The organism is Vibrio rhodolitus, from assembly GCF_003350325.1.
GTDB classification, from domain to species: Bacteria; Pseudomonadota; Gammaproteobacteria; order Enterobacterales; family Vibrionaceae; genus Vibrio; species Vibrio rhodolitus.
The window spans coordinates 1-57,671 of record NZ_QLYZ01000009.1; the positions used below are offsets into that span (position 1 = coordinate 1).

Annotated in this window: 49 protein-coding genes, 1 tRNA gene, 2 rRNA genes and 1 other RNA gene; 33 read left to right on the forward strand and 20 right to left on the reverse strand. The window is 46.3% G+C overall.

All coding sequences use genetic code 11. From position 1 onward, the window contains the following. Positions 1–144: 144 nt before the first annotated feature. The 3 genes from rrf (DPF93_RS10210) (at position 145) to rrf (DPF93_RS10220) (ending at position 573) form a co-directional block, all read left to right on the forward strand. Positions 145–260: ribosomal RNA gene (gene rrf / locus DPF93_RS10210) — 5S ribosomal RNA — on the forward strand. A gap of 101 nt (positions 261–361) precedes the next feature. Continuing rightward, positions 362–437 (forward strand) — tRNA-Thr (locus DPF93_RS10215). A 20-nt stretch (positions 438–457) separates the two neighbouring features. Further along, positions 458–573: ribosomal RNA gene (gene rrf, locus DPF93_RS10220) — 5S ribosomal RNA — on the forward strand. Positions 574–622: 49 nt separating this feature from the next. On the opposite strand, the gene DPF93_RS10225 is transcribed toward rrf (DPF93_RS10220), so the two are convergent. The 5 genes from DPF93_RS10225 to leuA all read right to left on the reverse strand — a co-directional run bounded on the left by DPF93_RS10225 (position 623) and on the right by leuA (position 6,273). Then, entirely contained in the window at positions 623–1,405 is a 783-nt protein-coding gene (locus DPF93_RS10225) for a DUF547 domain-containing protein (protein ID WP_114766085.1), read from the reverse strand. Positions 1,406–1,514: 109 nt separating this feature from the next. Then, positions 1,515–2,117 carry a 3-isopropylmalate dehydratase small subunit gene (leuD, locus tag DPF93_RS10230; protein ID WP_114766086.1) on the reverse strand — a complete coding sequence of 201 codons (603 nt, stop codon included), beginning with the start codon at positions 2,115–2,117 and terminating at the stop codon, positions 1,515–1,517. Between the two features lie 12 nt (positions 2,118–2,129). Beyond that, positions 2,130–3,530: a 3-isopropylmalate dehydratase large subunit gene (gene leuC / locus DPF93_RS10235; RefSeq protein WP_114766087.1), complete on the reverse strand. Its 1,401-nt coding sequence runs from the start codon at positions 3,528–3,530 to the stop codon at positions 2,130–2,132. A 23-nt stretch (positions 3,531–3,553) separates the two neighbouring features. Continuing rightward, positions 3,554–4,645, reverse strand: coding sequence for a 3-isopropylmalate dehydrogenase (leuB, locus tag DPF93_RS10240; RefSeq protein ID WP_075649664.1), 1,092 nt, complete (start codon positions 4,643–4,645; stop codon positions 3,554–3,556). A gap of 80 nt (positions 4,646–4,725) precedes the next feature. Then, positions 4,726–6,273, reverse strand: a complete 1,548-nt coding sequence (leuA, locus tag DPF93_RS10245; protein WP_114766088.1) for a 2-isopropylmalate synthase — start codon at positions 6,271–6,273, stop codon at positions 4,726–4,728. Between the two features lie 541 nt (positions 6,274–6,814). Here leuA and DPF93_RS10250 point away from each other — a divergent pair. The 6 genes from DPF93_RS10250 to ilvN all read left to right on the forward strand — a co-directional run bounded on the left by DPF93_RS10250 (position 6,815) and on the right by ilvN (position 14,286). Then, entirely contained in the window at positions 6,815–7,342 is a 528-nt protein-coding gene (locus DPF93_RS10250; protein WP_114766089.1) for a phosphatase PAP2 family protein, read from the forward strand. A 4-nt stretch (positions 7,343–7,346) separates the two neighbouring features. Further along, the gene (locus tag DPF93_RS10255) at positions 7,347–8,393 is read left to right on the forward strand and encodes an MJ1255/VC2487 family glycosyltransferase (RefSeq protein WP_114766090.1); all 1,047 of its coding nucleotides are present in this window, start codon (positions 7,347–7,349) and stop codon (positions 8,391–8,393) included. 314 nt (positions 8,394–8,707) lie between these two features. Continuing rightward, entirely contained in the window at positions 8,708–9,655 is a 948-nt protein-coding gene (gene leuO, locus DPF93_RS10260; RefSeq protein WP_114766091.1) for a transcriptional regulator LeuO, read from the forward strand. A 225-nt stretch (positions 9,656–9,880) separates the two neighbouring features. Then, positions 9,881–11,689, forward strand: coding sequence for an AMP-dependent synthetase/ligase (locus DPF93_RS10265; RefSeq protein WP_114766092.1), 1,809 nt, complete (start codon positions 9,881–9,883; stop codon positions 11,687–11,689). A 376-nt stretch (positions 11,690–12,065) separates the two neighbouring features. Beyond that, complete coding sequence (locus tag DPF93_RS10270) at positions 12,066–13,790, forward strand: acetolactate synthase 3 large subunit (RefSeq protein WP_114766093.1); 1,725 nt, start codon at positions 12,066–12,068, stop codon at positions 13,788–13,790. A gap of 1 nt (position 13,791) precedes the next feature. Then, positions 13,792–14,286 carry an acetolactate synthase small subunit gene (ilvN, locus tag DPF93_RS10275; protein ID WP_114766094.1) on the forward strand — a complete coding sequence of 165 codons (495 nt, stop codon included), beginning with the start codon at positions 13,792–13,794 and terminating at the stop codon, positions 14,284–14,286. Positions 14,287–14,370: 84 nt separating this feature from the next. Here ilvN and serA read toward each other — a convergent pair whose 3' ends face one another. From serA to DPF93_RS10300, 5 genes are all read right to left on the reverse strand, one after another. Then, complete coding sequence (serA, locus tag DPF93_RS10280) at positions 14,371–15,600, reverse strand: phosphoglycerate dehydrogenase (protein ID WP_114766095.1); 1,230 nt, start codon at positions 15,598–15,600, stop codon at positions 14,371–14,373. Between the two features lie 312 nt (positions 15,601–15,912). Next, complete coding sequence (gene rpiA, locus DPF93_RS10285; protein ID WP_114766096.1) at positions 15,913–16,569, reverse strand: ribose-5-phosphate isomerase RpiA; 657 nt, start codon at positions 16,567–16,569, stop codon at positions 15,913–15,915. A 53-nt stretch (positions 16,570–16,622) separates the two neighbouring features. Next, positions 16,623–17,219 (reverse strand): 5-formyltetrahydrofolate cyclo-ligase, encoded by a 597-nt coding sequence (locus tag DPF93_RS10290; protein WP_114766198.1) that lies wholly within the window; start codon positions 17,217–17,219, stop codon positions 16,623–16,625. Positions 17,220–17,249: 30 nt separating this feature from the next. After that, a non-coding RNA gene (gene ssrS, locus DPF93_RS10295) (6S RNA) lies at positions 17,250–17,433 on the reverse strand. A 66-nt stretch (positions 17,434–17,499) separates the two neighbouring features. After that, positions 17,500–17,829 carry a cell division protein ZapA gene (locus DPF93_RS10300; RefSeq protein ID WP_114766097.1) on the reverse strand — a complete coding sequence of 110 codons (330 nt, stop codon included), beginning with the start codon at positions 17,827–17,829 and terminating at the stop codon, positions 17,500–17,502. A gap of 233 nt (positions 17,830–18,062) precedes the next feature. Here DPF93_RS10300 and DPF93_RS10305 point away from each other — a divergent pair, with 233 nt between their 5' ends. From DPF93_RS10305 to DPF93_RS10315, 3 genes are read left to right on the forward strand one after another with little or no spacing between them, the layout of a single operon-like run. Continuing rightward, the gene (locus tag DPF93_RS10305; RefSeq protein WP_114766098.1) at positions 18,063–18,641 is read left to right on the forward strand and encodes a YecA/YgfB family protein; all 579 of its coding nucleotides are present in this window, start codon (positions 18,063–18,065) and stop codon (positions 18,639–18,641) included. A gap of 13 nt (positions 18,642–18,654) precedes the next feature. Further along, positions 18,655–19,833, forward strand: a complete 1,179-nt coding sequence (gene ubiH / locus DPF93_RS10310; protein WP_114766099.1) for a 2-octaprenyl-6-methoxyphenyl hydroxylase — start codon at positions 18,655–18,657, stop codon at positions 19,831–19,833. Between the two features lie 21 nt (positions 19,834–19,854). Then, positions 19,855–21,084 carry an FAD-dependent 2-octaprenylphenol hydroxylase gene (locus DPF93_RS10315; protein ID WP_114766100.1) on the forward strand — a complete coding sequence of 410 codons (1,230 nt, stop codon included), beginning with the start codon at positions 19,855–19,857 and terminating at the stop codon, positions 21,082–21,084. A 51-nt stretch (positions 21,085–21,135) separates the two neighbouring features. On the opposite strand, the gene DPF93_RS10320 is transcribed toward DPF93_RS10315, so the two are convergent. The 3 genes from DPF93_RS10320 to ygfZ form a co-directional block, all read right to left on the reverse strand. Beyond that, the gene (locus DPF93_RS10320; protein ID WP_075649679.1) at positions 21,136–21,342 is read right to left on the reverse strand and encodes a DUF1107 domain-containing protein; all 207 of its coding nucleotides are present in this window, start codon (positions 21,340–21,342) and stop codon (positions 21,136–21,138) included. 598 nt (positions 21,343–21,940) lie between these two features. Continuing rightward, the gene (locus DPF93_RS10325; RefSeq protein WP_114766101.1) at positions 21,941–22,417 is read right to left on the reverse strand and encodes an aminoacyl-tRNA deacylase; all 477 of its coding nucleotides are present in this window, start codon (positions 22,415–22,417) and stop codon (positions 21,941–21,943) included. After that, positions 22,407–23,372, reverse strand: a complete 966-nt coding sequence (gene ygfZ / locus DPF93_RS10330; protein WP_114766102.1) for a tRNA-modifying protein YgfZ — start codon at positions 23,370–23,372, stop codon at positions 22,407–22,409. The genes DPF93_RS10325 and ygfZ overlap by 11 nt, the downstream gene beginning before the upstream one ends. A gap of 250 nt (positions 23,373–23,622) precedes the next feature. Here ygfZ and DPF93_RS10335 point away from each other — a divergent pair, with 250 nt between their 5' ends. Continuing rightward, complete coding sequence (locus DPF93_RS10335) at positions 23,623–23,883, forward strand: FAD assembly factor SdhE (protein ID WP_114766103.1); 261 nt, start codon at positions 23,623–23,625, stop codon at positions 23,881–23,883. 395 nt (positions 23,884–24,278) lie between these two features. Here the strand turns inward: DPF93_RS10335 and nadB are convergent, their stop codons facing one another. After that, complete coding sequence (nadB, locus tag DPF93_RS10340; protein ID WP_075649683.1) at positions 24,279–25,895, reverse strand: L-aspartate oxidase; 1,617 nt, start codon at positions 25,893–25,895, stop codon at positions 24,279–24,281. 313 nt (positions 25,896–26,208) lie between these two features. On the opposite strand from nadB, the gene rpoE reads away from it, so the two are divergent. The 11 genes from rpoE to acpS all read left to right on the forward strand — a co-directional run bounded on the left by rpoE (position 26,209) and on the right by acpS (position 35,435). Next, positions 26,209–26,787, forward strand: coding sequence for an RNA polymerase sigma factor RpoE (rpoE, locus tag DPF93_RS10345; protein ID WP_114766104.1), 579 nt, complete (start codon positions 26,209–26,211; stop codon positions 26,785–26,787). A 23-nt stretch (positions 26,788–26,810) separates the two neighbouring features. After that, positions 26,811–27,431: a sigma-E factor negative regulatory protein gene (locus DPF93_RS10350; RefSeq protein ID WP_114766105.1), complete on the forward strand. Its 621-nt coding sequence runs from the start codon at positions 26,811–26,813 to the stop codon at positions 27,429–27,431. Next, a complete protein-coding gene (rseB, locus tag DPF93_RS10355) occupies positions 27,428–28,387 on the forward strand; it encodes a sigma-E factor regulatory protein RseB (RefSeq protein ID WP_114766106.1) in 960 nt (319 codons plus the stop codon). Before DPF93_RS10350 ends, rseB begins: the two co-directional genes overlap by 4 nt. Before the next feature lie 4 nt (positions 28,388–28,391). Next, complete coding sequence (locus DPF93_RS10360) at positions 28,392–28,862, forward strand: SoxR reducing system RseC family protein (protein WP_114766107.1); 471 nt, start codon at positions 28,392–28,394, stop codon at positions 28,860–28,862. 114 nt (positions 28,863–28,976) lie between these two features. Continuing rightward, positions 28,977–30,770 (forward strand): translation elongation factor 4, encoded by a 1,794-nt coding sequence (gene lepA, locus DPF93_RS10365; RefSeq protein WP_114766108.1) that lies wholly within the window; start codon positions 28,977–28,979, stop codon positions 30,768–30,770. Between the two features lie 90 nt (positions 30,771–30,860). Continuing rightward, positions 30,861–31,757, forward strand: coding sequence for a signal peptidase I (gene lepB, locus DPF93_RS10370; RefSeq protein ID WP_075649689.1), 897 nt, complete (start codon positions 30,861–30,863; stop codon positions 31,755–31,757). Between the two features lie 93 nt (positions 31,758–31,850). Beyond that, positions 31,851–32,528: a ribonuclease III gene (gene rnc / locus DPF93_RS10375; RefSeq protein WP_075649690.1), complete on the forward strand. Its 678-nt coding sequence runs from the start codon at positions 31,851–31,853 to the stop codon at positions 32,526–32,528. Beyond that, on the forward strand, positions 32,521–33,498 hold the full coding sequence (gene era / locus DPF93_RS10380; RefSeq protein WP_114766109.1) for a GTPase Era: 978 nt from the start codon (positions 32,521–32,523) through the stop codon (positions 33,496–33,498). The genes rnc and era overlap by 8 nt, the downstream gene beginning before the upstream one ends. Before the next feature lie 99 nt (positions 33,499–33,597). Then, the gene (gene recO / locus DPF93_RS10385; protein ID WP_075649692.1) at positions 33,598–34,323 is read left to right on the forward strand and encodes a DNA repair protein RecO; all 726 of its coding nucleotides are present in this window, start codon (positions 33,598–33,600) and stop codon (positions 34,321–34,323) included. Continuing rightward, positions 34,320–35,051 carry a pyridoxine 5'-phosphate synthase gene (gene pdxJ, locus DPF93_RS10390; RefSeq protein ID WP_075649693.1) on the forward strand — a complete coding sequence of 244 codons (732 nt, stop codon included), beginning with the start codon at positions 34,320–34,322 and terminating at the stop codon, positions 35,049–35,051. The genes recO and pdxJ overlap by 4 nt, the downstream gene beginning before the upstream one ends. 3 nt (positions 35,052–35,054) lie before the next feature. Beyond that, positions 35,055–35,435 (forward strand): holo-ACP synthase, encoded by a 381-nt coding sequence (gene acpS / locus DPF93_RS10395; protein WP_114766110.1) that lies wholly within the window; start codon positions 35,055–35,057, stop codon positions 35,433–35,435. Between the two features lie 77 nt (positions 35,436–35,512). Here the strand turns inward: acpS and barA are convergent, their stop codons facing one another. Beyond that, a complete protein-coding gene (gene barA, locus DPF93_RS10400; RefSeq protein WP_114766111.1) occupies positions 35,513–38,302 on the reverse strand; it encodes a two-component sensor histidine kinase BarA in 2,790 nt (929 codons plus the stop codon). A 195-nt stretch (positions 38,303–38,497) separates the two neighbouring features. Here barA and rlmD point away from each other — a divergent pair, with 195 nt between their 5' ends. The 5 genes from rlmD to eno all read left to right on the forward strand — a co-directional run bounded on the left by rlmD (position 38,498) and on the right by eno (position 46,640). Beyond that, entirely contained in the window at positions 38,498–39,817 is a 1,320-nt protein-coding gene (rlmD, locus tag DPF93_RS10405) for a 23S rRNA (uracil(1939)-C(5))-methyltransferase RlmD (protein WP_114766112.1), read from the forward strand. Positions 39,818–39,903: 86 nt separating this feature from the next. After that, positions 39,904–42,123, forward strand: coding sequence for a GTP diphosphokinase (gene relA, locus DPF93_RS10410; protein ID WP_114766113.1), 2,220 nt, complete (start codon positions 39,904–39,906; stop codon positions 42,121–42,123). Positions 42,124–42,611: 488 nt separating this feature from the next. Then, positions 42,612–43,418 (forward strand): nucleoside triphosphate pyrophosphohydrolase, encoded by an 807-nt coding sequence (mazG, locus tag DPF93_RS10415; RefSeq protein ID WP_114766114.1) that lies wholly within the window; start codon positions 42,612–42,614, stop codon positions 43,416–43,418. A gap of 198 nt (positions 43,419–43,616) precedes the next feature. After that, positions 43,617–45,254 carry a CTP synthase gene (locus tag DPF93_RS10420; protein ID WP_114766115.1) on the forward strand — a complete coding sequence of 546 codons (1,638 nt, stop codon included), beginning with the start codon at positions 43,617–43,619 and terminating at the stop codon, positions 45,252–45,254. A gap of 84 nt (positions 45,255–45,338) precedes the next feature. Continuing rightward, a complete protein-coding gene (gene eno, locus DPF93_RS10425) occupies positions 45,339–46,640 on the forward strand; it encodes a phosphopyruvate hydratase (RefSeq protein ID WP_075708915.1) in 1,302 nt (433 codons plus the stop codon). A 276-nt stretch (positions 46,641–46,916) separates the two neighbouring features. Here the strand turns inward: eno and DPF93_RS10435 are convergent, their stop codons facing one another. Next, positions 46,917–48,272: a multifunctional CCA addition/repair protein gene (locus tag DPF93_RS10435; protein ID WP_114766199.1), complete on the reverse strand. Its 1,356-nt coding sequence runs from the start codon at positions 48,270–48,272 to the stop codon at positions 46,917–46,919. An 83-nt stretch (positions 48,273–48,355) separates the two neighbouring features. Here DPF93_RS10435 and DPF93_RS10440 point away from each other — a divergent pair, with 83 nt between their 5' ends. Then, positions 48,356–49,966: an ExeA family protein gene (locus DPF93_RS10440; RefSeq protein ID WP_164675348.1), complete on the forward strand. Its 1,611-nt coding sequence runs from the start codon at positions 48,356–48,358 to the stop codon at positions 49,964–49,966. Then, positions 49,966–50,733 (forward strand): general secretion pathway protein GspB, encoded by a 768-nt coding sequence (locus DPF93_RS10445; protein ID WP_114766117.1) that lies wholly within the window; start codon positions 49,966–49,968, stop codon positions 50,731–50,733. The genes DPF93_RS10440 and DPF93_RS10445 overlap by 1 nt, the downstream gene beginning before the upstream one ends. 46 nt (positions 50,734–50,779) lie before the next feature. Here the strand turns inward: DPF93_RS10445 and DPF93_RS10450 are convergent, their stop codons facing one another. From DPF93_RS10450 to DPF93_RS10460, 3 genes are all read right to left on the reverse strand, one after another. Beyond that, positions 50,780–51,391, reverse strand: coding sequence for a TIGR04211 family SH3 domain-containing protein (locus DPF93_RS10450; RefSeq protein ID WP_114766118.1), 612 nt, complete (start codon positions 51,389–51,391; stop codon positions 50,780–50,782). 168 nt (positions 51,392–51,559) lie between these two features. After that, on the reverse strand, positions 51,560–52,819 hold the full coding sequence (locus DPF93_RS10455; protein ID WP_114766119.1) for an inorganic phosphate transporter: 1,260 nt from the start codon (positions 52,817–52,819) through the stop codon (positions 51,560–51,562). Positions 52,820–52,947: 128 nt separating this feature from the next. Beyond that, complete coding sequence (locus DPF93_RS10460; protein ID WP_164675349.1) at positions 52,948–53,628, reverse strand: TIGR00153 family protein; 681 nt, start codon at positions 53,626–53,628, stop codon at positions 52,948–52,950. A 206-nt stretch (positions 53,629–53,834) separates the two neighbouring features. Here DPF93_RS10460 and DPF93_RS10465 point away from each other — a divergent pair, with 206 nt between their 5' ends. Beyond that, positions 53,835–55,352 (forward strand): CYTH and CHAD domain-containing protein, encoded by a 1,518-nt coding sequence (locus DPF93_RS10465; RefSeq protein ID WP_114766121.1) that lies wholly within the window; start codon positions 53,835–53,837, stop codon positions 55,350–55,352. Positions 55,353–55,400: 48 nt separating this feature from the next. Here the strand turns inward: DPF93_RS10465 and DPF93_RS10470 are convergent, their stop codons facing one another. Continuing rightward, positions 55,401–56,222, reverse strand: coding sequence for a potassium channel family protein (locus DPF93_RS10470; RefSeq protein WP_114766122.1), 822 nt, complete (start codon positions 56,220–56,222; stop codon positions 55,401–55,403). A 105-nt stretch (positions 56,223–56,327) separates the two neighbouring features. Here DPF93_RS10470 and DPF93_RS10475 point away from each other — a divergent pair, with 105 nt between their 5' ends. After that, entirely contained in the window at positions 56,328–57,584 is a 1,257-nt protein-coding gene (locus DPF93_RS10475; protein ID WP_114766123.1) for a methyl-accepting chemotaxis protein, read from the forward strand. Positions 57,585–57,671 lie beyond the last annotated feature (87 nt).

Here is a 57,671-nt window from a genome sequence, read left to right on the forward strand (position 1 = left end):
GTGTAAGTGCTGTGAGGCATTGAGCTAACTGATACTAATTGCCCGTGAGGCTTAACCATACAACACCCAAGGGGTTTTGATTGGACTCAAATAGAACATTGAATGTGTAAGAACTGAAAACAGCTTTCCAGATTAAAGAATTTGCTTGGCGACCATAGCGATTTGGACCCACCTGATTCCATGCCGAACTCAGAAGTGAAACGAATTAGCGCCGATGGTAGTGTGGGGCTTCCCCATGTGAGAGTAGGACATCGCCAGGCTTTAATTTTGGTTTTTGCCTTTTTAAAAGGTGAAGACAGCAGTTGAAAGAGCCCGTTTGCAGAACGGGCTTTTTTAGTCCCAAAGGACACAGATTTTGTGTGCTGATATGGCTCAGTCGGTAGAGCGCATCCTTGGTAAGGATGAGGTCCCCAGTTCGATTCTGGGTATCAGCACCATCTAAATTTAAAAGAATTTTCTTGGCGACCATAGCGCTTTGGACCCACCTGATTCCATGCCGAACTCAGAAGTGAAACGAAGTAGCGCCGATGGTAGTGTGGGGCTTCCCCATGTGAGAGTAGGACATCGCCAGGTAACATTTCAGAGCCCTGACCAATCGGTCGGGGCTTTTTCGTTTTAGCGATTAACGTTTTTCGTTAAGTGACCAGTCATACTCATAGTCAATTTGGCCCGGTGCACTTTTTAGCTGTGGGCTATATTGCTCTAGATGTGCTCTTACCCCACCATCTATCGCAAAGTCTTCTGCAAACCAATCATAAATTGAAGAGACGATCAGTTCGTTACCTTCAATCTGCGCGCCTTTGTTACTGTTGATAAAGCTTATTGCTGCCTTTTCAAGTAACTGCTCAGTGTTGTCTGCGCTAAACGCTTGTTGTTGAAGGTTAGGGCAACCTAAGCTGGCGCAGTTTACTGCGTAATGAGTGCGCGGATCTTGCCAGATAGGGCGCAGAATACGGTGTTCAATATCATTTAGAGTGATGGTTTTACCATTGATGGTAATGACCTCCTCATCCCATGGACCAAAACTAAACAAACCACCAAGCTTGGTAATCGATTTCACCGGATACTCTTCTAAGATAAGGTCAACAGTGATCGCATTGTAGAGGTTAACCCAATAGGCATATTGCTCGTCTTTGGAGTATTGCAGTGGATTGAGTTGTGCCATTTGGCTTAAGTAACGGTCCAGTTTGGCATTATCACCTTGCGAGACGGCTGAATAGGCAAACAGATGGTGTTCACCTTGCTTTGATATATAGCGATCAAGGATCTCTTGCCAAGCTTGATGGGAGATCTCGGCTGAATTGTTTTCATTGCTTTGCTGCCAATAACTCCAAAGTTTCGCCTCCGGCGCGGCATAAAGCGGCAATGAAAATAGGGCAAGGGTAACAATAGCGAATCTAGCCATGGATATTACTCAATCTTTTGAACACGTTATCTATTAGACCTACACCAATAAGTAAATATTTCAGATGACACAAAAAAGGTTGGCAACGGCCAACCTTTATATGTTTCGCTTAAGCTAAAAAGTTTGGAATGTTACTTTCGTACTCGGCGATTTTATCTTCGTGCTGCAAGGTCAGCCCGATGTTGTCTAAACCATTTAGTAGGCAGTGGCGACGGAAGCTATCGATTTCAAAGCGGTATTCTTTGCCATTCGCTCTTACTACATTGGCTTCAAGATCCACTTCTACTTGCGCGCCTTGGTTAGCATCAACAAATTGGAAGATTTCATCGACTTCCTGCTCAGTCAAGCGCACTGGTACCATTTGGTTGTTGATCGAGTTGCCGTAGAAGATATCGGCAAAGCTTGGTGCGATCATCGCTTTAATACCGTAATCAGCAAGTGCCCATGGCGCGTGTTCACGTGAAGATCCACAGCCAAAGTTTTCACGCGCAAGCAGAATTGACGCGCCTTGATAGCGTGGTGCATTCATTACAAACTCAGGGTTTGGTTGCTCGCCTGCGTCATCAAGAAAACGCCAGTCATGAAATAGGTGTTTGCCGAAACCTAAGCGTGACACTTTCTGTAGAAATTGCTTAGGAATAATTGCATCGGTATCAACGTTCGCTGCATCTAGAGGAACAACCAAGCCTGTGTGTTGTTTAAAACCTGACATGTTTGATTCTCCTTAATCCAACTCACGAATATCAACAAAGTGACCAGCAATTGCAGCCGCCGCAGCCATCGCAGGGCTGACTAGATGGGTGCGACCATCACGACCTTGGCGACCTTCAAAGTTACGGTTTGAAGTCGAAGCGCAGCGCTCATGAGGACCTAATCGGTCGTTGTTCATTGCCAAACACATCGAGCAGCCTGGCAGGCGCCATTCAAAGCCCGCTTCTTTAAAGATGGTATCTAGACCTTCCGCTTCGGCTTGCGCTTTGACTTGCTCTGAGCCAGGGACAATTAACGCTTGTACATGTGATGCGACTTTACGTCCTTTCGCGACAGCCGCAGCAGCACGCATATCTTCAATGCGTGAGTTGGTACAAGAGCCAACAAATACTTTATCGACCGAGTAGTCAGACAGTGACTTACCAGCTTCTAACCCCATGTAGGCCAGTGCTTTCTCTGCCGAAGCTTTTTCAACCGGATCTGCGAAACTGGTCGGGGCTGGAATTGGTGCATCTACTGCAATTACTTGTCCTGGGTTAGTGCCCCAAGTGACTTGCGGTTTGATATCAGCTGCTTGCAGGGTAACGACTGCATCAAACTCCGCATCGTCATCAGTGCGTAGGGTTTGCCAGTATTCAACCGCTGCATCCCAATCAGCACCAGTTGGTGCAAATTTACGACCTTTGATGTATTCAAACGTGGTGTCATCTGGCGCGATAAGACCCGCTTTTGCACCTAACTCGATAGCCATGTTACATACGGTCATACGACCTTCCATGGTTAAGTCGCGAATCGCTTCACCGCAGAACTCAACCACATAGCCAGTGCCACCTGCGGCAGTGGTTTTACCGATAATAGCCAGTACGATGTCTTTGGCTGTGATTCCCGGGGCAACTTTGCCTTGAACTTCGATCTTCATGGTTTTAGCGCGCGCTTGTTTAAGCGTCTGCGTCGCCAGTACGTGTTCTACTTCTGAGGTGCCGATACCAAAGGCCAGTGAACCGAATGCACCATGTGTAGCAGTGTGAGAGTCGCCACAGACGATCGTCATACCCGGCAGGGTAATACCAAGCTCTGGTCCCATAACATGGACAATGCCTTGGTATTTGTGATTGATATCGTAAAGCGTAACCCCGAACTCTTCACAGTTTTTAGACAGCGTTTCCATCTGGATACGCGCCATCTCACCGGAAGCATTAATATCTTTGGTTGTGGTTGATACGTTGTGGTCCATAGTGGCGAAGGTCTTACTCACTTGACGCACTTTACGCCCTTTCTCGCGCAGCCCATCAAAAGCTTGTGGCGAGGTCACTTCATGCACTAAATGTCGGTCGATATACAAAATCGGGTTTTCACCCTCAGCTGCGACGGCAACGTGTGCGTCGTAGACTTTTTGATATAATGTTTTGCCCATACTCATTTACTTCCGTGTAATTATTATGAATTTAGAATGTAGCTTGCGATCTTATCGCCCATCTCTGAGGTCGATAGTGCCGGATTATTGCCAGCGAGATCAGCGGTAAGTTCACCTGCTGCGAGCGCTTTACTTACTGCCACTTCAATATCTTGCGCCGCCGCTTCTTCACCTAGGCTGTAACGTAGCATCAGTGCTGCTGATAGGATTTGCGCGACTGGGTTAGCGATGTTTTTACCGGCGATATCCGGTGCGCTGCCGCCAGCTGGTTCATATAGACCGAACTTGCTTTCGTTTAGAGAGGCTGAAGGAAGCATCCCCATTGAGCCAGTGATCATTGCGCATTCATCGGAAATGATGTCACCGAAGATGTTTGAACATAGCATTACATCGAATTGCGCCGGATCTTTAATTAGTTGCATGGTGGCGTTATCGATGTACATGTGTGAAAGCTCGACATCTGGGTAATCTTTGGCGATCTCTTCCACCACTTCACGCCATAAAATGGAGCTTTGCAGTACGTTGGCTTTATCGATAGAGCAGACTTTCTTATCGCGTAGACGCGCTGATTCAAAGGCGATCTTAGCAATGCGCTCAATCTCGAAACGGTGGTAAACCTCGGTATCGAAAGCTTTTTCGTTAGCGCCTTCACCTTCACGACCTTTAGGTTGACCAAAGTAGATACCACCAGTCAGTTCGCGGACTACGACAATATCAAAACCGCGCTCAGAGATGTCAGCACGCAAAGGTGAGAAAGCTTCCAGCCCCGAATGGATTTGTGCTGGACGCAGATTACAAAATAGTTGGAAGTGCTTACGCAGAGGTAACAGGGCGCCACGCTCAGGTTGATCGTTTGGTGGCAGGTGTTCCCATTTTGGACCGCCTACAGAGCCAAATAGTACTGCATCAGCGGCTTCACACGCGGCTACAGTACTTTCTGGCAGCGGCGTACCATGGTTATCAATCGCGATGCCACCGACATCATGCGCATCGCGCTCAAATTGAATGGCATGTTTCTTTTCAATTGCATCAAGCACCTTGTTTGCTTGAGCCATTACTTCTGGTCCAATTCCATCGCCAGCGAGTACCGCGATTTTGTATGTCTTGTCTGTCATGGTCGTCCTTTAACTTTTTTGCGTTGTGCTGCTTTTTTAATTTATTCAAACGCCGCGACAGGCAGCGTTTGTTTGTCATCCTATACAGTGGCGATCTTCTTTTGCTTCATCTGCTCGATTTCATCAGCGCGGTGGATGCTATTAATTACGTGTAGCAATGCTTGTCCTGATGCTTCAACGATGTCGGTCGAGACGCCGGTACCATGGTACTTACGACCTTTATAGTTAGCGATGATGTCAGCTTGACCTAAACCATCTTCACCTTCGCCTTTGGCGGTTAGATCGAACTTATCCAAAACAATGTCGTAGCCCGTCACACGGTAAATACATTGGTAAAGAGCATCGACTGGACCATTGCCCACGGCGGCTTCACTCTTCTCTGTATCACCACATTGAATCTTGATGCTGGTTGTCGCCATCACACTACCTGACTGGACGCTTAGGTAGTTTAATTTGTAGAAGTCGTCTTCTTCACGCAGGTTAGAGAAGTGCATTAACGCTTCTAGGTCGTAGTCGAACACTTGCCCTTTTCGGTCGGCTAGTTTCAAGAAATCTGCGTATAACGCGTCTAGGTTATATTCGTCTTCTTTATAACCCATTGTATCCATATGGCTTTTCACTGCCGCACGACCACTACGAGAGGTTAAGTTTAGCGCCTGATTTTTCAGACCAATCGACTCTGGCGTCATGATCTCGTAAGTGTTTTTGTTCTTTAACATGCCGTCTTGGTGGATACCGGAAGAGTGACTAAATGCATTGGCACCAACAATGGCTTTATTACTCTGGATCGGCATGTTGCATAGTTGGCTGACCAACTTGCTGGTGCGGTGAATTTCGTCGTGTTTAATTCCGGTATGTACACCAAGTAGCTCTTGGCGAGTTTTAAGGATCATTGCGATCTCTTCTAGCGAGCAGTTACCTGCGCGTTCACCAATACCATTAATGGTGCCTTCAATTTGGCGCGCGCCCGCTTGAACGGCTGCAATTGAGTTTGCAACCGACATACCTAAATCGTCATGACAGTGAACCGAGATGATGGCTTTATCTATATTGGGCACGCGGTTAAATAGCGTTTCGATAATGCCGCCAAATTCATTTGGTACGGTGTAGCCTACTGTATCGGGAATGTTGACTGTGCTTGCGCCAGCATTGATTGCGGCTTCCACCATACGACACAGATTGTCGATCGGTGTGCGACCAGCATCTTCACAAGAGAACTCGACATCATCGGTGTATTGGCGCGCATGTTTTACCGCTTTAACGCCCATCTCTACCACATCATCGTAACTGCGGCGTAGCTTATCTTGCACATGGACGGTTGAAGTGGAGATAAAGGTGTGAATACGGAATGCTTCGGCAACTTTTAACGCTTCTGCTGCCGCATCAATATCTTTAGCGACCGCGCGTGATAGTGCACAAACGCGGCTATTTTTGATATTACGGGCAATGGTTTGAACCGATTCAAAATCCCCTGGGGACGATACTGGGAAGCCTGCTTCAATCACGTCTACGCCCAGACGCTCTAAAGCATAAGCAATTTGCAGTTTCTCTTTAACCGTCAAACTGGCTGACAATGCTTGTTCGCCATCACGTAATGTGGTGTCGAAGATAATGACCTGATCGTTCATAGCTGCTTCCTTATACGTCGTTTATCCGCTTGTTACGGGGATTTAAACGTTTACTTCCTGTATTTGAACATAAAAAAACCCGCAATTTGTTGCGGGTTTTGTGTAATTCGTTGTGGTTATTTCTCTTCCACAGCCTACCCGCGCGATTGGTTCACGATCAGGAGGAGGCTTAGCAGGATAGAGAAATGATTTGTCATTGTTAACTACTTCCTAAGAGAGTTAATGAATCCACATATTTAAGTTAATAGAATTAGTACCGTACTCAGCATGATGAGTCAACCGTAAATGGCAAAATTGGTCATTTTTTTTCCACTCCTCCGCGCAGTGCAACATTTACTGCTGCTGTTCTACAAAAGCACTCGTACTAACAATTTGTTTTATAAATGTATAAATAGAAAAGTGAGGTTAAAGATATTCAACTGAGCGATCTATCTTGTGGGTCGGAAAAACGCGACTGTCATGCTAATCACGCCAAAGCTTCATGGTGCTGTCATTGTTCGCTTCTAAGTTAAACAGAGTATCACTTGTAAGGATCTGACTTATGCGTGCGATAGAACCCATTGCCAAGTTTGATTTGGCTTTTTCTCTGTTTTGTCTGCAAAACCGATTCCGTTACCCAATCTCACATCTTAGTAAAGCCATATCACATACCGGTGATGGGCACCTATACGCTGTGATTGGGGCGCTAGCTTGGTGGCTAGGCGGTGAAGTGGGCAAACTCTTTTTGTTACTCGGGCTATTTGCGTTTACCATCGAGTTACCTATTTATTGGCTGAGTAAAAACCTGTTCAAGCGTCGGCGCCCTCAAGAGTTAACTCCGTTAATTAGTTCATTTATTACGCCTTCTGATCGTTACAGTTTGCCTTCCGGTCATACCGCTGCGGCATTTTTAATGGCGGTCTTGATCAGTTATTGTTTCCCATCTCTGGCTGGCATCGCTTTTGTGTGGGCTACGCTGATCGCTTTTGCCCGCATTCTGCTTGGTGTGCATTTTCTAACTGATGTGATCTTAGGCGCTCTGCTCGGGATTGCCTGCGCGCGTGTTGCTCTGCAGTGGCTAGGGAGTTAGTCAGATGAGAGTGTTATATGGCGTGCAAGGCACAGGCAATGGGCACATCGCACGCGCAAGGGCGATGAGTGCAGCACTAGAGAAGAACTCAATCGAGGTCGATTTTTTATTTTCTGGTCGTGAGGCTGATAAGTACTTTGCTATGGAGGCGTTTGGTTCATACCAGACGCGTCGCGGGCTGACCTTTGTCACTGAAAAGGGTAGGGTGAATTACAGTAAAACCGCGCTCAACAATAGCTTGCTCGGTTTTTGGCGCGAGGTACAAGAGTTAGACTTATCGCAATATGATGTGATCCTCAATGATTTTGAGCCAGTCTCGGCTTGGGCGGCGAAGCAGCAGAACAAGCCTGTGATCAGCATAAGTCATCAAAACGCGTTTCGTTACTCTGTGCCACTAAAAGGAGCCAACTGGTTAGATAAATGGGTGATCCACTACTTTGCCCCGAGTACTTATCACATTGGTTTGCACTGGTATCACTTCAATCAACCCATCTTACCACCTATTGTGCACACCACTTCTTCGCAGGTTGAGGCTTTGCCTTATGTTCTGGTGTACCTGCCCTTTGAAAGTTTAGATGACATTACTGAGCTACTGCTGCGTTTTACTCAGCAGAGTTTTATCTGTTTCCATCCTGAGGTTATCGAGCATCAGCAAATCGACAATATCCATTTCTACCCGCTCAGTTTGGATGGTTTTCATCATTATCTGCATCGCTGCTCAGGGATCATTGCCAATGGTGGTTTTGAGCTCCCCTCTGAAGCACTGACGTTAGGTAAAAAGCTGTTGCTCAAGCCATTGAGTGGTCAGTTTGAACAGTTATCGAATGTGGCAACCTTAGAACAGTTGGGGCTTGCCAGTAGCATGGAGTATCTTGATGCTTCGTGTGTGCGGGCTTGGCTTGATGAATCTCCCGGAGAGAGCGTCAGTTATCCGGATGTCGCTGCGGCGATCGTTGAATGGTTAATGCAAGGAAAATGGGATTGTACCCATCAATTAACTGAACAACTGTGGGGGCAGGTTGATTTCCCAAGTTACGCAGTGAATGTTTGAACCTGATGGATCTCAAGTGCAACGCTTGGGATCCAGCCAAACCTTGGGGTTAATAGTCACTAAATTGTTGAAAAAACCTCAATTTAGCTATTTTTATGTTTATGCTAAGTTTCTGATTTAAAACTGATTAAAGCTAATTATCATAAAAAATTATGATTACTTATCAATCCATTTGCTCATCAGTAATCAATTAGTCAATAGTCTCAATCGTTAAGCAAATATCTAAATAACAAATAATTACCTCAATTCAATTTAACCAAGAGGGTGTTGTTTTCTTGGTTACTTTTGTCGCATACATAATAGGGAAACGATTGATGACTGATACAAGAGATGCTGTAAACCCGCCATTAACCAACCGTATGGAATCTGTCCTTCGTGGCGTTGACCTAAATTTGCTAACGGTGTTCGATGCCGTAATGCAAGAGCAAAATATTACCCGCGCTGCACATAACCTTGGAATGTCACAACCAGCAGTGAGCAACGCAGTTGCACGCTTAAAAGTGATGTTTAGTGATGAACTCTTTATCCGTCAAGGTCGTGGTATTCAGCCAACACAACGCGCTCGTCAATTGTTTGTGCCTATTCGTCAAGCACTGCAATTGATCCGCAACCAACTTCCTACCGCAGATTTCACGCCGGAAACTTCAGCTCGCCAGTTCAACTTGTCATTGTGTAGTCCATGTGACATGCGGTTCGCGCCAAGAATCATGGCTTATCTGCAAGAGAATGCGCCTGAAGTGAAATTGCATGTTGATGCCGAGCATGACAGTGAAATTGCCGAGCGTATGCGTAACCAGAATATTGACTTGGTTATCGACTATCGCCGCTTTGACGAGCAAGGAATGCACAATATTGAGCTGTTTAAAGACGAACTGGTGGTGGTGGCAAGCAAAGGGCATCCACGTATTCAAAACACCATCTCTAGCAGCGCATTGCTGGCAGAGCGTCATGCAAGATTATCGCAGGCGGTGGGGCAACCAAATATCTCTGAGCAAGCCTATCAAGGCGTTGACGTTAACATCGCGTATGAAGGCGCGAGCTTGAGTAATTTGCTGTATGTAGTGGGTCAGTCTGAGCTTATCGCGATTGCTCCTCGCTGGATGGTGGAAAATGCAGCCAATAAGCAACAATTGCAAATCTTGCCTACTCCGTTAAGTAACACCAGCATTTGCGGCTACCTTAGCTGGCATGAATCGAATGAAAAAGATCAAGGACATATTTGGTTACGAGATCGTTTGATTGAAGTATGCCGTGAAGCTTAACTTGGCAAATGTGAGTTCAACCGATTGAATTATATTTGGTTAATTGCCTCTAGCTGATGCGCTATTCGCACAAATAACAGACTTGTCAGTATAGAAAAGCTCCGAACGAATCGTGACCTCGGAGCTTTTTCTTATAAGTTTGATACGTGTCAGTTGCCTTTTTTTGCTTGAAATGTACACTGTGCGCGCAAAAAGCTTACAGGTGTAAGCTTAAAGGTAGAAAAGATGGCCAATTTAGATTTTCACATCGTTAAACGAATTCGCGAACAGATTGCAAAAGGCAAAGAGCGCACGGCTCTTAAGCACAAAGTTGATGGCTCATGGCAAAGCATTAGCTGGACGCAATTTGGTCAGCAAGTGGATGCAATGTCACTTGCACTATTGGCTCAAGGATTGAGAGTTCAAGACAAGATAGGGATCTTCTCTAACAACATGCCACAATGGACAATTGCAGATTTTGCTGCGATGCAATTGCGTGGTGTGATTGTACCTATTTATCCAACCAACACGGCGGATCAGTCTGCTTATATTCTGCAAAATGCGGATGTAAAAGTGCTGTTTGTTGGTGAACAAGCTCAATTTGATGCTGCGGTTTCTATTTTTGAACAATGTGAACAACTTGAGTTGGTTGTCGCGATGTCGGAAGGCATTGATATTGCTGAGCATGAATTTGCCATCAGTTGGAATGATTTTATTGCTAAAGGTAATGAGTCACACCAAGCTGAACTTGATGTGCGTCTAGACCAAGCGAGTCTAGATGATCTTCTTACCTTAATTTATACCTCAGGTACCACAGGGCAACCAAAAGGTGTAATGCTGGACTACGGCAACATTGCCGCTCAGTTGCAAGGTCATGATGAGCGACTCAGCTTATCTCAAGAAGATGTATCACTCTGTTTTCTACCACTATCGCACGTGTTTGAGCGAGCGTGGACTTTCTACGTGCTTTATAAAGGTGCAACAAACTGCTACCTACAAGACACGATGCAAGTGCGAGATGCACTGAGTGAAGTACGCCCAACAGTAATGAGTGCAGTGCCACGCTTCTATGAGAAGATCTTCTCGGCGATCCACGAAAAAGTGGCTAAAGCACCATTTATCCGCAAGGTAATGTTTACTTGGGCGGTCAATATGGGCGCGAAAATGGCAGTTTGTCATCAGGAAGGACGCAAGCCTTCTTTGATGTTGAAGAAGTCACACAAGCTGGCGGATAAGCTCGTACTGTCTAAGTTGCGTGCGCTACTGGGTGGTCGAATTAACTTTATGCCATGTGGTGGTGCAAAGCTGGATGAAACCATCGGTCGCTTTTTCCATGCGATTGGTATCAACGTGAAGCTTGGCTACGGCATGACAGAAACCACAGCAACGGTTTCATGCTGGGATGATAAGTGCTTCAACCCTGACTCAATTGGTATGTCGATGCCAGGTGCGCAAGTTAAGATCGGTGAGAACAATGAGATCTTAGTGCGTGGTCCTATGGTGATGCGTGGCTACTACAAGATGCCAAAAGAGACCGCGGAAACGTTCGATGAGCATGGCTTCTTGAAGACCGGTGATGCGGGTCATATCGATGAGAATGGTAACCTGTTTATCACCGACCGTATCAAAGAGCTGATGAAAACGTCTAATGGTAAGTACATTGCGCCACAAGTCGTTGAAGGTGCCATCGGTAAAGACCATTTCATTGAGCAGATTGCGGTTATCGCGGATACACGTAAGTTTGTTTCAGCGCTTATCGTGCCATGTTTTGATAGCTTGGAAGAGTACGCGAAAGAGCTAAACATTAAGTATCACGATCGTGTTGAGTTGATTAAGCACAACCAGATCATTGAGATGCTCGAAAAGCGTGTTAACGATCTGCAAAAAGAACTGGCTAAGTTTGAACAAGTTAAGAAGTTTAAGCTATTACCAAAAGCTTTCTCGATGGACGATGGTGAATTAACGCCGACACAAAAACTGCGTCGTAAAGTCATTCACGATAAGTATCACAATGAAATCGAAGAAATGTACAACGACAAGCACTCAGACAAGTAGTCGCTAAGTCCTGTATCGAACAAGTGAGATCCCCAGCAGTGCTGGGGATTTTTTTCGCACAAAGGTGGATAAATATTATCCACCTTTTTTGTTGGGATTTACCTAATTTGATGCTGCGGGTATGCCACGCTTATGCTGGTTTATCTAATAACATCCTGTTTCTTAGAATTGTGTCGGTAATGGGAGAAAAGTCGCAATAGATTCCTTGCTAAGAAAACGTTACATTTGTTGCCGTATCTTGTGTTTTGTTATGACTGAACGCAAGGCATAGAGAAGAAGTGGAAGTCTTTCTAATTAGGCTAAAAGTAAGCCCTAGACTATGTGACTACTGCGCAGTTTATTGACCTGATTAGCTGGCGCAGATAAGGAGAATAATATGGCAGCAATGTTGTCCGGTAATGAGATGGTCGTTCAATCTCTTATCGAAGAAGGCGTTGAACAAATTTTTGGTTATCCAGGTGGTTCTGTTCTGGATATCTATGATGCTCTTCATGCTAAAACCGACCAAATTAAACATGTTTTAGTTCGTCATGAACAAGCCGCGACCCATATGGCTGACGGTTATGCCCGCGCAACGGGTAAGCCAGGTGTAGTGTTGGTCTGTTCTGGACCTGGTGCCACGAATACCATCACGGGTATCGCTACCGCGTATATGGACTCAATCCCAATGATTGTCATTTCTGGTAACGTGCCGAACAACTTGATTGGTAATGATGCCTTCCAAGAGTGCGACATTGTTGGTGTCTCACGTCCAGTTGTAAAACACAGTTTTTTGGTGAAAAAAGCAGAAGACATTCCTGAAACGGTTAAAAAAGCCTTTTATATTGCTACCACAGGTCGTCCTGGTCCGGTGTTAATTGACCTGCCAAAAGACGTGATTAATCCCCAATTCAAATTCCCTTATGAGTATCCTGCGTCGGTTTCGATGCGCTCATACAAGCCAACCACAACCGGTCACAAAGGTCAGATCAAAAAAGCACTTAAAGCGCTATTAGATGCGAAGAAGCCAGTGCTTTATGTCGGTGGTGGCGCGGTGATCTCGCAAGCGGATGCACCTCTTTTGAAACTTTCGGAAACCCTTAATCTTCCGGTAGTGAGTACGCTGATGGGGCTGGGGGCTTTCCCTGGTACCCATAAAAACTCCTTGGGTATGCTGGGTATGCATGGCACCTATGAAGCCAATATGGCGATGCATGATGCGGATCTTATCTTTGGTATTGGGGTGCGTTTTGATGACCGGACTACCAATAATCTGGAAAAGTACTGCCCAAATGCACGCGTAATGCATATTGATATTGACCCATCATCGATTTCGAAAAACGTTAAAGCAGACTTGCCGATTGTTGGCTCGGCTGACAAAGTGCTTGAATCTATGGTCAGCTTGCTGGTGGAGCAAGGTGGCAGTAATGATGAGCAAGCGCTTAACACATGGTGGGATGAAATTCAGACTTGGCGTGATAAAGAGTGCCTGAGTTATGAAACTTCTCCTGAGCGCATTAAGCCGCAGCAAGTTATTGAAACCTTGCATCGCTTAACTAATGGTGATGCTTATGTTGCTTCGGATGTCGGTCAGCATCAAATGTTTGCCGCGCTTTACTATCCGTTCAATAAGCCACGCCGTTGGATTAACTCTGGTGGTCTTGGCACCATGGGCTTTGGTTTACCTGCTGGCATGGGGGTGAAATTTGCTAAGCCGGATGAAGAAGTGGTGGTAGTGACAGGTGATGGCAGTATTCAGATGAATATTCAGGAGCTATCGACTGCCATGCAGTACGATATCCCAGTGAAAATTATCAACTTAAACAACCGTTTCTTAGGTATGGTGAAGCAGTGGCAAGATATTATTTATCAAGGTCGCCACTCCAACTCTTACATGAGTTCTGTACCTGACTTTGCTGCGATTGCTGAAGCGTATGGTCATGTCGGTATCCGCATTGAAACGCCGGATCAGCTCGAGTCTGGCTTAAAACAAGCCCTTGAGATGAAAGATCGTTTGGTGTTTGTTGATATCAATGTCGATGAAACTGAGCACGTATACCCAATGCAAATTAAAGGTGAGGGTATGGATAAGATGTGGCTAAGCAAGACGGAGCGTACCTAATATGAGACATATCATTTCACTACTACTAGAAAACCAACCTGGTGCTTTGTCTCGTGTGGTTGGTCTGTTCTCACAACGTGGCTATAACATTGAATCTTTGACGGTTTCGCCAACTGATGATGAGACTTTATCGCGTTTGAACATCACGACCATCTCTGATGATCTCGAATTAGAGCAGATCCAAAAGCAATTGCATAAGCTGATTGATGTACTCAAAGTGCAAGAAGTGACAGAGCTTGAGCACATTGAACGTGAACTTCTGATGGTTAAGGTCAAAGCTAGCGGCTTTGCTCGCGCAGAAGTCAAACGTACCGCAGATATCTTCCGGGGTCAGATTGTCGATGTGACGGCTGCGCAATACACAGTGCAGCTAACCGGAACAAGCGAAAAGCTCGATGCCTTTATTCAGGCGCTTTCTGAAGTGACGGAAGTGATTGAAGTGGCGCGCAGTGGCGTGGTGGGCATTACTCGTGGTGAGCGAGCGCTAAGACCTTAGAAAGTCGCACTACAATTTGCTAATTACCATAAAAAACCACCGCATTACGCGGTGGTTTTGTGTTTCTAAGCGTTTAAGCCGCGATTAGTGCAGGATACGTGCGCGAATCGTGCCTTCAATCTCTTTTAGTTTCTCTAAAGCTTCTTTAGAGCGTTCTGTTTCGACATCAATAACCACATAACCGATGTCAGCCGCCGTTTGCAGATACTGACCAGCAATGTTGATTCCTTCTTCGGCGAAGATGGTGTTAATTTGCGTCAAAATACCTGGGCGGTTTTGGTGAATGTGCAGCAGACGTGAGCAGTCACGATGCTCTGGTAGCGCAACTTCAGGGAAGTTCACGCTTGATAGTGTTGAACCGTTGTCTGAGTATTTCGCCAGCTTGCCAGCCACTTCCACACCGATATTTTCTTGTGCTTCTTGGGTCGAACCACCTACGTGTGGCGTTAAGATCACGTTGTCGTATTTTTGCAGTGGCGACTCAAATGGGTCTGCGTTGGTCTTAGGTTCGGTTGGGAACACGTCGATCGCCGCGCCAGAGATATGACCGGCTTCTAGCGAATGACATAGCGCTTCAATATCCACCACAGTGCCGCGCGCGGCGTTAATAAAGATTGCGCCAGGCTTCATGCGAGCAAACTCATCAGCACCCATCATATTCTTGGTTTCTGGGGTTTCAGGAACATGCAGTGAAATCACATCACACTTGTTCAGTAGCTCGCTCATCGTTGCCACTTGCGTCGCGTTACCAAGTGATAGTTTGTTTTCGATATCGTAGTAGTAAACTCGCATACCGAGGTTTTCCGCAATAATACCAAGCTGAGTACCGATGTGACCGTAACCAATAATACCTAGACGTTTACCACGAGCTTCGTAAGAGTTATCGGCGCTTTTTTTCCAAATACCACGATGTGCCAGTGCGTTTTTCTCTGGAATACCACGCAGTAGCAGTAGGATTTGACCAAGGACTAATTCAGCGACGCTGCGCGTGTTTGAAAACGGCGCGTTGAATACTGGAATACCGCGTACCGCTGCCGCGTTAAGATCAACTTGGTTAGTACCGATACAGAAACAGCCAATCGCAACCAGTTTTTCTGCTGCATCAATCACTTGTTGTGAAAGGTTGGTACGCGAACGGATACCAATGAAATGCGCATCTTTAACCGCTTCAAGTAGCTCTTCTTCCGGTAACGAGCCCTTGTGGTATTCGATATTGGTATAACCTGCAGCTTGTAAAACTTCTACTGAAGATGGGTGCAGACCTTCTAGAAGTAGTATTTTTATTTTGTCTTTTTCCAGTGAAACTTTGGCCATTGTCTTCATCCTTAAAATGGGGAAAGGGGGCTGAACTGGCGCACATTGCATTCAAACAGCTAAAACAGAATGTTGATTAGCCGATTTTTAGGAGCGCAAACGTTTTCCTTGTGCGTCTTCTGCTCACTAAGTTAACAAAAAAAATCTGCTTTGGGTAAGAAAATTACGGAATAATGAATAATTTTTAGGCACAGAAAATACAAAAGCGACCCGAAAGAGGGTCGCTTGTAATGAAATAACAGAATCGCTGGTTAGTAGTTGATTAGAGAAGTGTTATTTAAACCCGCTCATCAAACTTTGCCAGTTAGGCGGTTATTCTTCGATTTTTGCGCCGTTTGGAGTACCTGTGATCACGACATCTGCGCCGCGAGCAGCAAATAGCCCCACAGTAACTACGCCAGGAATCGCGTTGATAGCACGTTCCATCTCTTTAGGGTTAACGATCTGCATGTTGTGTACATCTAAGATCACGTTACCGTTGTCAGTGATCACGCCTTCACGGTACGCAGGATCACCACCCAGTTTTACCAGTTCACGCGCAACGTATGAACGTGCCATAGGAATAACTTCAACTGGTAGTGGGAATTGACCTAAGATATCGACCGCTTTTGTATCGTCGACGATACAGATGAATTTCTCAGAGATAGCTGCCACGATCTTTTCACGAGTTAGTGCTGCGCCACCACCTTTGATCATATCGCGATGAGCATTGATTTCATCCGCGCCATCAACGTAGATATCGAGTTTTATTACGTCATTACAGTCAAACACTTCAATGCCAAGATCTTTTAGGCGTTGCGTTGATGCTTCTGAGCTTGATACCGCACCTTTGATATCATCTTTGATTGTACCTAGTGCATCGATGAAGTGATTAACGGTTGAGCCAGTACCTACGCCTACAATGCTGTCTTTCTCTACATACTTAAGCGCAGCCCATGCTGCTTCTTTTTTCATCTCATCTTGAGTCATGCTCATCTCCTAACTGGATGGATAGTTAACGTTTGCGCGCGGATTATATACCCTCAGAGATGACTTTCCCATTGCCATATCCTGCTCGGTGTCACTATTTTTGGTAGTGGCACATCCCAAGACTCGATGGGTAACTGGCTGACATGCTGACAATCGTGCGCTAAGCCAATTGGTTTGGCGCCTTGTCCGGCGTGAAACCACGGGGCTAAAGTGCGATCGTAGTAGCCTCCACCCATGCCCAAGCGATGACCGGTTGAGTCAAAGGCAACCAATGGGGTGCAGATGAGATCAAGTTTGGCTAAAGGTTGAATTAGGTGCTGTTTGAGTTTGGGCTCAAGAATGCGGTATTGATTTAATACCATTTCGGTATTGGTTTGGTAGTGGAGAAAAAGAAGGTGACCTTTAGAGAAAGGATGAATCACCGGTAGATAGACTTGTTTGCCTTGCTGCCATAACCATTCAATCAGGGGGTGGGTATCTACTTCACCATCGGCACTGAGATAGAGTGCGATATGTTGTGCACTAGTGAGCTCTGGCAGAGTGGAAAACTGCTCGACCAGTCTAACACCTGCTTGCTGTTGAAATTGTGGTGAGAGTTGTCGTCTGAGTTGGCGAATTTGCTGACGAAATTCTTGTCGTGAAAGATTCATCTTGATACCCGAGTTAGAAAGGGTATCGAAGGATACCCCAGAGTGCCGTTGGAGATTTAGACCCTTGAACCAGCTGGTTCAAGGCGGATCAGCAATGATGACCGTAGGCTTCTCGGTACATGCCGAGCTTGCTCAATAGCCTTCAAGTACTAACCCTTAAGGATTGCTTATCGGCTCAGGGACATAATCCCACTAACGTACACTCCAGGGTAATACTGGATCTTAGTCGTGCTGCTGTGGTTAAGTCCAGCGATTAAATGCCCAACTAAGAAAAATCGTTTCAAGCAAAAGGTACTGGCTTTCCTGGCTGTATTTTACTTAGTGCATCATCAAGTGACGCTGTGAGCTTTTCCATTCGCTCATTCAGTTGTGATTGCAACTCTTCATGCTGCTGTGTTGAGGAGTCACGAGTCTCTAAGTCATAGCAAAAGTTGAGCGCCGCGATGGTCAATAAATGCACCTCGTTGGTCACTTTAGTCTTGTCTGTCATGTCTTTCAAACGATCATTGAGTCGTTTGGCCGCCTGAAGCAGCGCTTCTTCCTGACCAGCTGGGCAGTTAACGCGCGTTAACTTTCCTAAAATTTCAACTTCTACCGCTTGGCTACTCATATCCACTCTACACTTAAATTAAGGTGACAATGCAGACCATCACCGAGGGGGAAACTATAGAAAAAGCGATGTTAAGATTCAAGTCTTTCCCGTGCAACAACGCTAAAACACAGGACAATCACACAGTAATTGGGCAAATTGCATAAAAGGCGCGCATTATTCACCAGTTGTACATTTTCGCTTATCCGTGTAAGTGGTAGGATTAAGTATTATTTCAAAATTTAGGTTTATCCATGAGTAAGATCACCCTTCCAGATTACTTAACCTTCGCCAGCGAAATGCAATCAGCCGGTTTAGCCGTCAATCCATCGGAATTACATGGCTTGCTTACGGGTATGTTAAGTGGTGGTTTGAGCTTAACTGACAAGAGTTGGCAGCCACTCATTTTTGATTACACCAATGAAGGGATGGGATGGCCGGATAAAGCTTTAACGCTTGCGCAGCAAACATTAGATGCGACGATCAAAGAAATGACCGGTACGGATATGGAGCTGTCACTGTTGTTGCCTGATGAAGAGGCAAGCGCAAGCTTATTTGATATCGCAGATGGTGTAGCCGATTGGGTTAACCACTTTATCTCTGGCTTAGGTTTGGTCGCAACCGATCTTAAAAAAGCCTCAAGCCAAGCAAAAGAGGCGCTGAGCGACCTTGAAGAAATTGCTAAGCTGGGTATCGATGAAGAAGATGATATGCAAGAGCAAGCGGTGCTGCTTGAGCAAGTGGTGGAGCACATCAAAGTGTGTGTGCTGACGATCCACGCAGAATTTGGTCAAAAACCGAATCAGCAAGAAGCTGCACCAACGATTCACTAACTAGGTTGTCAAAATGAAGCAGTTTGATGTGGTAATTGCTGGTGGTGCGATGGCAGGTATGACGCTTGCTTTGGCACTTGATAGCCTGTCACAAGGCCGTTTGAGTATTGCAGTTGTCGAACCATTTGTGGTCGATCATCAAGCCCACCCTGGCTTTGATTCTCGTTCAATCGCCCTCTCGTATGGCACGGTACAGATCCTTAAGCAGTTAAATCTATGGGGTGATATTGCTCCAGTTGCGACAGCCATTAAGCATATCCATGTTTCTGATCGCTCTCATGCAGGGATGACAGAGATTGATCATCAAGATCTTAATGTGTCGGCATTAGGTTATGTGGTTGAACTTGCCGATGTTGGTCGCCTCTATCAGCAGAAAGTTACGCAATCTAAGCAGATCGAATTGCTGAGCCCGGAAGCAGTTACGCAAGTCAAACGCACGGCGAGCCATTGTCTTGTGACACTAAAAAGTGGTGAGCAGGTGCAGTGTAAGTTGCTTGTTGCGGCTGATGGCGCGATCTCTTCATGTTGTCAGCAGTTGGGGATTGAGTTGCGCGAACACGACTTTGAGCAAGTTGCTGTGATCGCCAATATTCGTACCGAGCAACCACATCAAGGTCGCGCGTTTGAAAGGTTCACCGAGCAAGGACCTGTGGCCTTGTTGCCGATGAGTGACAATCGTATGTCGCTGGTCTGGTGCCTACGACCAGAGCGCGCTCAGCAAGTATTGCAGCTTGATGAGCAAGCGTTTTTAGCGCAGCTACAACACGATTTTGGCTGGCGACTCGGGCGTTTAACACAGGTGGGGGCTCGTGCAAGTTACCCGCTGTTGCTGCGCTATCGCGAGCAAAATACTTCGCACCGTTTTGCGATTGTCGGTAATGCAGCGCAAACCCTACATCCGATTGCCGGACAAGGTTTCAACTTAGGTATTCGTGATGTGGCAAGCTTGGCTGAAGAGATGATGAATTCGTTAGACGATGTGGGCGCCTACTCAGTACTGAGCGCTTTTAGACAGCGTCGCGAAGCAGACCGTATTGGCACCATCACCTTGACCTCATCCTTGGTGCATTTGTTTTCAAATGATTATTTGTCGCTACGAATTGGACGCAATCTAGGTTTAGCTTTGATGGATAACCTAGCTCCGCTCAAAGCGCCATTACTGCAAAGAACTTTAGGTTTAGTCGCGCGCTAGCGCTGAAAAGGATTCAATAAAATGATGCAAAGTGTAGATATTGCAATTGTGGGTGGCGGCATGGTCGGTCTTGCGCTTGCTGCAGCGCTGAAGGATTCTGAATTGCGCATTGCAGTGATTGAAAGCCGTGTTCCGGACAGTGAACTGCAAGAATTAGCGGATGTGCGCGTTTCTGCCTTAAGTCGTTCAAGTGAAACGATTCTGCGTAACCTTGGCGCATGGCAAGGTATTGTTGACCGCCGTGCTTCGCCGTACATGGCAATGGAAGTGTGGGAGCAAGACAGCTTTGCACGCATTGAGTTTGATGCAAAGAAAATGGCGCAGCCCGATCTTGGTCATATCGTCGAAAATCGCGTGATTCAATTGGCGTTATTAGAGCAAGTCCAACAGCAAAGTAATGTGACGTTATTTATGCCTGCGCAATGTCAAACCATGGCAATTGGCGAAAGTGAAGCTTGGTTAACCTTAGATAATGGTCAATCACTTACGGCGAAGCTGGTGGTTGGAGCGGATGGTGCCAATTCTTGGGTTCGCCGTCAGCAAGATATTCCATTGACGCATTGGGATTATGGACACAGTGCGCTGGTTGCCAATGTTTGGACCCAAGAGCCACACGAGAAAGTCGCGCGTCAGATCTTTACCCCGCAAGGACCTTTGGCATTTTTACCTATGGGTGGTAGCCAAATGAGTTCTATCGTGTGGTCAACTGAGCCAAGCCGTGCTGAACGCTTGGTAGCGATGGATAAGCTGGAGTTTAATAAAGCGCTGACCGCTGAGTTTGGTGCTCGCCTTGGGTTGTGTGAAGTGATTGGTGAGCGTTTCGCTTTCCCGCTGAAAATGCGTTATGCGCGTGATTTTGTCACTGAGCGCGTCGCTTTGGTTGGCGATGCGGCTCATACCATTCATCCGCTTGCTGGGCAGGGGGTGAACTTAGGGCTGTTAGATGCAGCAAGCTTAGCTCAAGAGCTAACCACGCTTTGGCAGGCAGGTCAGGATATTGGCACTAAACGCAATTTGCGTGGCTATGAGCGTTGGCGTAAAGCTGAAGCGGCGAAAATGATTGCTGCGATGCAAGGCTTTAGAGATTTGTTTGAAGGTGATAACCCAGCCAAGAAGCTGATTCGTGGTATCGGGATGCAACTTGCAGGACAATTGCCGGGCGCTAAAGATGAAATCATGAAGCGGGCATTGGGTTTGAAAGGCGATTTGCCTGACCTTGCGAAGTATTCGCTTTCCTCGACGCAGTTGTAACAGACAAAAAGGGTTGGCAGTGCCAACCCTTTTTTGCAATTCTTTCTCAGGCTAAGCGTACGCGCAACGTAGCTTCATGATTTCCTGATTTACTTCTTTGACAGCTTGATAGTGTCTTCGCTCTGCTCTCTCTGGAAGGATAAGTTTACCGTTATCAAACTCAAACTTACCTACGCCGTAGATATAGATTCTTCCTTTAAATAGCCGACTTACGTGTTTAGCAATCATACTTGGCGTATAGCGCTTAAACAGTCTCATAAATGTATCCTTCATGTTTAGCAAGCACTGTAATTATACGTATTCCCCAGCTTTAAAAGTGTGATAGTAATGGGGGAATGTGCAGTTGTTTGTAACAATTTGGAGAATTGTGTTGCCGTGGGCAAATCTACCGACTTATCTCCAAATAAGCGTGACTTTTTCCTCATATTTGTTCTGACACTGGAACGCTGCTTAATCTCCAGTGGTGGCAATTGGAACATCTGGATGTGACAAAATTAAGAATAGTATATGAAACTGACTTTATGTTAATTGAATGTAAAATTTAAGCCAAAAAAAAGCCCGCATTGAGGCGGGCGAATAGTCACAGATGCATTACACAAAAGTGGATTTCCTGAAATTTCAGGGATTCACTTTTACTGTTAACCAGTTAGAACAAGTTAGAAGTGCCGAATTTGGGGGGCTCATCTCACCAAACTACTGATGTGTTAACAGTGTTATCAGAATAGTATAAAAAAACACCAATGACTACTTATGCTTATCAGTTGAATAAAAATATAACCTTGTCTTACCTCTTGTTGAGAGGTAACTCGCAATAAGGCTAATAACTGTGAGCTAATTCAAGAAATAACTGTGACTTCTAACGGCATATAGAAGCGAAGATCGGCTGACACAGAGTGACAAGATCCTTGCTGCTTAAGGCGATGCCTGCCAGAGGGCTGCCACTACTGATGGTAATTTCCGCTTCATGCAGGATCTGAGGGTCAAACAGCACGGGCATTGGTTGCTTGAGAAGCAGTGGCGTTACCGTGCCAACTTGATATCCAGTAATACTTTCAACTGCAGCAAGATCGACGCAGGTCATCCGACGGCATGCTAAAGCGGCACGTACTTTTTTCGGATCCACAGACTGGTCGCCCGGTACACATGCCAAAGCATACAAGTCCCCCATATCGCGCAGTAAGATCGCTTTGACCATTTGCGACTGGCGAATGCCGCGCTGAGTGGCGGCATCTTCAATACTAATTGCAGGGGTGCGATGCATCAGCAGGCGATGGTCAACCTGCTGAAGCTCAAGGTAGGCAGTTAGTTTGGTGGCGAGCGGTTTATTCGTCATCGAGCGAATAAGGTAATGGTTGCAGGCTCCATACATAGTCTGGTTGGCTAGTGAGGCGCAATTGAGTGTCTGGCTCAAGATTGTTAGGTAAGATCACCAGACCAATGGTTTCACCGTCACTAAAGCGGTAATGAGCCATTAGTTTGCCTGCACCGCGCCAGTTGTCGCCCACCGCACGCTCAAGCTCGGTTTGCTCGCCGAGTTCTTGCGTTGAGTGACCTTTCACAATAAACATGCCACGCTTGTTGATGCCGCGATATTTAGCACGAGCAACCGTTTCTTGCCCAGTGTAACAGCCTTTTTTAAAGCTAATGCCGTGCAAAGCATGCAGGTTTAAAGCTTGTGGAATGTGCTCGGCTTGCTCTTGTTGCTCAACAATTGGTAATGCAGCTTCAATATCAAAGCGGCGCCATAAAGACTCAGCGACTTTTTCTGCTGCAGAAGTGGCAACTAATTCAGCCGCCGCGTCTTCTTCTAGCACTAACAGCCAGCGTTGATCATCAATACGTACTGCCGTGCCACCCTGGATTGGACGCACATTGCCTGTTTCTTCACTCAGCCCATCGATAAATGAGTTAGCGTGCTCGCCCATTACACCAAGTAAAATCGCATCACTTTGCTTAATTTCTACCTTAGAGAAAATGGCGTATTTCTTGATTTCACTTAATTGCTTTTCGATTGCCGATTTTGGCTCAAACAGAGCATAACCGTCTTGGTGATGAAACAGACGGAAAATAGACCAAACCTTGCCCTTGGCATCACAATGCGCGCCAAAAGTCGACTCAGCTTTATCAAGCTGAACCACATCACAAGTGATTTGACCTTGTAGGTAGGATTTGGCGTCGTTGCCAACCAGCGTTACCAAGCCCCATGAGGTTAAATGGGTCAGCATCAGTTCAGGAAGTGTATCGCCGGCTTGATGCGATAAAGGTGCGAAGTCGTTAAGCCAATCCATAGTGTTTACCTTGGTTGTGTTGCCAAAAACAGTGTTACCCTCGTCACGACTATTTATCAGAGACAATGGGCTGATCAAATGTTACTGCGATTTACTAGTGCGCTGCAATTATTACATGGGTATGCATTGGGTGAATAACAAGCCTCGCGATTCTCGCAAAACTGTGACAGTTGTGTGACTGAGGTAGTAGAGGTCTGCCAACTTGCTTGTTACACTCGACGCAAAGCAAAGTGTCAGGTGAGGAATGAGAATGTACACCGCAGAAGAAAAAGCGCGCATTAAATGGGCATGTCGTCGTGGCATGTTAGAACTGGATGTCGTCATTATGCCGTTTTTTGAAGAGTGTTTTGATGCACTAACCGAAACAGAACAACGTGATTTTGTCTCATTGCTTGAATGCGATGATCCAGATTTATTCTCGTGGGTAATGGGACATGGTCGCAGTGAGAACCTAAGCCACGCGTCTATGGTCGATAAGATTGTTGCTCACAACCTCAGCAAAGTTCGTTAAGCTTTCGAGCCAACCTAGTAATTCTTCTCCACAGGTCAATACCAGTTTGTTGGTATTGACCTGTTGTTTTATTGCAGTCAGTTCACTGCCTCTTGTTGTTAGCGGCATCCTTATTGTTTGGTTGTTGCACTCCGGCTATCGTTTGGGACTGTTAGCGCCATCTTTAGTTGGCGAGCTAACCTTTTATCCGACAGGGAAGGTGATGGTGAATGGTCACACTCGATATTTAAAAAAGAGGGTGTTGATCTTTTCTGATCTGTTGCTTTTGATTCGTTTGGATCGCCGGTGGTTTCTGTTATGGCGAGACAGTGTCGACCCCGACAGTTATTGGCGTTTGCTACTGCTATTAAAAAAGGAGCCATAGGCTCCTTTTTAGCGATATTAGCTCAGTCTATTTATGACTTAAGCTTTTCCGGCACTAAGATGGTTGGACCGCTGTTTTCCGCGAGCTCTGGATAATCGAGCGTGTAGTGTAGACCGCGGCTTTCTTTACGCTCCATCGCGCAGCGCACCATCAGCTCAGCCACTTGCAGCAAGTTACGTAGCTCGAGCAAGTTGTTCGAAACGCGGAAGTTGCTGTAGTACTCGTGGGTTTCTTGTTGCAGCATTTGGATACGGCGCAGTGCACGTTCAAGACGTTTGTTGGTACGCACAATGCCCATGTAATCCCACATAAACAGACGCAGTTCATGCCAGTTATGCTGGATGATAACTTCTTCGTCGCTGTTGCTAACTTGGCTTTCATCCCAACAAGGTAATGCTGGTGGCATATCAACCGCTTGATATTTATTGATGATATCGCTGGCTGCCGAAGCGGCGTAAACCACACATTCAAGCAGTGAGTTTGATGCCATGCGGTTTGCACCGTGTAGACCGGTGTAGCTCACCTCGCCAATCGCGTAGAGGTTTTGCAAATCAGTGCTACCTGACTTATCAACCATAACCCCACCGCAAGTGTAGTGAGCCGCTGGTACGATAGGGATCGGCTCTTTGGTCATATCAATGCCCAAATCCATCAAGCGGGTGTAGATGGTCGGGAAGTGCTTTTCAATAAATTCGGCAGGCTTATGACTGATGTCTAAGTACATGCAGTCCGCACCCAGACGCTTCATTTCAAAGTCGATGGCACGCGCAACTACATCACGTGGTGCAAGTTCAGCACGCTCGTCGAAATCAGGCATAAAGCGTGAGCCATCAGGACGACGCAGGAATGCTCCTTCACCACGCAGTGCTTCAGTTAAAAGGAAGTTACGCGCTTCTGGGTGGAACAAGCACGTTGGGTGGAATTGGTTAAACTCAAGGTTGGCGACACGACAGCCTGCACGCCACGCCATCGCGATACCATCACCCGATGAAACATCTGGGTTAGAGGTGTATTGGTACACTTTAGACGCACCACCTGTCGCCAGTACGACAAACTTGCTGCGTACGGTTTCAACGTGTTCTTGGTTGCGGTTCCAAATGTAAGCGCCAACGACTTTCTTATTATCGCCACCGATTTTATCTTCAGTGATCAGATCCAGTGCGTTGTGACGCTCTAATACCGTAATGTTAGGGTGATTATGAACATTGTCTTGCAGTGATGTCTGCATCGCCATGCCTGTTGCATCGGCAGCATGCAGAATACGGCGATGGCTATGACCACCTTCGCGCGTTAAGTGGTAGCGAGGTTTCTCATCACTGTCATTTTCTACACGGTCAAAGGGTACACCACCATCGATCAGCCATTGCACGCACTCTTTGGCGTTCTCTGCGATAAACTTAACCGTTTCTTCTTCACAGATGCCGCCACCGGCAATTAACGTATCCTCTACGTGTGAGTCGATACTGTCTGATTCGTCAAAAACGGCTGCGATACCGCCTTGAGCGTAGTAGGTTGCACCTTCACTGCGTGGTCCTTTACTTAACACAATGACTTTGCCGTGCTCGGCAACACGCAACGCTAACGATAGACCGGCAGCACCACTACCTATCACTAACACATCACACTGATGTTCACGGTTTGCGTTCATAAAAGTTTTAAAATCCTGAGTTATCGTAGAGTGGTCTCACTCTACCGAAGTCGATCGGTAACAATAATAACACTCCATACACCGTAATTGTGTTTTATTGTCATTGCTTTTCGCTCACATCGTCCTCACAATCTAGCAAAAGACGGCGTTGACTTATCACTTCCTAAAGAAAAATGAAATTTGTTTGAACTTTCAATATTTCACTTGGTCACAATAGTGCTCAAGTAAGCAGTGGTGTCAATACTACATTTTGCATAATTAATATCCACACCTTGCGAGGTATGGGTTTAAAACGATAGGAGTACCCGCTCGAATGAACGAGCAACTGACCGATCAAGTATTAATTGAGCGAGTTCAGAACGGAGATAAGCAAGCATTCAATTTATTAGTTTTGCGCTATCAAAACAAAGTCTGCAATCTTATTTCTCGTTACGTGAGTAATCCAGGCGATGTTCCTGACGTAGCGCAAGAAGCATTTATTAAAGCTTATCGAGCAATACCTAGTTTTCGTGGCGAGAGCGCATTTTATACTTGGTTGTATCGTATCGCTGTTAATACTGCGAAAAATCACATCGTGGCACAAAGCCGTCGGCCGCCTGCTCAAGATGTGGACACTGAAGAAGCTGAATATTACGAAAATGGCAGTGCATTAAAAGAAATATCGAACCCTGAGAACTTAACGTTGTCCAAGGAATTGAAACAGGTAGTTTTCAGTGCGATAGAAGCACTACCCGATGATTTAAAGACTGCGATGACTCTGCGCGAGCTGGATGGCTTGAGTTATGAAGAGATCGCCGCGGTGATGGATTGCCCAGTAGGAACGGTACGTTCGCGTATCTTCCGTGCACGAGAAGCGGTGGAGAAAAAAATCCAACCACTTCTGCAACGCTAGTAGCAACTTTAATGGTGAAAATAATGGCTGACAAAGAGAAACTTTCAGCACTCATGGATGGAGAGTTGGTCGATAAGGCTTTCATTGCAGAGCTTGAAAACGATCAACAAGGCTTAGATGCTTGGAAGAACTATCACTTAATTGGCGATGTTCTTCGTGGCGAAGCACCGGCAAAGCCTGAGTGGAATCTTGCTGAAAGCGTTGCTTTAGCGCTAGAAAATGAGCCTGCTCATACGCCGTACAACACGGACAAAGTCACTAACATCGACGATGCACGTATTGAAGAGCAGCCAAAACCTCGCTCAGCAGTGCTGCATTTGCCAAACTGGTTGACACAATTTGGTCAAGTCGGCATCGCGGCATGTGTTTCATTAGCAGTGATTTTAGGCGTGCAGCAGTATGGTGAGAATCCAAGTGCTGAAGTTGACCAATTGCCAGTGCTGCAAACTGTACCGTTTGCTGGCAGTGCCGAGCCGGTAAGTTTAACCCGTGAAAGTGTTGAACCTGCTGCGAAAAGCGATCTGAATGTACAAGAACAGCGTCGCCGCATTAACGCGATGCTGCAAGATTATGAGCTACAACTACGCCTGCATAGCGGCAGTTCAGTAGAGCATAATGACGACCTAGATACGGTAGTTGAATGAAAAAAATCCTGATCAGTGCGCTGACACTGTTCAGTTTGACTTCTCCAATGGCCTTTGCAGACGACAAGCCTGCAGAGGCTTTGTTGCATCAAATGAACGAAGCCAGTCAGCAACTCAATTTTGAACTGTCTTATATCCTGATTAAGAAAAACAGTATTGAACCTCTGCTTTATCGTCATGCACGAGATGAAGAGGAGCAATTTGCCCATCTTGTTTACCTGAGCGGTCCGATTCGTGAAGTGATCCGCCGCGGTGATGAGGTGAGTTATATCGAGCCTGGCGTTGAGCCGTTTACCATCGAGTCGGGAGATATGGTGGCACCAACCATCCCGATGTTGAATTCTGATGTCACGGAACTGAGCCAGTTTTATGACTTTATTAAAGTAGGTCGTGCACGGGAAGCGGGCGCCGCTTGTCAGGTGATCCGTGTGGTACCAAAAGATGGTTTACGTTACAGCTACATCATGTGGGTGGACGAAAAAACCAAACTGCCACTGCGCGCCGATCTTATCGACCGCGATGGTGAAGTGCTCGAGCAATACCGTACCATCTCCTACAACGTCAATGATCAGCTTGCGACCATGTTAAGTGGTTTAAAAGAGGTCAAACTGCCGCAAGTGATTTCGTTGCCAAAAGGCGAAGTGAAAGACTCGTTTTGGACTGTGGGCTGGATCCCAAATGGTTTTGAAGCCAAAGATCTCAATCGCTATCGCATGGCGGTGACCGATCGTATGGTTGAAAGCCAAATGTACAGCGACGGTCTGTTTAGTTTCTCTATCTATATTTCTCAGCGCGATGATCATTCCTTGAAAGGTCAGATCGTCCGTCAAGGTCGCCGCACTCTGCATACCTTTGTGCGCGGTAACGCTGAGATTTCCGTGGTGGGTGATATTCCACCGGCAACGGCAAAGCGCATCGCACAATCTGTGAAGATCACTTCGCCACAAGAGAAGTAAGCTTATGATGACCGCATTGGCAACTGTTTCGGCAGTGAACCAAAAATCATCAGGGTATGATGTAGAGCTAAGTTGCGAGCAGCAGACCAGCTGCTCGAGCTGCTCATCACAAAAGAGTTGTGGAACCGGTATAGTATCGAAAGCCGTGGGGAACAAAGTGCTACGTTGGCACCTGTTTACCCAGCAAGTACTCAAAGTTGGTCAAGTCGTTGAAATTGGTATGGCGGAAAAAAGCCTACTCCAATCGGCGGCCATCGTTTATCTCACGCCTTTGTTTGCCTTGATCTTTGGCGCAGCATTTGCGCACATGGTGATAGCACCTATGTTGGGGCTGGGTGAAGGTGCGGTGATCTTACTCTCCGCCCTGTTTGTAGCTGGGGGAATTGCCCTAGCGAAACACCTTGCCGCGCGCATAGAGCGACAATCATCGCAACAAGTCATATTATTAAGAGTATTGGGAGAACCTATCCAATGAAATACCCAAGTGACTTGGGGATCAAAATTGGATAGAATCTGCCAACTTGATTGAAATGCCGTCAAACGACGGCTTTCTTATGTCCTATTTTACAGAGTTTAGTCACCCCAAATCATGAAGCACATTCGTAACTTTTCGATTATCGCCCACATCGACCATGGTAAGTCGACCCTATCTGACCGTCTGATCCAAGTTTGTGGTGGTCTAACCGATCGCGAAATGGCAGAGCAAGTTCTTGACTCAATGGATCTTGAACGTGAGCGTGGTATCACCATTAAATCTCAGAGTGTGACTCTAAACTACTCAGCAAAAGATGGTGAAACTTACCAGCTTAACTTCATCGACACTCCAGGACACGTAGACTTCGCATACGAAGTTTCTCGTTCACTGGCAGCGTGTGAAGGTGCACTATTGGTGGTTGACGCGGGTCAGGGCGTAGAAGCGCAAACACTGGCTAACTGTTACACCGCAATTGAAATGGATCTAGAGGTTGTGCCAATCCTAAACAAGATTGACCTTCCAGCAGCTGATCCTGAGCGCGTAGCAGAAGAAATTGAAGATATCGTTGGTATCGACGCTGTTGATGCAACGCGTTGTAGTGCAAAAACCGGTCTAGGTGTTGACGATGTTCTAGAAACTATCGTTGCTAAGATCCCTGCGCCAGAAGGCGATGCGGATGCACCTCTACAAGCACTAATCATCGACTCTTGGTTCGACAACTACCTAGGCGTAGTGTCTTTAGTACGTATCAAAAACGGCGTACTGAAGAAGAACGACAAGATCAAAGTAATGAGTACGGGTCAAACTTGGGGTGTAGACCGTCTAGGTATCTTCACACCAAAACAAGTAGACACTGACGTACTTCGCACTGGTGAAGTAGGCTGGGTTGTTTGTGGTATCAAAGACATCCTAGGCGCACCAGTAGGTGATACGCTAACGTTAGCGAAAAACGGCAGCGAAACACCACTACCAGGTTTTAAGAAAGTAAAACCTCAGGTATACGCAGGTCTATTCCCAGTATCATCTGACGATTACGAAAACTTCCGTGATGCACTAGGCAAATTGAGCCTAAACGACGCATCGCTATTCTACGAGCCAGAAAACTCGGCAGCACTAGGCTTTGGTTTCCGTTGTGGTTTCCTTGGCATGCTGCACATGGAAATTATCCAAGAGCGTCTAGAGCGTGAATACGATCTTGATCTGATCACCACGGCGCCTACCGTAGTTTACGAAGTTGAAAAAACTGACGGCGAAGTTTTCTACGTAGATAGCCCAGCGAAACTGCCAGCGGTGAACGATATTGAAGAGATCCGTGAGCCAATCGCACGTTGTAATATCCTAGTGCCTGCTGACTACCTAGGTAACGTAATCACACTATGTGTTGAGAAACGTGGTATTCAGGTAGACATGGTTTACCACGGTAACCAAGTTGCGGTGACTTACGACATTCCAATGGCGGAAGTGGTACTAGACTTCTTCGACCGCTTGAAGTCAACTTCTCGTGGTTATGCATCACTGGATTACAACTTCCAACGTTTTGAAGCATCGAACATGGTACGTGTAGACGTACTGCTAAACGGTGACAAAGTGGATGCACTGGCATTGATCACTCACAAAGATCAATCGCAAACACGTGGTCGTCAATTGGTTGAGAAGATGAAAGAGTTCATCCCTCGCCAAATGTTTGATATCGCAATTCAAGCGGCAATTGGTAACCACATCATTGCACGCTCTACCGTGAAACAGTTACGTAAGAACGTACTGGCGAAATGTTACGGTGGTGACGTGAGCCGTAAGAAGAAACTGTTGAAGAAACAGAAAGAAGGTAAGAAACGTATGAAGCAGATCGGTAACGTAGAACTGCCTCAAGAAGCGTTCCTAGCGATTCTTCATGTTGGTAAAGATTAATAAATTGGGCATTTGCTCAGCATAATAATCAAAGTAAGTGAAAGGGTTTCGGCTCTTTCACTTTCGCGTTTTTGAAAGTAAGGGAAGTCAATGGCGAATACTTTTTCACTTATCCTCGTGCTGGTTACTTTAGTGACTGGTGTGGTTTGGGCGCTTGAGAAGCTCGTGTTTGCGAAAAAACGTCAGCTAAGGCTAGCTGAAGTGGAAGCTCAAACCAATGAGTTGGATGCGGCGACCATTGAGAAAGTCAAAGCTCAACCTTGGTGGATAGAAAATAGCGTTTCGATCTTCCCTGTTATTGCTGCGGTATTGGTGCTGCGCTCATTTATTTATGAGCCGTTTCAAATTCCATCAGGTTCAATGATGCCGACCCTACTTGTGGGCGATTTCATCTTGGTGGAGAAGTACGCTTACGGTCTAAAAGATCCGGTATGGCGCACGCAACTGGTTGAAACAGGCAAGCCAGAACGTGGTGATATTGTGGTATTTAAATACCCACCACAGCCAAGCATTGACTACATCAAACGTGTGGTTGGCTTACCAGGTGACATTGTTCGCTATAGCCAAGATAAGCAAGTTTGTATTCAAAAACCGGGTGAGAACAGCTGTAAACCAGTTAAACTGTTCAATGTTGAAGAGAGCCCATTTGTACAAAATGGCGTGCCTATGATGCAGATGAGCGAACAACTGGGTCAGCAAGAACACCAAATTCTCGTCAATCCGCTACGTCGCGACCGTATTGAGGCATATCAACCTCGTCCGGGTGTCAATGAGTGGGTTGTGCCAAAAGGTCAGTACTTTGTTATGGGTGATAACCGTGACAACAGTGCCGACAGTCGCTACTGGGGCTTTGTTCCAGAAGCTAACTTAGTGGGTAAAGCCGTCGGTATCTGGATTAGCTTTGAATTTGAGCGCAGTGACGACAGCATTCTACCGACTTGGATTCCTACAGGTGTGCGTTTCAACCGCATTGGTGGGATTAACTAAATCTTGTTGAATTTGACGCTGCAATCGGGTGACTTGTTCTCTTATTGCAGCGGCAATGATCATTGAGATTACTGAATTGATTAATGAGAGAGTATGAATTCTCAAATCGCAATACTAGAGAAAAAGCTTGGTTACAGCTTTAAGCAAGCTGAGCTTATCAATCTAGCACTGACTCACCGCAGTGCTAATGGTAAACACAATGAACGTCTTGAGTTTCTGGGCGATTCAATTTTAAGTTTTGTTATTGCTGATGATCTCTATCACCGTTTTCCTAAGGTAAACGAAGGTGATATGAGCCGTATGCGTGCAACGCTTGTGCGTGGTAACACATTGGCTGAACTGGGGCGTGAATTTGTCCTAGGAGATTACTTAAAATTAGGTCCAGGTGAGTTGAAGAGTGGCGGTTTCCGTCGTGACTCAATTCTTGCCGATGCTGTTGAAGCCATCATTGGCGCTATCTATCTAGATAGCGACATTGAAACGGTACGTGGCATTGTGCTTAGCTGGTACCAAACTCGCCTAGATGCAATTAAGCCTGGTGTATCGCAGAAAGACCCGAAAACTCGTCTTCAAGAGTTCTTACAAGGTCGCAGAAAACCGCTGCCTGTCTACACAGTGACTAATATTAAAGGTGAGGCACACAACCAAGAGTTTACTGTGTCGTGTGAAGTTGCAGGTATTGGATCGCCTGTAATTGGTAAAGGTACCAGTCGTCGCAAGGCAGAACAGGCGGCTGCGGAAACGGCATTAGAGCAATTGACCAATGGCTGATTCAGATAACAACGAATTTGATATCGATGCATACTTTGCGTCGGGTACAGAGCAAGTAACAAGCTCACCAGAAAACCAACACTGTGGCTTTGTCGCGATTGTTGGTCGTCCTAACGTAGGTAAATCAACGCTACTGAACCGTATTTTGGGTCAGAAGATTTCGATAACTTCACGTAAGCCTCAAACCACACGTCACCGTATTATGGGCGTGGATACCGAAGGCGATTACCAAGCGATCTACGTGGATACCCCAGGGTTACACATCGAAGAAAAACGTGCGATTAACCGTTTGATGAACCGCGCGGCAAGCTCATCGCTGAGTGATGTAAACCTCGTGTTCTTCTTAGTGGATGGTACACACTGGACTAACGACGATGAAATGGTGTTGAACAAACTGCGCAACGCAAATTTCCCGGTTGTTTTGTGTGTCAACAAAGTCGACGTGGTCGCTGACCGTAACGACGTTATGCTGCACATGATGGACATGTCGAAGAAGATGGACTTCGTGGACGTGGTGCCAATCTCAGCAAAACAGGGTAAGAACATCGATGTACTGCGTAAGCACGTACGTGATCACCTACCAAAAGCGGTACATCACTTCCCAGAAGAGTATGTGACTGACCGTTCTCAGCGCTTTATGGCGTCGGAGATTGTACGTGAAAAGTTGATGCGCTTTACTGGTGAAGAGCTGCCTTACTCAGTGACGGTTGAAATCGAACGTTTCGACTACAACCCAGAAACAGACGGTTTCCACATCAACGCGCTGATCTTAGTTGAGCGTAGTGGTCAGAAGAAGATGGTGATCGGTAAAGGTGGCGAGAAAATCAAAACCATCGGTCGCGAAGCTCGTCTTGATATGGAAGAGTTGTTCGGTCGCAAGGTTTACCTAGAAACTTGGGTGAAAGTGAAATCGGGCTGGGCTGACGATGAGCGTGCTCTGCGTTCTCTAGGCTATATCGACGATTTATAATAGAGTGAAGCACGAGTGCTTCGCTCCGAATTGAAACGAAAGGAGCCGTAAGGCTCCTTTTTGTTATCTGATATTTATTGCTACTTAATTTAGGCACCTATGTCCTCAGAAGGTTTACAGCGTTGTTTTGTGTTGCATCGTCGCCCTTACAGTGAGTCGAGTTTAATTCTCGATGTCTTTAGTGAGGAGTACGGTCGCGTCACCATTATGTCCAAAGGTGCGCGCAGTAAGCGCTCAAACCTTAAAGGGGCACTGCAACCCTTTACGCCATTGCTCTTGAAATGGTCGGGTAATGGCTCGATGAAAACCTTGCGTCAAGCGGAACCGATTAGTTTAGGCTTACCTCTTACAGGCATTAATCTCTACTCAGCGATGTACGTCAATGAGTTGATTGGGCGCGTATTAATGGCGGAAGTGCCCATGCCAGGGTTATTTCATGACTACCTTCATGCGCTCACAGAACTGGCTCAAGCGGAGAATCCTGAGCCAGCACTAAGACGCTTTGAACTCGCCCTTTTGGCGGCAATGGGCTATGGTGTCGATTTTTTGCACTGCGCAGGCAGCGGAGAACCGATAGATCCGACAATGACTTATCGGTATCGTGATCAGAAAGGGTTTATTGCATCGGTCAGGCTTGATAACCTCACGTTCAAAGGTGATGAACTGATCGCGATAAGCGAACGTAGATTTATAACCAAGCAACAATTACAAGCCGCAAAGCGCTTTACTCGTATCGCGTTGAAACCTTACCTCGGCGGCAAACCTTTAAAAAGCAGGGAGCTATTTATTTCAATGGTTCCCCGAGCACGGAGTATTAGAACATGAGCTCAATTTACCTAGGTGTTAACATCGACCACATCGCTACGCTACGTAATGCACGCGGAACTAAGTACCCAGATCCTGTGCATGCGGCTGAAATTGCTGAGCGTGCTGGTGCCGATGGTATTACAGTGCACCTACGTGAAGACCGTCGCCACATTAAAGATCGTGATGTACGCATCCTACGTGAAACCCTACAAACACGTATGAACCTAGAGATGGCAGTGACTGATGAAATGGTTGCAATCGCCCTTGAAACTCAACCAGAGTACGTGTGTCTAGTGCCAGAAAAGCGCGAAGAGCTCACCACTGAAGGCGGTTTGGATGTAGTTGGTCACTTTGACAAAGTGAAAGCTGCGACGGAAAAACTGACGGAAGCGGGCATTAAAGTGTCACTGTTTATCGATGCTGACCGTGCACAGATTGATGCAGCAAAAGCGTGTGGCGCGCCATTTATTGAATTGCATACTGGTCACTATGCTGATGCAGAAACGGAAGCTGAGCAACAAGCAGAGCTGAAAAAAATTGCAGCAGGTGCGAGCTATGCAGCAGGTCTTGGCATTACGGTTAACGCAGGTCACGGTTTGACTTACCACAACGTGCAGGCAATTGCGGCGATCCCTGAGTTTTACGAGCTAAATATCGGTCACTCAATCATTGGTCGTGCGGCGTTTGATGGTCTTGAAAAAGCGGTGCGCGATATGAAAGCGCTAATGGTAGAAGCGCGTAAGTAAGCGATGGCAATTGTAGGCTTAGGCACCGACATCGCAGAGATTGAGCGCGTGGAAAAAGCCCTCGCTCGAACTGGAGTCGCATTCGCGGAGCGTATTCTTACTGCTACAGAGATGGCGCGCTTTGCCCAAATAAAGCAGCAAGGGCGTTTTTTGGCTAAGCGATTCGCCGCTAAAGAAGCCGCCTCTAAAGCGCTGGGCACGGGGATTGCCATGGGGGTGACTTTCCATGATTTTACTATTGCCAATGATGAGCTGGGTAAGCCTTACCTGACGCTGAGCAATAAGGCGCTTGAGTTGGCAACTAAGATGCAGGTGAATTATATTCATCTCTCAATCTCGGATGAGCGCCAGTATGCGGTAGCGACTGTGATATACGAGAGCTAGCCTAACAGACCGTCCATTGATAGCAAAAGAGCGCGATATTCGCGCTCTTTTTTATGCCTACATTTTGCCACTGACGCTTAGGCTTGCTGCTCTAAATAAGGCTGCGCACTGGCGCTGACCTTTTCCATTTCATCTTGCAATTCAAACAGCTCAGGCTCGATATCTTCAATGCTTTGTCCGGAACGCAGCGCTTTCTCGATGGTCGCGCACACTTTCTTCAATCGTGGCACACCGGAGTAGGAACAGCTGCCATGCAGTTTATGCACGTGATGGATAAGTTGTTCGATATCGAATTCAGGCTCTTCAAGCGCCTGTTCCACGATGTCACTGACTTCAGGAATGTATTCAATCAGCATTTTCAGCATATCGCGTGCGAGATCTTCTTTGTTGGCTGCCTGCTTAAGGGCTAACTGCCAATCAATGATCATATTGCTGTGCTCGGCATTATTGTTATGCGTTTGCACAATCGGCTCACCTTGCGCAGGCAGGTTGAGTTTTTCTAGCTCATTAGCCTTAGTGTGCGGGTTCCAGTGCATCAATACTTGTTGTAGCACATGCTCTTCAATTGGCTTAGTCAGATAGTCATCCATACCGGCTTTAAGTAGGCGATCGCGCTCGCCACTCATGGCATGTGCCGTTACTGCGATCACCGGTGTTTTGGCATTGAATGAAGTGTTTTTGATCTTACTGCACGCCGTTACCCCGTCCATCTGAGGCATTTGAATATCCATCAAAATGACATCAAAGTGGCGTTGCTGGGCTTGGCGCAACGCATCCTGACCGTTGGTACAAGAGATAACGGTCTCTACGCGCTCTTCTAGTAGCGCGCTGATCAGTTTTAAGTTAGCTGGGTTATCGTCGACCGCCATTACCGTCAGTGGCAGTCTTTCGCTGTATACCACTTCTTGCTTGATCTCAGGCAAGCTCTCTTGGTTTGCCGCGAGTGTTTGCAACAGTTTCTTATGCGATAGCGGCTTAGTAATACAGTGGATTTGGTATTTTTGGATCAGGTGATCCGACAGCGCCAGCATAGTACTTGGCGTACCGACCACCACGTGCGGCGCACATTTCAGTGCTCTTTCCACTAGCGCTTCCACTTTCGCCACTTCGTTAGAGCGATTTGGAGCCAAGTTAAGTAGCACATAGTCAAACTTCTCGACCTCATCAGGCATTGAGGAGCGATAGGTGACCACTAAACCATATTGCACCAGCATTTGGCGCGTAATTGAGGCCGCTTGCATGTTCGGTTCGACCAGTAGCAGTGAACGTTGGTTGAGCACTTCCGCTTCAATCAGATCGCTCATTGGCATATCGGCAGCATGCAGACGTAGGCTAAACCAGAAGGTTGAACCTTGGTGCAGGCGGCTGGTGAGGCTGATTTCACCACCCATCTGGCTGACCAGTTTTTGCGTGATAACCAAACCAAGCCCAGTACCACCATAGCGACGTGAGATACTCGCATCAGCTTGGCTAAAGGCTTGGAAAAGCTGCGCTTGTTGACGCTCAGAGATACCGATACCGGTATCGCGCACCATAAATTGCAGCTCTATCACATCATCTTTTTGAGAGCGCAGCTCGACGCTGATGTCGATGTTGCCGCGCTCGGTAAACTTAATCGAGTTACCTACTAGGTTAGTCAGAACTTGCTGGATACGCAGAGGATCGCCGACCACGCCTTTTGGCACTTTCGGGTCAATCTTAAGGGTAATTTCCAAGCCTTTTTCATGGGCGCTGGTGGCTTGTAGGCTAACCACTTCTTCTAAGGCGTCTTGGAATTCAAATGGAATATTTTCCAGAGCCAGTTTACCTGCTTCGAGTTTCGAGAAATCGAGGATGTCATTGATGATGGTCAGCAGGTTATTGGCGGATTTTTCGATGGTTTGTAGGTAATCCGCTTGGCTATTGGTCAGCTTGGTTTTGAGCATCTGACGAGTAAAGCCAATCACACCGTTAAGCGGGGTGCGTAATTCGTGTGACATATTGGCTAAGAATTCAGATTTTACCCGCGCCGCTTCTTGCGCCCGTTTTTTGGCGATATCTAGCTCAACGTTCTGGATTTCAAGCTGCTCAAGGGTTTCACGCAAATCGGAAGTCGCTTGGTCGATACTGTGCTGCATTTCGACATGGTATTCCGACAGCGATACCGCCATGGCGTTGATACCATTTTTAAGCTGATCCAGTTCACCATGCATCTTACCTTCAATACGCACATCGAGATGACCACGACGAATACGGTCGACCATGTTTTTCATATGGCGAATTGGGCGCGTCACATCGTGCATTAAACGAAAGGCAAAGAAAGCCGATAGACCTAGACCGGTTAATAGCACAAGGAAAGAGGCAAACACTTCTTGATACTGCTGTAAGCGCAGCGAGGAGAGATCGAGTTCAATCGAGATATAGCCCAATGCAGGATTGTTCTGTTTACCTCGAGGGCTAGATAAAATACCTGACTCGCTGATGATGGGCGCTCTTAACACTAGAGTGTTTTCTTGCAGGTTGGAAGTCACCAACAAAGGGATCGGCTCGTTGCGCGGAAAGGTGAGCGACTCAAAACTTGGATGAAAGTTTGAGGTTACAAACAGTTCGTGGTTGTAATCAAATACCGCGATACTGCGAACAAACTTGGAATTCTTGCGGTGCGCATAACTGATAATTCGGCGCACTGATTCACGGCTATTATTTTTCAGACCTTCTTCACTGGCAATGGCTAAGGGCTCAATAATACTCAGACCAGAATTAATAACCTGCCTTTCCAGATCGTGGTAGCGGTTAAAAGAGAAAATCGCGCTCAAAAGTAAGCCAATGATGAGGGTTGGCGCTAGAGTAAGAGTAATAACGCGGGCGCGTAAGCCATATCTGGTCATTATTGTCTAAACATCGTGGTGTGGATATGGGAAAATAAGCACAGTTTGGTTCATTTCCTTAACAATTGTAGGTTATGAGCTAAACTCGCCGTCAAAACGATAAGCATAATCAACCCAAGCGGCACAAACAATGACTCAGACGTGAAAAGGTGACGTCTGAGTAACAAATCAAGTTAATCACTACAGGCACAGAGCATGGCGCGTTTTTTCCAACCAAAGAAGAAAACTCAAATAGATACTAAACATCAATTAGTGACGGTGGAAAAACTCGATCACCAAGGTGTCGGCATTGCTTATCAATCCGGTAAGCCGATGTTTATCGAAGGCGCTTTGCCAAGTGAACAAGTAGTGGTGCAACTGACCGAGTCTAAGAGCAAGTTTGCCCGTGCGAATTTGATTAAAGTGCAAAGCGGCAGTGATGAGCGCGTCAAAGCGTTTTGCCCACACTACCATGAGTGTGGCGGCTGTAATCTGCAGCACCTTGAAGAGTCTGCGCAGCTTAAATACAAGCAGCAAGCGCTGTCGGGTTTGATGCGTAAATTTGCGGGTCAAAGCTTAGAGCTTAGCCAACCAATTACTGGCGATAGCTTGGGTTATCGTCGCCGCGCGCGCATTAGCGTAATGCTGGATAAGAAAACGCGCAAACTGCAGTTTGGTTTTCGTCGTAAGCAGAGCAAACAGATTGTCACAGTCACTAATTGCCCTGTGTTGGATAACGATCTTAATGCAATGCTGCCAGCGCTGTATCAACTGCTGCAAGGCTTTAGCCGACAAGAGTCGATTGGTCATGTTGAGTTGGTCAAAGGTGACAACACTAACGTGATTGTGCTGCGCCACTTAAAGCCGTTGACCAACAAAGAGCAGCAGCAACTAGAAAGCTTTGCTTCGCAGCACAACGCTGCGCTCTATTTGATGCCGCAAGCTGAACAGTTGGATTTGGTGATGGGTGAGGAAGCGCACTACCTTGAAGCTGGGGTGACGATTCCATTTGCGCCGAATAACTTTATTCAAGTTAACCAAGTGGTGAACCAGAAAATGGTGGCGCAGGCGTTGGCATGGCTGGAACTTGATAAACAAGACCATGTGCTCGATCTATTCTGTGGCTTAGGTAACTTCAGTCTGCCGATGGCAAAGCAGGTTAAATCGGTGATTGGCGTGGAAGGCGTCGATGCCATGGTGGCAAAAGCGACACAGAATGCCCAATTGAACCAGATCAATAATGTGTCGTTTTATCAGGCAAATTTGGAAGAAGATATGTCATCTCAGCCGTGGGCGAGTGAAAAATTTGATAAGATACTGCTCGATCCAGCTCGAGCTGGTGCAAGTGGTATAGTAGACCAATTAGCCGGTCTTGGTGCTCGCCGAGTAGTGTACGTTTCATGTAACCCTGCTACTCTGGCTAGAGACAGCCAAAGCTTGCTAGAACAAGGCTACCAGTTGGAGAAACTGGGTATGCTAGATATGTTCCCTCACACGGGACACCTTGAGTCAATGGCATTATTTGTCATGCGCTAGGTAAAAAAGTTGAACTAACAATAGGTCAAACGGCCTATAAGACATGGTTAGTCGGTTAATAAAAATAACAACTAGGACGAAAAAAGATGGTTGCGGTAAGAAGCGCGCATTTAAATCAAGATGAACAGTTTGAACTAGACAAGTGGATTACTAGTTTAAAGCAGGACCAACAAACTGCTCAGCGCTTAACACAAGTTTATCATCAGTGTGAACAATACCTTCAAGGTAACGAGAACGCTCCACTGCTGCTATGGCGTGGTCGAGAAATGATTGAGATCTTGATTACGCTATCGATGGATAAACCAACGCTGATCGCGGCGTTGTTATTCCCATTGGTATCCAGTGGCGCGTTGCAGCGAGAGAAACTTGAAGAAGATTTCAGTAACGAGATCATCAAGCTGATTGATGGTGTCGAAGAGATGGCAGCACTAGGTCAATTGAACGTGACTCTAGAGGGTAGTGCTGCGTCTGCTCAAGTCGATAACGTGCGCCGTATGCTGCTAGCGATGGTGGATGACTTCCGTTGCGTGGTCATCAAGCTGGCTGAACGTATCTGTAACCTTATCGAGGTGAAAAAAGCACCAGACGAGGTGCGCCGAGCGGTGGCAAAAGAGTGTGCCAACATCTATGCACCGCTTGCCAACCGTCTTGGTATTGGTCAGCTTAAGTGGGAAATCGAAGATTACGCTTTCCGCTACCAGCAGCCAGAAACCTACAAGCAAATTGCGAAACAGCTTTCCGAACGTCGTATCGTTCGTGAGCAGTACATCAAAGATTTCGTTGACGACCTCGTATCAGAAATGAAAACCTCAAGCATTAACGCAGAGGTGAGCGGTCGTCCAAAACACATCTACAGTATTTGGCGCAAAATGCAGAAGAAAGGCTTGGAGTTTGACGAGCTTTTCGATGTGCGTGCCGTGCGTATCATCGCGGACAAACTGCAAGATTGTTATGCCGCGCTTGGCGTAGTACACACCAAATACAAGCATCTACCGAACGAGTTTGATGACTACGTTGCCAACCCTAAACCTAATGGTTACCAATCGATTCACACGGTTGTCTTAGGACCTGAAGGTAAAACCATCGAAATTCAGATCCGCACCAAAGACATGCATGAAGATTCTGAGTTAGGGGTCGCAGCACACTGGAAGTACAAAGAAGGTGGCAGTGGTCGCAGTGGTTATGATGAGAAAATTACTTGGCTGCGCAAGCTACTTGATTGGCAAGAAGAGATGTCTGATTCAGGTGAAATGCTTGATGAAGTTCGTAGCCAAGTCTTCGATGACCGCGTGTATGCCTTTACCCCGCGCGGCGATGTAGTCGATTTGCCAATGGGTGCAACGCCACTCGATTTTGCTTACCACATCCACTCGATGGTGGGACACCGCTGTATCGGTGCCAAGGTTGGTGGTCGTATTGTGCCGTTTACCCACAAACTGCAAATGGGCGATCAAGTTGAAATCATCACCCAGAAAGAGCCAAACCCATCGCGTGACTGGTTAAATCCATCAACCGGGTTTGTTACGTCAGGGCGTGCACGTGCCAAGATTAACGCTTGGTTCCGTAAACAAAGCCGTGAGAAAAACCTTGAAGCAGGTCGTGAGATCTTAGAGCAAGAGCTGGCGAAAATCGGTGCAACGCTCAAAGACGCAGAGCAGTATGCGCTCAAGCGTTTCAACATGAATACCTCTGATGAGCTGTTCGTTGGAGTCGGTAGTGGTGACTTGCGTATTAACCAAATCATCAACCACATCAACGCGCTGGTTAACAAGCCAACCGCGGAAGAAGAAGATCAGCAAGCACTAGAGAAACTGCGTGAAGCGGAAAACCGACCGTCGACTCCAACTCGTCCAAACAAAGATGCCGTTGTAGTCGAAGGGGTGGATAACCTGATGACGCACCTAGCACGTTGCTGTCAGCCAATTCCGGGCGATGAGATCAAAGGTTACATCACCCAAGGTCGCGGTATCTCAGTGCACCGCGCAGACTGTGAACAGCTTGATGATCTGCGTCATCACGCGCCAGAGCGTATCATTGATACCGTCTGGGGCGCAGGTTTTGCCGGTACCTACATGCTGACACTGCGAGTCGAGGCAATGGAGCGTAGTGGTTTGCTTAAAGAGATCACCACTCTGTTTGCCAACGAGAAAGTGAAAGTGAACAGCATGAAGAGCCGCGTTGATTACCGTAACCAATTGTCGATCCTAGATTTTGATTTAGAGGTCAGCAATATTGAGGTGGTGAATCGTTTGATTAGTCGGGTTGAGCAGATTAAAGATGTGATGCTGGTGAAGCGCCTCGGCTAAATTTTTCGTCGTATTTGGCTGTATCTCGTTGTTGTCTGCGTTGATTTCGCTCCATCACATAGTGGACTATGCTCAGGAGTCGAAATCAACTTGCCGCCTAGAGCTAACAGCCAACTACTTAGAAAAATAGACATTTAGGCTAAGCTCTGATGGTTGCAGGGAATATCTCCATCACATAGTGGGCTATGTTCAGGAGCATATTTTTACTGGCTGCCTAGCTACGACGCCAAATCTATAGCGAAAAAGTTGTAGTGTGAGAGCTAAGAGTCAACTACTTAGAAAAATGGATAGTTAGAGTAAGCGCGCGAGCCCCTGTATTGTCATTCCCTACAGTGAGGAACGAACGTGATAGGGAATCTCGCTTTTAAAAAAACATGCGGCTACGACTTAACGTTACGCGATAGAAATAATTCAAGGTGAGTGGTTTGTGCTGCTCACCTTTTTGTTTATTAGCTGCTCGTACAACCGACGAGCAGAGGAGAAGAATCATGAGTCATCCAATTGAACAGTTAGAACAGATCATGGCGACGCTGCGTGACCCGCAGAAGGGCTGTCCGTGGGATCGTAAGCAGACGTTTGACACTATTGTGCCGCACACGCTGGAAGAGACCTATGAAGTGGTTGATGCGATTCACAACCAAGACTGGTCGAATCTAAAAGAAGAGTTGGGCGACTTATTGTTCCAAGTTATCTTCTACAGCCAGCTAGCAAAAGAGCAGGGATTGTTTGATTTTTCTGCGGTGGTTGAGACGGTGAATGAAAAGCTAACACGTCGCCATCCGCATGTATTTTCCGATGTTGAGTTTGAATCCGATGAAGCAATCAATGCCAACTGGGAAGTGGAGAAAGCAAAAGAAAAGGCTGAGGCAGGCAAATCAGAGCAAAGTATTCTAGACTCAATACCAAACTCTCTACCTGCTTTATTACGTGCTACAAAGATACAGAAGAAGTGTGCCCGTTTTGGTTTTGATTGGGACTCATTGGGACCTGTGGTCGACAAGGTGCGTGAAGAGCTGGATGAGGTGCTTGAAGAGTCGATGCTTGCTGACAGCAAACAGGAGAATATTGAGCTGGAATTAGGCGATTTAATGTTCGCTGTGGTCAATTTAGCTCGACATTTGGATACCAACCCAGAGGTGGCGTTAGCGAAAGCAAACCTAAAATTTGCTCGCCGTTTTGCCGGGGTGGAAGAAAAAGTTTATCAAGACGGAAAAAATTTATCGGACTGTAGCTTAGATGAACTTGAGCAATATTGGCAAAAAATTAAGCAAGAAGAACGGGGTATCGCGCTGTAATTAGGCTTATTTGGGATAAAATTGACTCATCCTATTTACAAGTTTAATTAATCTGAATCATTCACTTTGATTTGAAGCAAAAAATAATTAATAGTGGTGTGATAGATTTCACGTTGTGGCGGTAAGGGGCTTCTGGTATATTTACATCCCGTCCAGAAGAAATCCATTTTCCCTCATTCAACCAATTTCAGGTTAAACATGACGACAAATTACATTTTTGTTACTGGCGGGGTTGTATCCTCTCTAGGTAAAGGTATTGCAGCAGCATCTCTTGCAGCTATTCTTGAAGCTCGTGGTCTTAAAGTGACTATGATGAAGCTTGACCCTTACATCAACGTTGACCCAGGCACTATGAGCCCAACTCAACACGGTGAAGTGTTTGTAACAGAAGACGGCGCAGAGACAGACCTTGACCTTGGTCACTACGAGCGTTTCATTCGCACTAAGATGACTAAGCGTAATAACTTTACAGCAGGTCGTGTTTACTCAGACGTTCTAGCTAAAGAGCGTCGTGGTGACTACCTAGGTGCAACTATCCAAGTTATCCCTCACATCACAAACGCAATCAAAGACCGCGTGATCAATGGTTCTCAAGGCCATGACGTAGCGATCGTGGAAGTTGGTGGTACGGTAGGTGATATCGAGTCACTACCATTTATGGAAGCGATTCGTCAGCTAGCGGTTGAAATCGGCCGTGAACGCGCAATGTTCATGCACCTGACTCTAGTTCCTTACCTTGCAGCAGCAGGTGAAGTGAAAACTAAACCGACTCAGCACTCTGTAAAAGAGCTGCTATCAATCGGTATCCAACCAGATATCCTAGTTTGCCGCTCAGATCGTATGATCCCAGCGAACGAGCGTAAGAAGATTGCGCTATTCTGTAACGTTCCTGAGAAAGCGGTAATCTCAATGAAGGACGTAGATTCAATCTACAAGATCCCTCAACTTATCAAGTCTCAAGGTCTAGACGACCTAGTTTGTGCACGTTTCGGTATCAACGCACCTGAAGCGGACCTTTCTGAGTGGGAACAAGTAATCTACGAAGAAGCGAACCCAACGGGCGAAGTAACTATCGGTATGGTCGGTAAATACATCGAACTACCAGATGCTTACAAGTCAGTAAACGAAGCATTAAAACACGCAGGCTTGAAAAACCGTCTAAGCGTCACTATTAAGTATGTAGACTCTCAAGATGTAGAGACTAAAGGTACTGAAGTTCTAGAAGGTCTAGACGCAATCCTAGTACCGGGTGGCTTTGGTGACCGTGGTATTGAAGGTAAGATCCTTGCTGCACAATACGCACGTGAAAACAAAGTTCCTTACCTTGGTATCTGTCTAGGTATGCAAGTGGCGTTGATCGAATACGCGCGTAACGTTGCGGGTATGGAAGGCGCACACTCAACAGAATTTAACAAAGACACTAAGTACCCAGTAGTTGGTCTAATCACTGAGTGGGTTGATGCTGAAGGTAAAGTTGAAGAACGTACTGAATCATCAGATCTAGGCGGTACAATGCGTCTTGGTTCACAGCTATGTCACCTAGAAAAAGGTACTAAAGCTCGTGAACTATACGGTAACGCGACGATTCACGAACGTCACCGTCACCGTTACGAAGTGAACAACAACCTTCGTCCGCAAATCGAGAAAGCAGGTCTGAAAGTATCAGGTCTATCTGCGGACAAGAAACTAGTGGAAATGATTGAGAACCCAGCTCACCCATGGTTTGTAGCGGCTCAGTTCCACCCAGAGTTCACTTCGACTCCTCGCGATGGTCACCCATTGTTTGCAGGTTTCGTAAAAGCTGCGGGAGAAAACTCGCGCGGTGAATTGAAGTAAGAAGTAAAAAGGATACGGGCAGTTGCGAAGGTTTGCGACTGCCCTTTAATTTCGACATTTATATTTATACGAGAGGAAACATTAATGTCTAAGATCGTTAAAGTTCTAGGTCGTGAAATCATCGACTCACGTGGTAACCCAACTGTTGAAGCTGAAGTACACCTAGAAGGCGGTTTCGTTGGTATGGCAGCAGCTCCATCAGGCGCTTCTACTGGTTCACGCGAAGCTCTTGAGCTACGTGACGGTGACAAATCACGTTTCCTAGGTAAAGGTGTTCTTAAAGCTATTGAAGCTGTAAACGGTCCAATCGCTGAAGCTCTAGTTGGTAAAGACGCTAAAGACCAAGCTGCAATCGACGCAGTGATGATCGAACTAGACGGTACTGAAAACAAATCTAAATTCGGTGCTAACGCTATCCTAGCGGTTTCTCTAGCAAACGCTAAAGCAGCAGCTGCTGCTAAAGGCATGCCTCTATACGAGCACATCGCTGAACTAAACGGTACTGCTGGTCAGTTCTCTATGCCTCTACCAATGATGAACATCATCAACGGTGGTGAGCACGCTGACAACAACGTTGACATCCAAGAGTTCATGATCCAACCAGTTGGTGCTAAGACTCTTAAAGAAGCTCTACGTATCGGTGCAGAAGTATTCCACAACCTAGCTAAAGTTCTTAAGTCTAAAGGCTACAGCACTGCAGTTGGTGACGAAGGTGGTTTCGCTCCAAACCTTAAGTCTAACGCTGAAGCTCTAGAAGTTATCGCAGAAGCTGTTGCAGCTGCTGGTTACGAACTAGGTAAAGACGTTACTCTAGCTATGGACTGTGCAGCATCTGAGTTCTTCGACAAAGAAGCTGGCATCTACAACATGAAAGGCGAAGGTAAAACTTTCACTTCTGAAGAGTTCAACCACTACCTAGCTGACCTAGCTAGCAAGTTCCCAATCGTTTCTATCGAAGATGGTCTAGACGAGTCTGATTGGGCTGGTTTCGCACACCAAACTCAACTTCTAGGTGACAAGCTTCAACTAGTTGGTGACGACCTATTCGTTACTAACACTAAGATCCTAGCTGAAGGTATCGAGAAAGGCATCGCTAACTCTATCCTTATCAAGTTCAACCAAATCGGTTCTCTAACTGAGACTCTAGCTGCAATCAAGATGGCTAAAGACGCAGGTTACACAGCTGTAATCTCTCACCGTTCAGGCGAAACTGAAGATGCAACTATCGCTGACCTAGCGGTAGGTACTGCTGCAGGTCAAATCAAGACTGGTTCTATGAGCCGTTCTGACCGTGTTGCTAAGTACAACCAACTTATCCGTATCGAGGAAGCTCTAGGTGAGCGCGCTCCTTTCAACGGTCTTAAAGAAGTTAAAGGTCAAGCTTAATCATAAGCTTAGCTAAATAGCTTTTTAGAAAGGCTCCACTTCGGTGGGGCCTTTTGCTTTTTTCGAGACCGAGAATCGGGAACGCTGCGCTTTGAGAGGCGGGAACGGCTTCGCCTTACGGAACGCTTACGCTCGAGATGCGGGAACAGGCTTCGCCCTACGGAACGCTGCGCTTGCGGAATACGGAATAGGCTTTGTCTTACTTAGCGCTAGCGTTAAGTTTGTCATTCCATAGAGTGCGTTAGCTTGAGTAGGGAATCTTGTCTTTGGTGGAGATTAATATAGATCCCCAATTCGCTCATACCTCGCTTTTGAAGGTGTTAAGGTTTGAGGCTCACTATCAATGACTAAAAACCATTGACTCAACTTGTTCTCTAAAAGACAAAATATCCCGCATCCCGCATCCCGCATCCCGCATCCCGCATCCCGCATCCTCGCTTCAACCCTGCGTTTTTCCATCTCTTCGCGAATTGCGGCGCCTTTAAAGCCATCAGCGATGATCTCTTGTACTTGCACGCTTAAACCGGCTTGATAGGCAGCTTCGAAAATCGCTTTTTGTGGATAGTCGATATGCTCAAGACCTTTGCGACCCAGATGATCGGCCATACAGCAGAGCAAGATATCATTAAGGCGCTCTGGTTTACGCCACACGTCGAATTTGTTGAGGATCTTTAGCTTGGTGGCAGGTTTTAGTTCCGCCGCTCGGTGAATGTTAGAGTGCTGCTCACACACCATTAACGCGAGATCTCGGTAGTCGTTAGGTACTCGTACGCGCTCACATAGCGCTTTGATAATTTTTAGCCCAGTATGGCAGTGCATTTTGTGGCTTGGCCACTCGCTTGGTGGTGTAACACCTTTACCCAAATCGTGCATTTGCGCGGCAAATCTTACCGTAGTCGATTCAGAAAGTAGTGAGGCTTGTTTCGCCACCATTAAGGTATGAACACCAGTATCGATCTCTGGGTGCCACTTCTCAGGCTGCGGTACGCCAAATAGACGGTCAATTTCCGGTAATACCACTTTGAGTGCACCGCATTTGCGCAATACCGCAAGGAACACTTGCGGATCTCGAGTTGATAGTGATTTATGCCATTCTTGCCACACGCGTTCAGCGGTAAGATGTTCGAGTTCTCCATCCGCAACAATTTGAGCCATTAATGTCATGGTTTCTGGTGCGACGCTAAAGCCGAGATGTGCGAGTTTAGCGGCAAAGCGGGCGACACGAAGTACGCGGAGTGGGTCTTCAACAAATGCCTCTGAAACATGCCTTAGCACGCGATTGTCTAAGTCTTGCTGACCATGATAAGGGTCAATGATGTTGCCTTGCTCATCTTGTGCCATTGCGTTGATAGTCAAATCGCGGCGCATAAGGTCCTCTTCCAATGTGACATCGGGAGCAAAATGGCATTGAAAGCCTGTGTAACCGGCACCCGTTTTGCGCTCAGTTCGCGCCAGCGCATGCTCTTGTTTACTTTTTGGATGGAGGAATACTGGAAAGTCTTTACCGACTGCCGTGTAACCAGCAGCCAGCATTTGCTCTGGGGTTGCCCCTACGACTACCCAGTCTTGGTCATACACTGCCAGATTAAGCAGTTGATCGCGCACCGCACCACCCACAAGATATTTTTGCACGTTGTTCTCACTAACTATCATCATTGCCTATTGCAGTAGGCAATGGTACTTTCGTTACCAATAAATTCCCAGCGACTAGTTACATGTATAACCATCATTTCGGATTTGTTGAGTTACCTTTTTCTATTGTACCTAACTCACGTTTTCTCTATTTAAGTCAGCGCCATAAAGAAGCGATTCATCACCTACAAGCTGGGTTGGGTGACGGTGGTGGTTTTGCCATGCTGACAGGAGAAGTGGGTACCGGAAAAACCACCGTTTCGAAAGCGATGATAAAAGCTTTGGATGCGTCCCCCCAGATTGGCTCAATTCTCAACCCAACATTTTCCAGTTTAGAGCTACTGCAAGCGATCTGCGATGAGTTTAACTTAGCCTATGATGAGCAGGCTTCTATCAAACAGCTGACAGACCATATTAAACATTTCCTACTAGAGAGTTATCGCAGCGGGAAACAGACTCTAGTTATTATTGATGAAGCTCAGCACCTTTCAGCAGAAGTGTTAGAGCAGCTTCGTCTGTTGACCAACTTAGAGACCGAACAAAGAAAGTTGCTTAAGGTGCTATTGATTGGCCAGCCTGAATTGCAACAAAAGCTGCAAATGCCGCAATTGCGTCAGCTTGCTCAGCGTATTACTGGTCGCTACCATTTGCTGCCTTTAGATAGTAGTGAAACCGCGAAATATATTCAGTTTCGTTTGCAGCTTGCTGGTGGCAATAGTGAGCTGTTTTCTGCTAAATCGCTTAAGTTGATTGCAGAGGCTACCCAAGGTATTCCGCGCTTAGTGAACTTGGTGTGTGATGCTGCTTTAAAGCGTGCGTATCAATTGGGTGAACTTGCGCCGAGTTTGCAATCTGTCAGCGCAGCATGCCAAGAGGTGATGAGTTTTCAGCCTTCTTTCTCGCAGCACTTAAATCAAGCGAGACCTACGAGCCGCAAACTGAGTTACGTACTTTCTACTGTATTGGGGTTGGCTGCTGCCGGAGCAAGTTGGTGGTATCTACCGAGCTATCTTGCTGCACCTATACAAGCGCAATTGGCGCAAAGTTATCCAGAGCAGCCAAAGGTAGTTGAGCGCAAAGAGGTGTTTCCTGCTGAGTTAGCGAGCTTACTACGTCAGCCTAACACGTTGGCAGAGAGCATGAGTGAGCTTTACTATGTTTGGGGTTACCGCGCTTCAGTTGTCGATCAAATGTGTGAGAGTACTGAGCGGTCGAAGTTCGATTGTAGTGTGCAGCAAGGGAGCTTAGAGCAACTACTAGAGCGCAATCTACCGGTTGTATTGAGCTTGGATTTTGCAGGCGAGCCGCGTTTTGCTGTGCTTTATCGAGCAACTGAAGAAAGAGTGCAGCTATTGATTGATAGTGAACGTGTCGAGTTTGATCGACGTTGGTTGAGCGATATTTGGCATGGAGAGTATCACTTTATTTGGCAGCGGTTATGGCAGCAAACCCTTAAACCGGGTATGAGTGGTTCTTCAGTCACGCACTTAGATAGCGCGTTATCTAAGTTACTTGAGTTACCGGTTTCGACTAATGCAACTTATGGTGATGATCTAAAACACAAAGTGAGTTTATTTCAGCGCTGGCAAGGTTTGAATGTTGATGGCATTGCCGGAGAAAATACCTTGAGACGATTAGAACTCTTGGCACAAAGTGATAATGCACCGCATTTGACGGTTTTGGAGGGCATCTAATGGCGAATTTAATTCAATCGTTAGAAGAGTCACAACAAGGTTATCAAGTGCATCATTCTAATGCTGTACCGTTTTATTCAAATCAGCAAAGTAAGCCTAAGAGCTCGTGGGGCAAGCATTTGCTGCTATTTGCTTTGCCAGTGGTAACCGCATCGTTAGTGACCAGCGGGCTTACTTACCTTGAGATGCGTGATGCGTGGTTGGCGAGCAATCAAGGTGGTGTTGAAGTTATTGAGTTTTCTAAGCCAATTCTGACCTTAAATTATCCTGATGTGGGTGCGCTGCAAGATACCTATCTTCCTCCAGCAGAACCTGTAATCACAGTGGCATCTGCCCCTGAACCCACCCCGGTTCCGGTGAGCAAACAAACGGGCGCAAGTTCACCGCAGGTTAGTGATGTTAGTGAATCAGATGATTTGCTGCAGGGAATTGATTTTTCCACTTTGTCACCCGATGTCGCGCAATTGCTGCAATCGGCAATGAGCTCGGATCTGCCTAGTGAAGAAGCTGACAACGCCCTCGCGCAGTCGCAGTTAACCAGTGATGCGAATCTTTGGACTGGGCGACTCCCTGCGCTTAACTTTCAGACTCATGTTTATTCGTCAAACCCAAGCAAGCGTTGGGTGAAAGTGAACAACGGTGAATATCAAGAGGGGAGCTGGTTGGCTGACGGCGTGAAATTGGTGGCGATCGAGCCACAAGTTTGTGTGATTGAGTTTGAGCAGCAGCGCATTGAGATCCCAGCGCTGTATGATTGGCAAGGTTAGCGACAAAAGCAATAAGGTCACCATAGGTGACCTTATTTGTATTTGGTTAAGCCCAGCCTGCTGGAGAGCGGCGCTTACGAGGAATAATATGTGGCAAGATCAAACCAAGCAGTAGACCGATACCAGCAACACCACCACCATAGGTAAAGTATTTCAGTAACAGATCATCTTTTTGCGTATCAAGCTTGGCACGTAGGTTACGTACTTCCGTTTGAGATGCCGTCAGTTGTTGACTCATTTCAGCATAGCTTTTCTCTAGCTCAGAGATTTGGCTATTGCGGTTTTCCAGTGAATCAACTAACCCCGCTTTTTCTTTGTTTGCGTTCTCGTTAGCATTCGCCAACTTCGATTTTACTTCTGCCAACTCTTTTTCTAGACGTGGCAAGCGCGTTGTCATGCTCTCTTGAGCGGTGATCAGATTGGTAGAGACCCAGCCTTTACGACCACGATCATCAGCCACTTGGCTGTAGCCAGTTTCTTTGTTAGTTGAGAGTAGCGTTACTTTTTCACCTGCATTGACACTGCCAATGATACGGTATTGGTTACTCGGACCAGAGTGCATGTAGGTAAATAGATTATCAGAGATATAGCGATCTTTAGCCATTGCAGAAGGCGCTGCAATGATACAAGCAAAGATCATTAGAACCAGTTTTTTCACGGTAAATCCTTTAACAGTCGTCAAGCTTTCAGGGAAGGGTAAACCCCGAGGAGCAAATAGTAAGAACTTTCTATTTAGGGTGCAACAAAGAAGGGAGGCTAAGCCTCCCTTTCTGCGTGTTTGAGTCAATAATGACAGTCAGCTTACATTTCGCTGACCTATATTTGATTAACCAAACGAGGCTTGGATCGCATAGAAGAAGACAACCGCAAGTAGAGCACCTGCTGGCAGAGTCACAATCCAAGATGCAACGATGTTACGTACAACGCCAAGGTTAAGTGCTGCGATACCACGAGCAAAACCAACACCTAGAACCGCACCAACTAGGGTTTGCGTAGTTGAGATTGGTAGACCGGTACCAGATGCTAGTACTACTGTACATGCTGTTGCTAGCTGCGCTGCAAAGCCACGGCTTGGTGTTAGTTCTGTAATACCAGTACCAACAGTCGCCATTACTTTGTGACCTAGTGTTGCTAGACCAACAACGATACCAAAACCACCTAGCGGTAGAATCCACCATGCGATAGTGCTTTTCGCTGTTACTTCACCTAGGTGTTCAACAGTAGATACAACTGCAGATAGTGGACCAATCGCGTTTGCTACGTCGTTTGAACCGTGAGCAAATGCCATCGCACACGCTGTAATTACCATTAGTACGCTGAAGATACCTTCTACGCCAGAGAAACCGTGGTCGTCTTCACGATCAGCAAATTTCTTCTGAATGTAGATGTAACCACCTACCATTACTAGAGCTGATACGCCAGCTGCCCACATCCAAGCTTCAGTGTTGCTTAGGTGTAGACCGACGTGTTTTAGACCTTTCTTGATGGTTACTAGTGCAATCACCATAGTAGTGATGAACATGTAAACTGGTACAAAACGCTTAGCGTTAAATAGTGGTTTCTCTGTATCGAATATCAGTCGCTGTGCACTGACGAAAATGACGTAAGCAAAGAAGCCAGAGATAACAGGAGTGATGATCCAGCTACCTACGATACCTTGAACACTGCTCCAATCGACTGCTTCAGTACCAACAGAAACACACGCAAAACCGATGATTGCACCGATGATAGAGTGAGTAGTTGATACTGGCCAGCCCATGTACGATGCTAGTAGTAGCCATGAACCTGCAGCAAGAAGCGCAGACATCATACCGTAAACAAGCACGTCTGGTTGGTCGGCAAATAGAGATGTCTCGATAACACCTTTACGGATAGTATCGGTTACTTCACCGCCAGCAAGATAAGCACCAGCAAATTCGAAAATCATCGCAATGATGATTGCTTGTTTTACAGTCAGAGCTTTTGAGCCTACTGATGTACCCATAGCATTGGCTACATCGTTTGCACCAATACCTACAGCCATCATAAAACCAAAAATAGCTGCAACAATAATCAGGACAGTGCCATAGTTCGCAAGGATATCCATCGTAATACCTAGTTGTTTGTAATAAGCGGAGCCAAATTTTAAACACGAGAAAACCCCTTAAGCGTCGAGATATTCATCGCCTAACTGGGGTGTATTTAAAATCTGCTCGTTATTGAGTTAACTTACATTTATGAGCGGGAAAGCATCACTTCTAATCGAGCACCTACACGCTGTGCTTGATCGGCAATACCGCCTACCCATTCTAAAATCTTGTACAGGAACATCACGTCGATTGGATTCAGATCTTGTTCAATCGCCATCAATTGTTGACGAAGTTGGATCTGCATCGCATCGGTGTCATCTTCGATCTTGTCTAACTCATTGATCATTTCAGCTACAAGGGTAACTTCACGACCTTTGAATCCGGTCTCCAACAGTTCATCTAACTCACTGATCACTTTCTGCGCTTGCTGAGCTGCGTCTAGGCAACGTTTAACGTAAGCGATGAAGTTCTCTTGAAGAGGAGCTGGAATGGCGAGTTGGCGACCATAAACGCGACCTGCGATATCTTTTGCAAGGTTTGCGAGTTTGTCTTGTTGCGTCAGCAGTTCTAGCATGTCGCTACGATCTACTGGCATAAACAAACCTCGAGGAAGCTTGATGCGAATTTCGCGCTTGAGTACGTCCGCTTCTTTCTCTAGATGAGAAATTTGTGCACGAATTTCGGCTGCTTTTTCCCAATCACCCTGAGCACAAACTTCGAAGAAGTTGACTAGGTGGGAGCAACATTCGTTAACGCACACTACGTGACGCTGCAAAGGTTTAATAGGGGACTTTGCAAATAACCCCATAATTGTATTTACTGGCATGGTCATTCAACCTACTAAATATAACCCATAAGTAACAATACACCCTTTACGGGCGAAATGTTGTGCGATGGCTATAAAGGCGCGCATGGTAACGCATTAAATCCATCATTAAAACTGTTTTAGATCATCAATTGAGCGATATTTCACTCTTGCCGAGTGGGAAATATAGCAATATCCTGTCTCTATCTGCTTTGAAAGGTATAACTATGGAAACCGAGATAGAACTGAAGTTTTTTGTTTCTCCAGATTTTTCAGAAACTTTACGTCAAAAAATTTCTGAAGCAAAGATACTTCAGCATAGCTGTCGTGAGCTGGGTAACACTTATTTTGATACACCAGACAATTGGCTCAGACAGCATGATATTGGTCTGCGAATTCGTCGTTTCGATGAGGTTTATGTTCAAACGGTAAAAACCGCTGGGCGTGTCGTGGCTGGGTTACATCAGCGTCCTGAATACAATGCTGAGCATACAGGTAATGAACCTGATTTATCTTTGCACCCAGGTGATATTTGGCCAATGGGGAAAGATGTCGAAACTCTGCAAGCGGAACTTGCGCCTCTATTTTCGACCAACTTCACACGTGAGCAATGGTTAATTGCGATGGCGGATGGTAGCCAAGTGGAAGTGGCGTTTGACCAAGGTGAGGTGATTTCTGGTGAAGATCGCGATGCAATTTGCGAGGTTGAGCTGGAGCTGAAATCAGGTCAAACCGATGCGCTGTTTACTTTGGCGCGCAGTCTGAGTGATAACGGCGGTATGCGTTTAGGTAACTTGAGCAAAGCGGCACGCGGCTATCGCTTGGCTCTGGGTTATGATGGCGATGAAGTTAAGGCGATGGACTTGGTGGCAACCGATAAAAACGACACCGTTGAGTCTTGCCTCATTACTTCGCTTGAGCATGCCTTGTCTCACTGGCACTACCATGAGCAAATCTACTCTGAGCGTGAGTCGATAGATGCACTGCATGAGATCAAAAACTCGATTAGCTTTATCCGCCAGACGCTGACGATTTACGGTGACATCGTGCCGCGTAAAGCCAGTGCATTAATTCGCCAAGAGCTCAAGTGGCTAGAGCAAGATCTTGAGTGGATTAAGCAGTACGACTATCTCGATGATCTTTTAGAAGACAAAGGTCATGCGCTACGCAAACTGGACGCACGTAAGTTCTTAATTAAAGAGCTTTCAGAACTGCAGCAAGAATTGCCGTCACGTGAAGAAATGTTGGCACAGTTTAATTCTGCTCGTTATACCGCGTTATTGTTAGATTTGAGCCGTTGGATTTTGACTCGCGGTTGGCAGCCTTTCTTAGATGACAAATCTCGTCAAGCGATGGCTCAGTCGATTCAACCATTCTCGGTTGTGCAGCTTGAGCGTACTTGGCATGAACTGATGGAAGCGTTTCCACCAGAAAAAGTCATGAATCCGAGTGATTATATTGAGCAGCAATACCGCTTGATGCGTAACCTGTATACCGGAGTCGGTTTTGCTAGCTTATATGACGCTGAGGAGCGTAATAGCTTCCGTCTACCTTGGGCTGACTTGCTGCAAGGTATTGATGACTTGCTGACTTTAAAACCTCTTGAGAAGATGGTTGATAGTTTGCAAGATGATGAACGCGAGCAGCTTGAGCGCTGGCTATTTCGTCAAGAAACTTCGATTTTGCATGCTATGGAGCAAACTCGAGTTATCTGTATTGAAGCTGAGCCATATTGGCAAGAGTAGTGAAATGCTAATCGAAAAAAAGAGAGCCATCGGCTCTCTTTTTATCTTTTAAGTTTCTTCATTCGATGGCTTGCTATTGGGCGTAGAAGAGGGCGAGCCGTGTTGCAACTTATCGATATCTCGACTCATTTTTCGCTCGAGCTTTTCTAAGCGCTGCAAGATCACTTGTTGCTGCTCAAGTAAGATCAACATCTGCTTTTCTTTTTGCTCAGCCTTTAAAGTTTGCATCTTGCTCGGTGAGGTAATTACGGAAGTAATTAAGCCCGAAATCATACCAAATAAGCCCACCCCGCAGAGAATAACCGCTGCGGCAATGATTTTGCCTAGCTCGGTTACTGGGTAATGATCGCCATACCCCACTGTTGAAATAGTAACTAACGCCCACCATAAGGCATCAGCACCGCTGGTTATATTGGCATCCGGTGAGTGACCTTCAACAAACAACATCAGGCTAGAACCCAGCGTGAGTAGAACCACTAAAAGCAGCAATATCGAGGCAATAGTGGTTTCTTTACGGTTGCTGAGTACCTGTTTGACAATACTGCGGCTAGAGCGGATCACTAAAATCACCCGCAAAATATGAAAAATCCGCGCAAAGCGCAATGGCTCGATCATTGGCACACTGGCAATGAAATCTATCCAATGTTTTTTCAGAAAATGCTTCTTGTTTGCGGACCGGATCAAATCAATCGTTAGTTGTAGAAGAAAAATGCTGCATATAATGAAATCCAAGCCGATAAGTATTTGACGTGTTTCAGCCTCAATTGGGAAAAACAACAAGGCTGAGATCACAAATAGCGCCATAAATGAGAGAATTAGTGACAATAAGCTCATCGGCTTAGTGTCGTCTTTGATATCATTTCTATTCATACGAGGCTCGAAATAAATATGGGTGCTAGTACTGAAGTAGTATTTTTTTGCGGAGAGAACTTTAAGCCGCTGTAGAAAGCATATATGACTTAGTGGAGAACTAAAATGACGACAATGGCATTTAAGCCATGGGAGCGAGTGATTACGGATATTCGCCTCGTTCCCAAGATGGCCATGCTGATGGTGTTCAGTACCTTACTGATCGTCGGCAAGCAATTATGGGACGCCGAAACGTTCTACGAATCTCTTTTCGCTGCAACGGGCAACGCCGCTGTTGCTCGAGAGCATTATGAAGCCTACTTGGTAGACGTTGTATGGCAGACCATTGGTTTAATTGGTGTTTTCGTTTGTGTTCTTCTCTTCGCTGCGCGCGTTATGCTGCGTCAAACTCAGTACCTTAATATTGCCATTAAACGAATGGCAAGCGGTGATCTCAGTACCCCGATCCGTCTTGAGTGTCGCGATGAATATGGTGATGTGGCGCGTGAGCTAGAAAAAACGCGCGCTCAGCTACAAGATTTGATCAAAACTCAACTGCACTCCTCGCAAGAACTGGCGGGTCTGACTGAAGTGATGACCATGAGTATGTCAGAAACTAAAGAGTCGGCGCAGGAAGAGTTCCAAGAGATCGATCAGCTTGCCACGGCAATGAGTGAGATGACCTCCACGGTACAAACCGTGGCAGATCATGCGCAAAGTGCCTCATCACTGACTGAAAGCGCGTCAACGCAAGCGGTCACGGGTCAGCGTTTCGTTCAAGACACTGTGGGCAAGATCAGTGAACTATCACAAGATATTGCCGCATCAGCGCAAGCGGTAAACCAAGTTGAAGAAAGTGTTGATCAGATTGGTAGTGTGGTTGGTACGATTCAAGGCATTTCAGAACAAACTAACTTGCTAGCCCTAAACGCAGCTATTGAAGCAGCGCGTGCTGGCGAAGCCGGTCGAGGCTTTGCGGTGGTCGCTGATGAAGTGCGTAACCTTGCCCAGCGCACTCAACAAGCGACAGTAGAAATTCAAGAGATGATTTCTCAACTACAATCGAGTGCAACCAGCGCGGTTGAGTTGATGGAAAAGAGCGTAGTGGAAGCGGCAGAAGGGGTTGATCTGGTCACCAATGCTGGTAATGAGCTCAATGGCATCGTGATACAAGTGACGCAAATTAATGACATGAATTTCCAGATCGCGACAGCGGCAGGGCAGCAAAGTAGCGTTGCTGAGGAAATGAATCAAAACCTGACCAATGTACGTGAGCTGGTGGAAGCTTCGGTGACAGTTGTCAGTGAGCTGCTTGAAACCTCTGAAATTATGCAGAAAAATGCGGAAGAATTGGATAAGAAGATCGCCTCATTCAAAGTGTGATCTCACAGAGTGAACCAATAAACGCCTGCGAACACTTCGCAGGCGTTTTTTATTGCCTAAATTTTGTTATAACTAACGTTAATATCC

What these genes read in the sequence shown, in the direction of transcription:
- DPF93_RS10225 (WP_114766085.1), bottom strand. Translation starts at nt 1,405, where the DNA reads ATGGCTAGATTCGCTATTGTTACCCTTGCCCTATTTTCATTGCCGCTT.
- leuD (WP_114766086.1), bottom strand. Translation starts at nt 2,117, where the DNA reads ATGTCAGGTTTTAAACAACACACAGGCTTGGTTGTTCCTCTAGATGCA.
- leuC (WP_114766087.1), bottom strand. Translation starts at nt 3,530, where the DNA reads ATGGGCAAAACATTATATCAAAAAGTCTACGACGCACACGTTGCCGTC.
- leuB (WP_075649664.1), bottom strand. Translation starts at nt 4,645, where the DNA reads ATGACAGACAAGACATACAAAATCGCGGTACTCGCTGGCGATGGAATT.
- leuA (WP_114766088.1), bottom strand. Translation starts at nt 6,273, where the DNA reads ATGAACGATCAGGTCATTATCTTCGACACCACATTACGTGATGGCGAA.
- DPF93_RS10250 (WP_114766089.1), top strand. Translation starts at nt 6,815, where the DNA reads ATGCGTGCGATAGAACCCATTGCCAAGTTTGATTTGGCTTTTTCTCTG.
- DPF93_RS10255 (WP_114766090.1), top strand. Translation starts at nt 7,347, where the DNA reads ATGAGAGTGTTATATGGCGTGCAAGGCACAGGCAATGGGCACATCGCA.
- leuO (WP_114766091.1), top strand. Translation starts at nt 8,708, where the DNA reads ATGACTGATACAAGAGATGCTGTAAACCCGCCATTAACCAACCGTATG.
- DPF93_RS10265 (WP_114766092.1), top strand. Translation starts at nt 9,881, where the DNA reads ATGGCCAATTTAGATTTTCACATCGTTAAACGAATTCGCGAACAGATT.
- DPF93_RS10270 (WP_114766093.1), top strand. Translation starts at nt 12,066, where the DNA reads ATGGCAGCAATGTTGTCCGGTAATGAGATGGTCGTTCAATCTCTTATC.
- ilvN (WP_114766094.1), top strand. Translation starts at nt 13,792, where the DNA reads ATGAGACATATCATTTCACTACTACTAGAAAACCAACCTGGTGCTTTG.
- serA (WP_114766095.1), bottom strand. Translation starts at nt 15,600, where the DNA reads ATGGCCAAAGTTTCACTGGAAAAAGACAAAATAAAAATACTACTTCTA.
- rpiA (WP_114766096.1), bottom strand. Translation starts at nt 16,569, where the DNA reads ATGACTCAAGATGAGATGAAAAAAGAAGCAGCATGGGCTGCGCTTAAG.
- DPF93_RS10290 (WP_114766198.1), bottom strand. Translation starts at nt 17,219, where the DNA reads ATGAATCTTTCACGACAAGAATTTCGTCAGCAAATTCGCCAACTCAGA.
- DPF93_RS10300 (WP_114766097.1), bottom strand. Translation starts at nt 17,829, where the DNA reads ATGAGTAGCCAAGCGGTAGAAGTTGAAATTTTAGGAAAGTTAACGCGC.
- DPF93_RS10305 (WP_114766098.1), top strand. Translation starts at nt 18,063, where the DNA reads ATGAGTAAGATCACCCTTCCAGATTACTTAACCTTCGCCAGCGAAATG.
- ubiH (WP_114766099.1), top strand. Translation starts at nt 18,655, where the DNA reads ATGAAGCAGTTTGATGTGGTAATTGCTGGTGGTGCGATGGCAGGTATG.
- DPF93_RS10315 (WP_114766100.1), top strand. Translation starts at nt 19,855, where the DNA reads ATGATGCAAAGTGTAGATATTGCAATTGTGGGTGGCGGCATGGTCGGT.
- DPF93_RS10320 (WP_075649679.1), bottom strand. Translation starts at nt 21,342, where the DNA reads ATGAGACTGTTTAAGCGCTATACGCCAAGTATGATTGCTAAACACGTA.
- DPF93_RS10325 (WP_114766101.1), bottom strand. Translation starts at nt 22,417, where the DNA reads ATGACGAATAAACCGCTCGCCACCAAACTAACTGCCTACCTTGAGCTT.
- ygfZ (WP_114766102.1), bottom strand. Translation starts at nt 23,372, where the DNA reads ATGGATTGGCTTAACGACTTCGCACCTTTATCGCATCAAGCCGGCGAT.
- DPF93_RS10335 (WP_114766103.1), top strand. Translation starts at nt 23,623, where the DNA reads ATGTACACCGCAGAAGAAAAAGCGCGCATTAAATGGGCATGTCGTCGT.
- nadB (WP_075649683.1), bottom strand. Translation starts at nt 25,895, where the DNA reads ATGAACGCAAACCGTGAACATCAGTGTGATGTGTTAGTGATAGGTAGT.
- rpoE (WP_114766104.1), top strand. Translation starts at nt 26,209, where the DNA reads ATGAACGAGCAACTGACCGATCAAGTATTAATTGAGCGAGTTCAGAAC.
- DPF93_RS10350 (WP_114766105.1), top strand. Translation starts at nt 26,811, where the DNA reads ATGGCTGACAAAGAGAAACTTTCAGCACTCATGGATGGAGAGTTGGTC.
- rseB (WP_114766106.1), top strand. Translation starts at nt 27,428, where the DNA reads ATGAAAAAAATCCTGATCAGTGCGCTGACACTGTTCAGTTTGACTTCT.
- DPF93_RS10360 (WP_114766107.1), top strand. Translation starts at nt 28,392, where the DNA reads ATGATGACCGCATTGGCAACTGTTTCGGCAGTGAACCAAAAATCATCA.
- lepA (WP_114766108.1), top strand. Translation starts at nt 28,977, where the DNA reads ATGAAGCACATTCGTAACTTTTCGATTATCGCCCACATCGACCATGGT.
- lepB (WP_075649689.1), top strand. Translation starts at nt 30,861, where the DNA reads ATGGCGAATACTTTTTCACTTATCCTCGTGCTGGTTACTTTAGTGACT.
- rnc (WP_075649690.1), top strand. Translation starts at nt 31,851, where the DNA reads ATGAATTCTCAAATCGCAATACTAGAGAAAAAGCTTGGTTACAGCTTT.
- era (WP_114766109.1), top strand. Translation starts at nt 32,521, where the DNA reads ATGGCTGATTCAGATAACAACGAATTTGATATCGATGCATACTTTGCG.
- recO (WP_075649692.1), top strand. Translation starts at nt 33,598, where the DNA reads ATGTCCTCAGAAGGTTTACAGCGTTGTTTTGTGTTGCATCGTCGCCCT.
- pdxJ (WP_075649693.1), top strand. Translation starts at nt 34,320, where the DNA reads ATGAGCTCAATTTACCTAGGTGTTAACATCGACCACATCGCTACGCTA.
- acpS (WP_114766110.1), top strand. Translation starts at nt 35,055, where the DNA reads ATGGCAATTGTAGGCTTAGGCACCGACATCGCAGAGATTGAGCGCGTG.
- barA (WP_114766111.1), bottom strand. Translation starts at nt 38,302, where the DNA reads ATGACCAGATATGGCTTACGCGCCCGCGTTATTACTCTTACTCTAGCG.
- rlmD (WP_114766112.1), top strand. Translation starts at nt 38,498, where the DNA reads ATGGCGCGTTTTTTCCAACCAAAGAAGAAAACTCAAATAGATACTAAA.
- relA (WP_114766113.1), top strand. Translation starts at nt 39,904, where the DNA reads ATGGTTGCGGTAAGAAGCGCGCATTTAAATCAAGATGAACAGTTTGAA.
- mazG (WP_114766114.1), top strand. Translation starts at nt 42,612, where the DNA reads ATGAGTCATCCAATTGAACAGTTAGAACAGATCATGGCGACGCTGCGT.
- DPF93_RS10420 (WP_114766115.1), top strand. Translation starts at nt 43,617, where the DNA reads ATGACGACAAATTACATTTTTGTTACTGGCGGGGTTGTATCCTCTCTA.
- eno (WP_075708915.1), top strand. Translation starts at nt 45,339, where the DNA reads ATGTCTAAGATCGTTAAAGTTCTAGGTCGTGAAATCATCGACTCACGT.
- DPF93_RS10440 (WP_164675348.1), top strand. Translation starts at nt 48,356, where the DNA reads ATGTATAACCATCATTTCGGATTTGTTGAGTTACCTTTTTCTATTGTA.
- DPF93_RS10445 (WP_114766117.1), top strand. Translation starts at nt 49,966, where the DNA reads ATGGCGAATTTAATTCAATCGTTAGAAGAGTCACAACAAGGTTATCAA.
- DPF93_RS10455 (WP_114766119.1), bottom strand. Translation starts at nt 52,819, where the DNA reads ATGGATATCCTTGCGAACTATGGCACTGTCCTGATTATTGTTGCAGCT.
- DPF93_RS10460 (WP_164675349.1), bottom strand. Translation starts at nt 53,628, where the DNA reads ATGCCAGTAAATACAATTATGGGGTTATTTGCAAAGTCCCCTATTAAA.
- DPF93_RS10465 (WP_114766121.1), top strand. Translation starts at nt 53,835, where the DNA reads ATGGAAACCGAGATAGAACTGAAGTTTTTTGTTTCTCCAGATTTTTCA.
- DPF93_RS10470 (WP_114766122.1), bottom strand. Translation starts at nt 56,222, where the DNA reads ATGAATAGAAATGATATCAAAGACGACACTAAGCCGATGAGCTTATTG.
- DPF93_RS10475 (WP_114766123.1), top strand. Translation starts at nt 56,328, where the DNA reads ATGACGACAATGGCATTTAAGCCATGGGAGCGAGTGATTACGGATATT.